Here is a 57,671-nt window from a genome sequence, read left to right as displayed (position 1 = left end):
ATTGCATTTGCCATATAACGTACGTTTGCTTCCAGAGAGGCTTTCGCCAGACCCATGACGTTATAGTTAGGAATGGCACGCTCTGCACCCAGATAGCTCAAGGTGAGCAGAGCAGAACCAGGATTCAGCATCTCACGGCAGGCTTTCGCCATTGCGACGAAGCTGTATGCACTGATGTCATGTGCAATTTTAAAGCCTTCACGGCTGACAGCATTAACATAATCGCCATCAAGCTGGTCAGCTGGTGCATAACCGATGGAGTGAACAAAACCATCGAATTTAGGCCATACTTTACCTAGTTCAACGAACAATGCGTCGATACTTTCATCTTCAGCCACGTCACATGGCAGAATGATATTCGAATTCAGAGATGCGGCGAATTCTTCGACACGAGGTTTCAATTTGTCATTTTGATAGGTAAAAGCTAGCTCCGCTCCTTGGTCGTGCATTGCCTTGGCAATTCCATAAGCGATAGACAGTTTGCTGGCGACACCAGTAATGAGAATGCGCTTGCCGGTCATGAAACCCATAGCAGTATCCTTATTGTTCTTTATGATCAAAATTACTCTTTGTGATCAAAATTGTTCTTTGTGATCAAACACCGAGAGTCATGGGGAAACAAAAATAACAAATATCCAACCATGGCTGCGGTATTTATTGTGAATAAACGGAGGTGATTCTACCATGCCGGAGAGAAATGTGGTGAGTTTCCCATTCTGTTCCGATCAGTGATTAAAAATACACCCAATAAAAACATCAGGTGATATCCTGTCGCCATGCTTCAGCAGACAGGGCCTCACCAAAATGACTGGCTATCAATTTACGTGTAATAACATGCAGTGGAGAAGCCAGAACCTCCGCTGTATTACCACGTTCGACAACTTCTCCTTGATGCATCACCAGTATTTGATCACTGATATGTTTCACCATACCGAGATGTTGGGTGACGTAGATGTATGAAATTCCGTGTTTTTCTTGTAATTCCAACATCAGATTGACTATTTGGGAGCGCATTGACACATCAAGGGAAGCCAATGCTTCGTCTGCAACAATAATTTGTGGTTGTAATATTAGAGCCCGTGCCAAAGCTACACTCTGTTTCTGTCCTGAGGCGAGCATATGTGGATAATAATTGGCATGATCTGGCAATAAACCAACTTGACGCAATGTTTGGTTAATGCGTTTTTCCCGTTCAGAGGGGGGCAACTCCGTATTCAAGATTAACGGTATATCCAGAATCTGGCCAATGCGCTGGCGAGGATTCAGTGATGTGCTGGGATCCTGAAAAATCATGCGAATGCGCTGGCTACGATAACTGTAATCTCCGTAAGACAGCTTATGACCGTTAATCAAAATATTACCTGAAGTCGGCTCGGTAACTCCAGATAGCATTCTTGCTAATGTGGATTTACCGGAACCATTTGCACCAATGATAGCCAGTGTTTTTTTCGGTTGCAGGGTAAAACTTATCGGTTTTACGGCATCAAGCTGATGACGGCGAAATAACCCGGTTTGATAGCGAAATGTTTTAGTCAGGTTTTTAACTTCCAATAATGTCTCAACCAATTACGATTCCTCAATATTCAAAGGGAAATGGCAGGCGAATGCATGGTTTTTGATCACCCGTAATCGTGGGGTTTCAATACAGGTTTTCTGTGCATAAGGACAACGTGGCCCCAAGCGGCAACCTACCGGTAGACGTTCCAGTGATGGAATAACTCCAGACAGCGTATTTAACCGACTTTTGTGTGGTAATTGGCTGCCAAAATCAGGAATTGAACGGATTAGAGCTTGAGTATAGGGATGATAAGGTTTCAGCAGCAATTCATCTGGGGTGGCATTTTCTACAGTCTGGCCACAATACAGAACATTGATGCGTTTAACCAGTTTACTCATCATTTGCAGGTCATGACTGATTAACAGGATAGTCATATTGTTGTTCTGATTTAAGCTTGAAAGTAAACGGTATATTTGGGCCCGCGTCGTAGGTTCCATTGCATTGGTTGGTTCATCGGCAATCAGTAACCTTGGTTGGTTGGCAAGCGCAATGGCAATCATTACTTTTTGACATTCACCTTCGGTTAATTCATAAGGATAACTGTGCATAATATCATAGTGATCTTTAATACCAACACGGTGCAACAACTCAATCGCACGGCGTTTTCGCCAGTTAAATCGCTGCCACCAACGACCTTTATATGTCCATCCAGGAATAGATTGAATAATCTGTTTACCGACACTTTCTGATGGATCGAGACACGATTGTGGCTCCTGAAAAATCATTGAAATATTATGACCAATCACCTTACGGCGCTGTCGTGACGTCAGGCGCAATAAATCAATATCGTTAAAACGAAAACGATCGGCAGTAACCTTAAGGTTATCTTTGGTAACACCACAAATCGCTTTGGCAATTAAACTCTTACCTGATCCTGACTCACCAGCCAAACCCAGTATTTCACCTTCTGTTAGTGAAATACTCATTCGGTCAACGGCTTTGACGGGGCCTTCTGCCGTCATGAATTCAATGGTGAGGTTTCGAATATCGAGTAACGGCATTATTCGACTCCTGCATTAATAGCACGGTGGAGGCCATCACCCAGTAAGTTAACCAGTAGGACGCTGAGCATAATTGCTGCTCCGGGAAACATAACAGTCCATGGTGCATTATAGAGTAGTTCCAATGAATTTTTCATCATGGCCCCCCATTCAGGAGATGGTCTTTGTGCACCAAGATCAAGAAATCCCAACGCGGTAATCTCAAGAATAGCGATGGAGAAAGCACGAGTTAACTCACTGACTATCACTGCGGTGATATTGGGAAAAATGGCATAGCGTAAAATATGGTGGTTTGAAGCACCGTCTAGGCGTGCTGCGATAATGTACTCTTTATCCAGTTCGTTATGCACAGCTGTATAAACAGTGCGTACTATTCTTGGCAGTAATGCCAGCGAAACGGCAATCATGGCATGATGCAGGCTGGCCCCAACAAAAGCAACAACAATGATAGCCAGTAGCAACGAAGGAATAGCGAGTAAAGTATCAAAAATATGGTTCAGAACCGCTGATTTCAATCCACGCGTCATTCCGGCAAGGCTACCGATGATTAATCCTACAATGGCTACCGCTGTAGTGACAACCAAAGCTCCCCCAAATGTGGAAGATGTGCCAATCAATAGACGGCTGAAAATATCACGGCCGAGATCGTCAGTTCCAAGGAAAAAAGAGACGTTGCCTGAATGCGACCATGAAGGTGGTGTAAGCTGGTTATCAAATTGTAGATCAAGTGGATATGGGGCGAGATACACTCCCAACAAACTCAGTGTAATTAAAATTAATACCCCATAAAAACCAGTCATCGCCAATACATCAGCATAGAAAAATCGCCAGATAACTTTCAATGGTGATGGTGTTTTCTTTTCTCGGTAAAAATTATCTAAGGGCATACCATTCCTTATGCTTCAGAGGATTAGCTATCGCTCCAATAATATCTGTCAGCATATTAACTGAAATAATCAGTGTGCCTATCACCATGATACCTGCTGAGATTGCGGAATAATCTTGCTGTTGGATAGCATTGATGAGCCAAGGCCCTAAACCTGGCCAGTCGAAGACTCGCTCCGTCACCATAGCTAATGTGAGCATAGTTGAGAATTGTAATCCTAATTTAGGAATGATGGGAGGCAAGGCATTGTGTAATAAGTGACGCCGAATGATTGTTAGCCGAGATAAACCACGGGTTGCTGCTGATTTGATATAGTTTGCACCTGAGATTTCTTCAACACTATTGCGCATCAAACGGATAACTTCTGTTGTAGGGACAACAGCCAGAGTGATAACGGGCAGTATCATATGCATAACGACATTAATAACCATCTCATTGCGATAAGGCGCCTTTGACAGCCAAGCATCAATCAGTGCGGAACCAGTGACAGGTTCCATTGGATAGAGTAGATAAAATCGCCCTGAAACAGGTAACCAATGTAAGCTAAGTGAAAAAAGAAGGATCAGCAGCAAAGCCAGCCAGAAAACCGGGATGGAAAAACCACATAGGGTAAGTGTGCTGATAATGATATCTGCTTTTTTATTATTCCAGACACCAGCAATAATCCCAAGTGGAATACCAATTAACAACGCCATAAAAAAAGAGAGGATACAAAGCTCCATAGTCGCGGGGAGAACAGCGTACAGTTGTTCAATAACCGGTTGCTCATTAATTTTGGAAACACCAAAATCCCATTGAAACAGGTTATGGGCATAGCATACATAGGCATCTAACAGCGGTGTTCCACTCAAGGAACCACTAGGTGTGAAATACATCAGGCTGAAACTAATCAACGAAAGAAAAAATAATGTCGCAATCAGAAGTAACAAACGACGTAGGATATAAATAATCATTTGCTTCCCTTTTTATTTTCATCAGGAACGGTAGCTTCCTGTGCACGGTAAACCTTGTCAAAGGCGTCAACGCCAAACGGGCTGAATACCAATCCTTTAATATTATTGCGAAAGCTCTGTAAATGCATTGAATAAGCCAATGGCAGCAAGGGTAATTGTTGCGCGAGGATTTTTTGTGCAAAAAAATAATTTTCTTTGCGTGAGATAATTTGTTGATTTAACAAGGCTTGATGAAGAGCATCATCAAAAGCTGAATTACACCAGCGGCTCAGGTTTGTTTTAGAGGCAATTGCGGCACAACTCAGTAATGGACGGAAAAAGCTATCGGGATCATTGCTGTCGGCAGACCAGCCCGCCAGTACCATATCATAGTCCTTATTCCTTTGCAGATTTTCCTGAAAACTACCTTCGACGGGATGAATAGATATCTTAATACCCACTTTTGCTAAATCTGCCTGAATTAACTCTGCCATTTTCAGAGGACGTGGATTATAAGCTTGTGAAGCTGTTGGAACCCATAATGTTAATTCCAATTCACTTAATCCCAGTTCACTTAACATCTTGCTGGACTTTTCAGGATCGTATTCGGTAATTTCAATACTCTGATCATATGCCCATGATATATCAGGCAAAATAGAGGTTGCCGTTTCTGCCATTTTATTATAAATGGATTGCATCAGACGTGGGTTATTGATGGCATAAGCAATAGCTTGACGAACTTCCAACCTATTTAACGGTGGTTTGCTGGTATTAAATGCGAGATAAGCGACATTCATGCCAGACTGTGATGTCTGACTCAGATTCGGGTCATTATGTACAATGTTAAGCTGGTTAGTATCGGGATAAGCCAGTACATCACATTCACCTGTGAGTAGTTTTGAGCTCCTGCCTGTACCGCCAGTACCCGTATCTATAACAACCTGTTCCATACGTGGTTTACCTTTCCAGTATTTATCATGGCGAACAAGGCGGATAAATTGTCCCATCCTATAATCCTTCATCATGAAGGGGCCTGTTCCAACAGGTTTCCAGTCTAATTGCTTCTGTCGATGCATTTGCTGCAACTTTTGAGCATATTCCTGAGAGAGTATAGGTGCATGGTGTGTTGCTAGATACCAGAGAAAAGACGCATTGGGAGAATTAAGGTGGAATTCAACAGTATATTCGTCAATTTTTCGAATATCCTTCACCGAATTACCAAATTGCAAACTATCAAAATAGGGATAATGACCACCATTAACTTTATGATAATCATGTGTTTTATCGAAGAGCCTGCGGAAACTGAAAATGACATCATCCGCATTCATAGTGCGGGTTGGTATAAACCAATTGGTTGATTGGAAAGCAACATTATGGCGCAGATAAAAGCGATAGGTTGTCTCATTGTCCAGAATTTCCCAGTCAGTAGCCAGCTCAGGAACCAAATTATAGGTAAGGGGATCAACTCCCAACAGGCGGTTATAAATCTGCGCAGCAAGAGTATCCACGGTCAAGCCACTGATAGCCATTTGTGGATTAAACGTATTCAAATTGCCATTAACGCAATAAATAAATCCACTCTGTTGTAAAGCTGTCGGAATATGGAACAGACTTTCCAATGTATTGTTTGGCTTTGGTTCTGGAATGGATTCCGCAATAGTTTCTGGAATAACATTCTTGGCCGCCAGAGTTGGGGCGGAAATCAATAATATGATCCAGTAAATCAAATAGCGCATATAAAATGTCAGTCATAAAAAAGAATTTGGCCATTGTAACTTAATTAACGCTTTTTGCTCAAAAACAACGGATAGATCACGATAATGAGAAGAATTCTCAATAAAGTGCTTTACAAATGTAACTGATAAACATTATCATTCTCATCGTGCTTTCAGGGAGACACTTTGTAGTATTAAGTATGTAATCTCAGAAAAGACACGACATTGCTCACATTGCTTCCAGTATTTTTATTAGCCGGCTCGGGTGCCGGCTATTTTTTTATCTATCTATCTATCTATCTATCTGCCTGCCTTTAATTGATTACTCTGCACAGCCGACTTTTTGTTTAATCGTTATCATGAACGTTGATATGGTGTTTTTTGATTAGTCCGCGTAGTTGGTGATAAGTCAAGTTAAGTTTGTCAGCGGCTTTTTTCTGATTGAATTGACTTTCTGTCAAGGCCTGCATGATCAAACTCTTTTCGCTATCGTTTTGCCATTGTCTTAAATCAAGAGGTAACCCAGGAAGGGGCGAATTGGTCATTCTGCTGTCAGTGGATGATGGGACAGATTGTTGTGATGGTAAAAAGGGATTGATAATAATCGTATTTAACTCATTTTCATTGTTACCATGCCGATAAATGGAACGTTCGATAACGTTCTTTAATTCGCGAACATTGCCGGGCCAATGATAAGAAAGTAATTGTTGTTTAGCCTCATCAGTAAACCCCGGGAAAAATGGCAGATTTAATTCACGGCACATCTGAATCGCAAAGTTCTGTGCCAGTAACATAATATCTGGTTGCCGTTGACGCAGTGGTGGAATATGAACGACGTCAAAAGCGAGCCTATCGAGCAAATCGGCTCTGAATTTTCCACGGACTGCCATAGAAGGTAAATCTTCGTTGGTTGCACAGATCAAACGTACATCGACTTGTAATGACTGAGTACCGCCTACGCGCTCTAAGTGACCATATTCAATGACCCGCAGTAATTTTTCCTGTACTTGCATAGGAGCAGTAGCGAGTTCATCAAGAAACAAGGTTCCGCCATCAGCTCGTTCAAAACGGCCTTGATGTTTTGAACGGGCACCGGTGAAAGCCCCGGCCTCATGACCAAAAAGTTCTGAATCAAGCAAATTTTCATTGAGTGCTGCACAATTCAGTGAAATAAAAGGGCCTTGCCAACGCGGAGAAAGATAGTGTAACCGGTGGGCAATTAACTCTTTGCCTGTCCCTCGTTCTCCGAGAATTAAAACAGGCTTGTTTAATTTTGCCAATGCGGAGACTTGTTCCAAAATTTCAATAAAACAGTTTGCTTCACCTAATAGGTTATCAATAAACTGAGACATGGTATTTTTCGCCAAAAATTGGTCAATTTAACTAAGTTAACTTATCGCAATAAAAAAGCAAATAAAAAATTATTCAAGCTATTTCAATTAGATAAGTAAAACAAGAAAGTTGGCATGTATCTTGTATTTAATTAAGTGTCTTACCGTGTATCTTGTATCCGTATTAAACAATACACAGGCATAACATACATACATTCTAATGAAAGAGGTTTATGACTATGGGTATTTTCTCTCGTTTTGCTGATATCGTGAACGCTAATATCTCCTCTCTGCTGGATAAAGCTGAAGATCCACAGAAAATGGTTCGCTTGATGATTCAGGAAATGGAAGACACGCTGGTGGAAATCCGCTCTACTTCAGCCCGCACATTGGCAGAAAAAAAACAGCTTTTGCGCCGTATCAGCATGGGTGAAAGCCAAATTGATGGTTGGCAAGAAAAAGCTGAATTGGCACTGGGCAAGGGCAAAGAAGATTTAGCGCGGGCAGCGTTGATCGAAAAACAAAAAGTCAGTAGCTTAGTTGAAATGCTAATACACGAATTGTCTATTCTGGATGAAACTCTGGAACGTATTAAAGGTGAAGTGACTGAGCTGGAAAATAAATTGACAGAAGCGCGTGCAAGGCAACAGTCATTGACTCTGCGCCATCAAGCTGCGGCATCTTCGCGCGAAGTACGTCGTCAGTTGGATAGTGGTAAAATTGATGAGGCAATGGCGCGTTTTGAACAGTTTGAGCGCCGGATAGACCACATGGAAGCAGAGGCAGAAGCTGTTGGACTAGGTAAACAGAAATCACTTGAACAGCAATTTGCTGAATTGAAGGCAGATGATGAAATTAGTGCACAACTTGCGGCCTTGAAAGCTAAAATGAATATCAAAGATTCACAATGATGACATATGTCATGCATAACTAAGGAAAGATAATGGGCTATATATTTCTTGGGGTCCCGCTGATCATTTTTGTGCTTTTTGTCTTACCCATCTGGTTATGGCTGCATTACAGCAACCAGAATGGCAATCGGGGTCAGTTAGGGAACAGTGAAACTCAGCGTTTAGAACAATTGACAGAGAATGCCAGACGCATGCAAGAAAGGATTAAAACGTTAGAAGATATCCTTGATGCAGAGCATCCAAATTGGAGACAGTCATAATGTCAAATAAATACCGCAGAAAACTTTACCGTTTGCCAGAACAGGGGATGGTTAAAGGGGTTTGTGCTGGGTTGGCAGACTATTTTGATGTGCCCGCTCCGCTTATCCGCACCATCACGGTATTATCGCTATTCTTTGGGCTATTTGGCATAACGGTATTGGCTTATATTATCTTGACCTTTGTAATGGACCCCGCGCCTGCGGGATATTCAGCAGAGGAAAAAAACAGAGGGCCATCAGCACAGAAAATGTTGAATGAAGTAGACTACCAATTGAAGGCAAGCGAAGCACGTTTGCGTCAAATGGAACGCTATGTTACTTCTGAAACGTACAATGTGCGCAGCCGTTTTCGCCAGCTTTGAGCGTGATCAACCACATAAGTTCTGGCCAGTAACCGCGGAAATAATATTAAATATTGCATAATAATTATGCCAATGTTACAGGCCGGATGAAACAGATTCACGGTATTCCCATCTAGGAGAAGCATGAAACGATTGCAAAACGAACTGACAGCGCTTGTTAATCGTGGAATGGACCGCCATTTGCGACTGGCGGTAACAGGATTAAGTCGCAGTGGAAAAACCGCATTTATTACTTCTTTGGTGAACCAACTTCTTCATGTGCATAGTGGAGCCAGATTGCCACTATTTTCTGCTGTACGCGATGGCCGCCTACTTGGTGTGAAACGAGTACCACAGCGGGATTTTGGGGTGCCTCGTTTTGCCTATGATGAAAATATCGCAGCATTATATGATACGCCCCCTTGCTGGCCGATCCCAACACGCGGAGTAAGTGAAATTCGCTTGGCTTTGCGTTATCGCTCTGAAGATTCCCTATTTCGTTACCTGAAAGAAACCTCCACCCTTTATTTAGAAATTGTCGATTATCCGGGCGAATGGCTATTGGATTTACCCATGCTGGAACAAAATTATCTAGCGTGGTCATGGCATATGAATGGGTTACTGAAAGGAGAAAGAGCGAATTGGGCTGAACCGTGGTTAGCATTATGCAAACAATGTGATCCATTGGCGCCTGCTGATGAAAATTTACTTGCCAGAATTGCTCAGGCTTATACTGACTACCTACATCAATGTAAGCAGCGGGGTTTACACTTTATCCAGCCTGGTCGTTTTATCTTGCCGGGGGATTTGGCGGGTGCTCCGGCACTGCAATTTTTCCCGTGGCCGAATATTGATAAAATCGGGGAGCAGCAATTGGCAAAAGCGGACAAACACACCAACATCGGCATGTTACGTGAACGCTTTGCTTATTATTGTGATCATATCGTTAAGGGATTCTATAAAGAGCATTTTCTCCGTTTTGATCGGCAAATAGTTCTGGTGGATTGTTTACAACCATTGAATAGTGGTCCGCAAGCATTCAACGATATGCGGCTTGCATTGACACAACTTATGCAAAGTTTCCATTATGGTAAGCGAACACTATTTCGTCGTTTATTCTCGCCCTGCATTGATAAATTGATGTTTGCTGCCAGCAAAGCTGATCATATTACGGCAGACCAGCATGCCAATTTTGTTTCTCTTTTACAGCAATTGGTACAGGAAGCCTGGCAAAATGCGGCGTTTGAAGGGATCAGTATGGATTGTGTAGGGCTTGCATCTGTTCAGGCAACAGAGAGCGGCATTGTCATTCATGAAGGCGCAAAAATTCCTGCCATCAAGGGCAATCGCTTGTCAGACAATAAATTGCTGACGTTTTTTCCGGGGGAAGTACCACAGCGCTTGCCAAATAGTGAGTTCTGGCAAAAACAAGGGTTTAATTTCGAATCATTCCGGCCAAAACAAGTCAATGCTGACACACCGTTACCCCATATTCGCATGGATAGTGCGATGGAGTTTTTATTGGGAGACAAATTAACATGACCGAACCTTTGAAACCGAGAATTGATTTTGGCGATGTTGTACAAACCTCATCAGAACCATCACTGAAATCAAAAAAAGAATTTACTGGGCAGGAAAAAGAGTTCTATCCGATTATGCCAGAGTTGGAAGCGGAAGAGCAGGAAGGAGAATTTGAAGGCGCATTGAATGCTGCTTTGAAACCGAAACGTAGTTTTTGGCGAAAAGTTTTTTCCAGTGCTGTATTTTTGTTGGGAATAAGTGTCGTCGCCCAATGTGTTCAGTGGATATATCAAGCATGGCAGCAACATGATTGGATTGCACTGGGGATCTCTGCTGCCGGCAGCATGATCGTTTTTGCGGGAATAGGCAGTGTGGTGAGGGAATGGCGGCACCTTTACCATTTACGACAACGTACAGAAGAACGAGATATTGCGAAAACACTATTGCAAAGCCATGGCATTGGCAAAGGGCGCCAATTTTGTGAAAAATTGGCAGAACAAGCAGGTATTGGGCAACAACATCCGGCATTGCAGCGTTGGCAGGCTGCTGTGCATGAAACCCACAATGATCGTGAAATTGTCATGTTATATAGTAAGTTGGTTCAGCCTGTCTTGGACGCTCAGGCCAAGAAGGAGATCAGTCGCTCTGCTGCGGAATCAGCGTTGATGATTGCTGTCAGCCCATTGGCTATTGTGGATATGGCCTTTATTGCCTGGAGAAATATTCGACTTATTAATCGAATCGCAGCACTTTATGGAATCAAATTGGGCTATTTCAGCCGTATTCGCTTGTTTCGGTTAGTATTGCTGAATATTGCCTTTGCAGGAGCATCGGAATTAGTAAGAGAAGTGGGTATGGACTGGTTGTCACAGGATATTGCGGCCCGTCTTTCTGCACGTGCCGCACAAGGGATCGGTGCAGGGTTACTTACAGCCCGTTTAGGCATCAAAGCCATGGAACTGTGCCGCCCTTTACCGTGGATTGATGGAGATAAACCGAAATTAGGGGATTTTCGTCATCAGTTGTTTACTCAGCTTAAAAGTACGTTACCAATGAAAAACAAAAGTACAGCCAAAGACACAAATAACAGCAAAGTCGCTAATTAATTGTTACTATCATACCAAGTTGACATCTCACTTTATTGTAAACTTTTGCTGACAAGGGCTTCATCTATTGGGTAGTAACGGGTAACATTTCAGGTGGTTAAGAACATCGTGTAAATAAGGTCAGAAAAATGCGATTGGAAGTTACTTGTCAGGATCGAATTGGGTTAACCCGCGAATTACTCGATTTACTGGTATTACGAAATATTGACCTGAAAGGAATTGAAATTTCTCCTGCGCGTCGTATTTACCTTAATTTTACTCAAATTGACTTCAATATTTTTCGGGTGTTGATGGCAGAAATTCGCCGAATCAATGGTGTTATTGATGTCAGAACGGTTGCTTTCATGCCGTCAGAGAAAGAGCATAGAGCGATGTGGACTTTATTGGAATCAGTTCCTGAGCCTATCTTTTCTATTGATATGAAAGGTAATATTGAACTGGCTAACTCTGCTGCTTTGTCATTGTTTGATTTCAGTAAAGAGAAAATCAGCCAAAAAAATATTGGTTATTTAATTAGCAATTACAATTTTCTTCGCTGGCTTGAAAGTGAAGATCATCAACAACATTCAGCACAATTATCCATCAAAGGGCAAGATTATGGGATGGATATTATTCCTATGCAGTTAACAGATGAAAATCAGATTGTTAGATGTGTAGGCGCCGTAATTATGTTGCGTTCTGGCGAACATCATTCATCGGTGCATATTGAATCTCCGCTTAAAAAATTGACCGCAAGTGATGATGGCGCTTTTGAACGAATTATTGCTGCTAGCCCTAAAATGGTTCATGTCGTAGAGCAGGCCCGTAAAATGGCGATGCTTGATGCTCCCTTGTTGCTTATTGGTGAGACAGGCACAGGAAAAGATGAGTTTGCTAAAGCCTGTCATTTGCGAAGCGCGAGGGGAAAACAGCCTTTTCTTGGGCTGAATTGTGCTTCTATGCCGGATGATGTTGTAGAAAGTGAACTGTTTGGTTATGCGGCAGGAGCCTATCCAAATGCATTGGAAGGCAAAAAAGGCTTCTTTGAACAAGCTAACGGTGGCACGGTTTTATTGGATGAAATCGGTGAAATGTCGTCACAAATGCAGATCAAATTACTTCGTTTCTTAAATGACGGAACATTTCGCCGTGTAGGTGAAGAGAATGAAGTTAAAGTGAATATCCGTATTATCTGCGCCACTCAGAAAAACTTAATTGAATTGGTACAAAAAGGGGAATTTCGTGAAGATCTCTATTATCGGCTGAATGTTTTAACCATTACATTGCCTCCTTTGCGGGAACGTCAGGCCGATATCATGCCATTGACGGACTATTTTGTAGCGCGTTTTGCGGCAGAACAAGGCTTAGATAAACCTAAATTTTCTTCTGACTTAGAGCAATTTCTTTGTGGTTATCATTGGCCCGGAAATGTCAGACAGCTTCGAAATGCCATCTATCATGCACTGACTCAACTTGAGAGTAACAAACTCAGTCCACAGGATATTCAGTTACCTGAACTGGAAGCAGAGGTGGCATTTAATGAAGATATGCTGGTGGGATCTTTGGATGAAATCAGCAAGCGTTTTGAGCGTTCTGTATTGACACGCCTTTATCGTCATTATCCCAGTACGCGTAAACTAGCAAAACGGCTGAGTGTTTCCCACACAGCAATAGCCAATAAATTACGTGAATATGGTCTGAGTGGTAAAAAACATCTGGCTGAACATGAAAATGATGAATAAGCGGCAAATTCATCATCATTAAGCGTATAAAATTGGCTGTGCATCAAATTTTTGCTCACAGCCAATGCATACGATTCAATCAGGCCAGAACCTCAATAAAAAAGTAGCATATAGCGGAGTCAAAAATCATTTATTTTTTATCAAAAAAATCTTCTCTTGTATTATAGGCATTTAAAACTGAATTGATTATCTTCTGTCTTTTTATTTCTATGGAATTGCTGTATTTTTTTTGTTGACCGTTGACATCTCCGACGATTTTATATCTATTAAAATGTTCTTCTAATTTCTCGTCCTTATTATTGATAGGGGTTGTTTTATTTTTATCCCACCTTGATAAAAAATTATTTAGTCTACTTTCTGATTGTGTATGCTTCATGAATTTCGGGGGTAATATTGCATTTGATAGTGCGGTTGGAGTAAATCCATCTTGAATGAAGTCATCTTTCATGAATTTTTTATTTTTACGTAGGCTGTCTAAGTATTTTGAATGCTTAAACATTTTTTTGCAAAAGAAAATACTGAAAATAATGCACTCCCCCATACTTTTTTGAACATCAGATGAAATAACTATAAGAGGAATATTAAGATTGTTAGTTTTCAATAAAAGCTTTATGTCATTGATTAATAGACTTGGTACATTACCTCTTTCATCAGAGCTTATTATTGTAGCAGATTCAATGCCTATTAAAGACGGATTTCCTTCTAAGCATCTATAATCTAAGGCAATAAAGTGAGCCAGATCGCTATTGCCTGTACCAACAATAAATCTGGCGGAAGCTTCATTCTTATTTCTTAATTCCATTATTTTCTGTATTAATTTATAGGGGCTTTCAGTAAGATAAAGATTTAAGAGAGGTTTTTTTTGGTTTTCTAATTCTATTATCTTTGGTAGTAAATTGAGATCGGCTCCTACAGCATAATTAGCTTCTATTTGTTTCTTGTTTTCTATATTGTAATTTATTATTTTTAGGTATGATTTTAATTTCGCGATAATATCTTCAGAATTTTGGGAGAAAGCATTATCCATTTTTTCATAAAGTTGTTTTTCTGTATACATGATATTTATTCCCTATAGAAAATCTATTTGCTCTTCAATAGTGGATTTATGAAAAATACCACAAGCATTTTGAATACAAATCTAATTTGCGAATTGGAATTGGAACTCACCTTGTTTCAGGAATACGACCAACTGATGGTATTGTTGATCATTGGCGCTGGCGGAAAGCAGATGTTGACTGATTTGTGGTAGCAGGGTATTGGTCAAGATAGCATCCACCATACGGCCACCAGATTCGATTTCTGTGCATCGACTGACAATATGCTCAACCGTGGCGTCATCAAATGTGGCTGTAATACCATGGTTTTCCAATAAACGTTTTTTAATTCTATCCAATTGAAGGTGAACGATATTTTTCATTACCTCATCACTTAATGGGTAATAAGGAATAACCAGTAAACGCCCTAGTAAGGCAGCAGGAAATACCTTTAATAATGGTTTTCTCAGTGCCGTACTGAGTTTTTCCGGATCAGGAATGCGATCTTGTGGGGTGCATAATGAACAGACCAAGTCAGCACCTACGTTGGATGTCAGGATAATAATGGTGTTGCGGAAATCAATGTGTCGGCCTTCACCATCCTCCATCCACCCCTTGTCAAAGACTTGAAAGAAAATTTCATGAACATCAGGATGAGCTTTTTCAATTTCATCCAGTAATACCACACTATAGGGACGTCGCCGTACGGCTTCGGTCAATACTCCACCTTCACCATAGCCTACATATCCCGGAGGTGCGCCTTTTAATGTGGATACTGTATGCGCTTCCTGAAATTCACTCATATTGATAGTGATTAAGTTCTGTTCCCCTCCATACAATGTTTCCGCCAATGCCAGCGCTGTTTCGGTCTTACCGACACCAGAAGGACCGCATAGCATGAACACACCAACAGGTTTATTGGGATCATCCAATTTGGCGCGTGAAGTGCGTACCCGTTTGGCTATTAATTCTAAAGCATGGTACTGCCCGATGACTCGTTGGTTAAGCGTATCAGCCAAATGTAGAACAGCATCAATTTCATCTTTTACCATGCGGCTAAGAGGAATGCCTGTCCAGTCTGATACAACGGAGGAAACAACATTGCTGTCTACTGAAGCAAAGATAAGAGGGGTTTCTTTTTGCAACGTTTTTAATTGTTGCTGTAATGCCAGCAGCTCAGTATAAAGCGCACCGATATCATCATCCTGCTGTTCATGAATTTGGGTTTGCAGATGAATGATTTTATCAATCAGAGTAAGTTCTTGCTGCCAGCGATGTTCCAACTGAATACGCTGTTCTTCCAATATAGACAGCTCATCAAGAATGATTTTTGATCGTTGTTGATTACCGATACCCACTTTTGATTCTCGTTCGACAATTTCTAATTCAATCTTCAACGCATTAATTTGATGTCGGCAATGTTCCAATTGGGGTGGTTCGGCGTGTTGGCTAATAGCTACTCTGGCACAAGCTGTATCTAGCAAAGCCACGGCTTTATCTGGTAATTGACGGGCTGGAATATAGCGATGGGAGAGGCGTACAGCGGCTTCAACCGCTTCATCCAGTAAGAGGATGCGGTGATGTTTTTCCAGCGCTCCCACCAGACTGCGTAGCATCAGAAGTGCTTTATTTTCATCTGGCTCATGAACCTGGACAACTTGAAAACGACGGGTGAGGGCAGGATCTTTTTCAATATATTTCTTGTATTCTGACCAAGTGGTAGCTCCGAGCGTTCGTAACTGACCTCGCGCTAATGCGGGTTTAAGTAAATTGGCCGCATCACCGGTTCCCTGTTGCCCGCCGGCGCCTATTAGCGTATGGATTTCATCAATAAACAGAATAATGGGAATGGGGCTGGATTGTACTTCATCAATCACTTTGCGTAAGCGGGATTCGAACTCCCCCCTGACACCCGCTCCCGCTTGTAACATACCAATGTCCAATAGCCAGAGTTGAACGTTTTGCAGAGGAGGAGGAACTTCATTGGCTGCGATCCGTAAAGCCAGCCCTTCAACGATGGCAGTTTTTCCCACTCCTGCTTCACCTGTCAGTAAGGGATTATTTTGGCGGCGGCGCATCAGGATATCAATAATCTGGCGGATCTCTTCATCACGTCCTGATACGGGGTCAATTTCCCCATTGCGAGCCCGATCTGTTAAATCTTGCCCATATTGTCGCAAGGTACTCTCAGCGGTTTGTGGTTTTGTGGATTGGGAACTGCTGGGTGATGGCTCGCTATCTTGGGCTTCATCACTACTGCCGCAGATAGCGTTGAAATTATCTGCCAACGTATCTACATTTATTTGTTCAAACTGTGGTGAAATAGCTTTCAGGGTATTGCGTAGATTGAAGGTTTTTAACATACCAATCAGCCAATGCGCACTACGGATCTTATTAACACCAAATTTTAATGAACCATATACCCAAGCACGTTCTACAGCACTGTCAATATGTTCGGAGAGATCAGAAATCGCGCTGGCTCCACGCGGCAGGCGATCCAAAGCTGCAATAATATCTTTTGTCAGTTTGGCCTCATCTAATGCAAAGTAACGGATAATCGATTGTAAATCACAGTTTTGTTGCTGCATGAGCTGATGTAACCAATGTACCAACTCGACATAAGGATTACTGCGCAGCTTGCAGAAGGTTGTGGCATTTTCCAGTGAAGTGAATAATACACGATTGAGTTTACTGAAGAGCACTGATCGACTGATTTCTGACATGAATATAATCCGCAATATGTTGTGAGTAATGAGAGAATTATTTTAAATTAGCTTTTCGAGGAGGCAGGGTTGTAGATTAAATCGTCATAATGGATTGGTTTTTTAACTTTTCCCAACCAACTATTGAGGCCTAATTTCATGGTCGCTTTTGACAGATGCATTTCTGTTATATCTGATCTATCAAGTATTAATTTAATATCCCATGCGTACTCAATACCCAAGTATTGATAAACCCAATCACATACTTGTTGAGATTTTGGCTGTCCAGGCAAAAACTTATCATATTCCGTTCGAGATAATGGCCCCAGCTCAATACGGAATTTATGTTGAATATCATATACAGCAATTCCCAAAATTGCAGATTTGCCTAAATTGGGAACATGGCGTCCTGCCGTCAATCGAGCCTGATCCTGTGTTTCGGTTTTCAACCATTGTGGAATATTTTGGACAATTCTTACGGGTATCTTGAAATAAAAGAATAGTATTTTCCTCAACCCTTCCGCACTGTGTCTTTGACGGGAAAGATGACCAGCCAACGCGTAACGGGTATGGTTGCTGATAATACTGTCGGCTTTAGTGGCCTCGTTATTAATCGGGTTGAAACTCTGTTGGGCTGGTAGTCCCGTTCCGATCAGGCAATCCATATAATGACAAAACTGCTGATTGTCTGGTCGATCCAATGATGAAGTAGGTTGTGCATTGGCCCAGGCACGATAGAACAAGGTGATCAGCCGATGGTGAAATAAATTGACAAAGGCTCCCAACGTTGGATCTTTATAATTATATTCCCGTGCATAAGCATATTCAGTCAGATGCAGAGGTAATGGGCCATTGGGGCCAAATAATCCGAAGCTGTAAATAAGCATTTCATACAACTTTGAATTCTCCAGCTTACGGACTTTTGAAATTGTGCAGGGAGCGAATTCCATTGAAGCTTTTTGTCCCAAGCGCAAAGGCTCATATCGTGGCAGTGGGGCAGTTCCTAACCGATAAAACTCTCCCGACTGGGCATCAATGCGTCTTAAGGTCTGAAATAGATCAAATTGCCAAGGTGTTTGAGTGAGTTGTTTCCAGAAATTCTCAGGCAAGCGGCATACACGATGAATGGAAATGATATTTGTCTTTATATTCATATGGCTTTTACCCCAACTTATATCAGTTCTTATATCAGTTTTTTGTTGCCCATGCGGGCAGGCCAGAAACCGATCTGCCCGCGTTGCTGGCTATGCAATGTCATTTCAGTAAAGGAATTTATGGTAACAAGGCGTGAGAATAATTTTTCCAGCACACTGCCCAGAATCCACGGGCTGGCACCGACAAACTCTTGTTCATCAACTTCTAGTCTGATGCTGATGCCACGGGCAAAGACGATAGGGCCTGGTTCAGGCGCTCTACGATAGATTTCTTTTAATGAGCAGTGACGTATTCCATTAATTTGGCGCATTACCGCTGGCTCAGCAAGATCGGCATAGAGGCTTAATAATTGTCGTAGTGCCTGAGTTCCTTCTTTTTTATCTTTATCCATAAAATGTGTGTAATTCATTTGCAGTTGGCTGATTAATTTCCATGATATTGCCCCCTCTGCCAGAGCAGGGCGGGGGATCGTCGGTCTTTTAAGAAATTCAATTTTACTGATGGGGATGGAGTCCAGCATGGCAAAGCTATTAATATCCTGCTGTCGCAACATGGCGGGTAAATCGCGGTTAGTACACATAACGTCAGCATTCATATATCTCAATGAGTTAGACCATGGGGAGTGTTGTTCATCAACAATTGAAATGAATGTCTCTGTGCCGATATAGCTGGTGCGGGTTCCATAATGATGGGCATGTTCAGACAAAATGCGGGGTGTCCGACGCAGTGAGAAATAAGCACCGTAATTACCTGTATCATCGCTGTTAGTTGACCAAAAAGGGCGAAATATGCGTTCTTGATTTTGTTGTGCATCCACACCATGCAAGCGTTGCACGGAAAAAATTTCGTAATCCAGCGGGCGGATATTATCCACGACCAGATGATATTCATTGGTACTTTCATCTACAGTAACCCGCTCGGTTATTTTGGGGAATAAATTAATCACGGGAGTACAGTTCAATGCCAGATAAGAAGTATCGATCAGGCTTTCTAGGCTCCTATCGGTTTTATCCAGCAGTATGATTAGCTCGAATTCATTGGCTTTCCTGGTCGCCTGAATCAAAGGTTGCATCCCACGAATACTGAAGAACCGGAAACGTGCCGGAAAGGCAAAATACTCTTGAACTTGACGATAGCCACTGAAATTACGGGGATCATTAGGCAAAATGGCCTGCTCATCATCAAATCCTTCATGATGTGGAGAAATATCAGGCAATGCCAGATATTGCGGAGTTTCATCCAGAGTTTGGCATACCATGCCAACGGAGTGTTCCATAATCAGCTCCATCAATTTCTGAGACTGAATATCTGGCCCTGACAGAAAAAATGTCAGTTTATTGAGATCCAAATCGTTGAGAAAAAATTTTCCTTTGCAGGCAAGGCGTATCCGCAATGCGCTGACAGCGCCATATTGGTTGAGGTTTAATCCCACTAGAGGGATATTGGCAGGGATTTTGCCAAGCTCAACTTTTTGCAGTTTCAGAGGCTGTAAGACCACGTCTTGAGTAGTAGCGTATTGAAAAGTAATTCCATCTTTCTTTAGCGATTGGCTGAGCATAATCGTACCGCGTGGCACTAGAAAACCGTGGCTGATATCTCCTTTGCTCATATCGGGTTGAAGTTCAGTGATTGCCATTGAGGGAGTGGGAGCCAGATAGTTGGGATATAGCATTTCCAGTAAGTGCTGGGAAAAATGTTGAAATTCGGCATCCATCTTTAACTGAATGCGGGAAGTCAGGAAAGCGAAACCTTCTATCAGGCGTTCAACATAGGGATCAGTAACTTCAATACCGTGCATTCCCAAACGGTTGGCAATTTTGGGGTAGCGCTCAGCAAATTCTTTGCCCATTTCGCGTAAGTACACTAGCTCGCGATTATAGTATTCCAGCAGTTTGCTATCCATTATTTCCCTCGTCGTTTTTTTGCAGCGTGTTTTTTACAGAATGTTTTGTCCCGAATATTTTTCTAAGCTAGGTTTAGCTGGCTTCTTGCATAGTGAAATAACAATGCTCAAGATCAATGTCGCTGCGAAATAGAAATTCTATTGGCCAGGGAACGCACCATAAAAATCCTTTTATTTCTATTGATAATATGTTGTATAGAGACAGTGAATCTATATTAGAAATACAATTCACTTGAAGCTCATTGGGAATAATACGTGGTTCAAAAATATGAATGGCTTTAATGATTTTATTTTTAATATCATTCCATTCGATATCAGACATATTTTTACCAGCCAATGGTGCTATGCCGAAGTTATAAGTAGAATGTTGTATTTCAGCAAAAGAAGAGAGCTCTTGATTAGATTCATTATTGATGCTGTTAAGCAACCATTGTAAATCCCGTAGTACGTTTTGTCGAAAAGTTCGGTGTGATAGCAAGTAGTTGCTGGAGGCTTCTTTTTCCTTGTCAGGTTCGTTATCGGTAAGCCTGTCAAGTAAAGAAGACTGCATTTTATCTCTGGCAGTTATACGTGCAGGAGGTTTTCGAGAATGATAACCGCCATGTAACATGGTTATATTATCTTTCATTAGGCATCTATTAAATAAATATTATTGTTATGGGGAATCTCAATTGAGATGGCGAGAAATAGCAGATGAAGGTTTTTATTTTTTTATTTTATCTTGTGAATCTTTATATCTAATTATTTCTGATTTATAGGCTTGCCGAAAATGTTTACTAAACATGACATAATCGTGTTCAGTTTCCGTAGTGATTTTTTGATAACTTTTGGTGAAATACGTCCATAAAGAGGCTTTATGATTTGATGATAATAATGAGCTTGGAAGGTTACCTTCTTCCCGTACTTTTTGCTCAATCACTGAGGGATCGAATGATTGTAAAATATCTGCCTTAATAGTACGTAACCCTGCAATCATACCCAATTGATGAGCTTGTAACTCGACTAAAATATCTCGTGTTGCCTGTTCTGATGACATAAATCCCGGCATATAATCACCAAACATTTGGACAAGTACCGCTTGACCGGAAGGAAGCAGTTTAAATGGATTATTAGCATCCGCCATAACCTGAGTCCTATCCATATCAGACAGATGTTTCAACAGTGAACGAGAAGCGTTTAGTGCTATAATGCCCTGGGATAATTGACTGAGCAGCTTCCCTAATTTATACATCGCATGTTCATCAAATTGTGGACTTTGAATATGATTGAGCCCCATACCGTCCAACAAGGCTGCCAATAGTTTTCCTTCTAATTTAACGTCATCTGTTTGGCGGTGATTGGAAGAATATGTCATTGGGTCGATATCAAGACGCTTATCGGTACGCTTGCCATTATTATTATGGGCAGAATGTGGATTTGATGGCGTGGAAGAGAAAACATTTTCCTCCACGATATCGGTAATATTTTTCGTTAAGTTTTCTGTTATTTTCTCTGTTGTTTTTTCAGTGGTAAGGGGTTCAGCATTATTTAGTATCAAGTTGAGGGGATCATCATTTTTAATCTCATGTATATGCTGATCGGAAAATAATACCAGAGGGTCAATTTCCGGCTTATCATTCTGACCACTATATTTATTATTGCTATATTGATCACTTTGCTGCAATAAAGTACTGGGAGTCGTGTCAGTGAGAATGTTTTCTTGCTGGGATTCAGCATCTGCATTAAATATTGTCATTGGATCTGTGGCTCGAAGTTGCAGAGAATTCAGCTCGATCGTTGTCTCCATTTGTTTAAGAGGGTCTATTGGATTGCGCTCTTGGTTCTGTTGATGTTTTGTTAGCGGATTATTGTCATTCAATTCCAGAGAGGAATGTTGAGAGTTCGTCGATGAGTTTACGTTGGATGTGGTAGAAGTCGCTGTGGCAAAGGTGCTCTCCAATCCATCCCAAACCGTATTGGGAATATTTTCAGGTTTTCCGGAAGATGCCCGTATCGTATCAAAAACATTGGCATCAAGGGGGCGAGTTGCTGCCAACGGTGGTGCACTTGCACTTTGGTTGGTATTAATAATGTGAATTTGGTAATCACCAATATTGAGCACATCACCATTACATACTTCAATCTGGCGCTCAGGAGCCATAGGTATTGCATTTAACAAAATCTCAGAGGCCGATCCTCGATTGGTAATACGGCATTCGCCATCGGTGGAAACAGATACAACAGCTTGTAAACGGGCTATGGCCTGTGCTTCATCGGGCAAAACCCAGTTATTATCCGGGCTGCGGCCAATGGTGCCACCGGGTGGTATGAAATCGTAGCTCAATTGTTGTGGCTGATTTGTACCGATATTTTTAACAATGGTGAATCGCATAATTATGGATGCCTATTGTTGAAGAGCAATAACCTCCCCGCAGGGGGAGGTTATTGGTTATATGAATAAAATTATTCGACTTTTTGTTTACTTATATCCCAACCCCAGGTGACTTCAGCCTGTGCTGTGCCTTTATAATCTGATGGTTTGTAATGGAACTGAATTTTTTTCATCACCAGACCAACAGTGATGACATTGTCAGAGGGTTGACCACTATTGACTTCAGTAATAAAAGTGTCAGTAAGTGTGTATTTAGTCCATAAGGTCGGCTTATTTTCCCCAACAGTGCGAAGTGTGTGAATTTCTGTTTTCGGAATATGTTTACCACTTGCAGCATATTTTTCTAAGGCGGTGATAGCCTTATCATAATTAATATGAAGCATGAAATGACTGAGAAAGCCTTTACCTGTACCCCAGCTTCCAACATCGGCCATGTTAAGAGAAGGGTTAACTATTGCACGACTAATAAATTGGACACCGATCCAACCTTTATAATCCTCAGCTTCAGCTTCACCTGTAATACCTTCAAATTTAACAAAAGAATGTGTGTTATTCATAGATTTATACCTTAACTGTGTGTGAGATAATGATTTATAAATAGTATTTAATGCAGGATAATATTTAGTTAATGTGGTCGAAGTTATATATTGATGAGAAATTACAGATAAAAAATGACGCTATGAATCGTACGTTATGAAACCGTACTTTATGGAATAATAAAACTTCCTGATATTGAAAAATTAATTGTCTTTTAATGACGGCAATCTTGATACCAGACGTAAAGAAACCGTTAAACCTTCTAATTGGTAATGAGGACGCAGGAAAAATTTAGCGTGATAATATCCTGGATTACTTTCGATTTCTTCGACTTGAACTTCTGCCGCTGCCAATGGTTTTCGTGCTTTGGTTCCCGGAGAAGAGTTTACCGGATCACCATCAACATAATTGATAATCCAATTATTGAGCCAATTCTCCATGTCGCTGCGTTCCTGAAATGAGCCAATTTTATCGCGTACAATACATTTCAAATAGTGGGCAAAACGGCAGCAGGCGAATAAATAAGGTAGACGAGCTGAAAGATTAGCGTTGGCGGTTGCATCTATATCGTAATATTCAGTAGGTTTCTGAAGTGATTGTGCACCAATAAATGCCGCCATATCCGTATTTTTACGGTGTAATAATGGAATAAAACCATTTTTTGCCAATTCAGCCTCACGGCGATCACTAATTGCAATTTCGGTGGGGCATTTCATATCAATCCCCCCATCATCGGATGGGAAAACATAACAAGGCAAATTTTCCACAAGCCCACCGGACTCTACACCACGAATAGAGGTACACCAGCCATACAATTTAAATGAACGGTTGATATTAACAGCCATAGCATAAGCGGCATTGGCCCATGTATAGTTACTGTGGGTAGGGCCTTCGGTATCCTCCTCAAAATTAAAATCATCTACGGGATTTGTTTTGCTGCCATAGGGCAGGCGCGAGAGAAAACGCGGTAAGGTTAATCCCACATAACGAATATCTTCTGATTCACGTAAGCCGTGCCAAGCGGCGTATTCCGTATTTTGGAAAACTTTGGTCAGATCCCGTGGATTAGATAACTCTTGCCAGCAATCCATTTGTATAACACTTGGTGCAGCCCCTGAAATAAAAGGACAATGCGTTGCTGCACTAATTTGCGCGACTTCACGCAAAAGCTCAACATCGGGAGCTGTATGATCGAAATAATAATCTCCAATCAAACAACCGTAAGGTTCACCACCAAACTGACCATATTCCGCCTCATAGATCTTTTTAAAGATAGGGCTTTGATCCCAACTGACACCTTTGAAACGTTTGAGTGTACTGCTTAACTCTTTTTTGGAAATGCACATTACACGGATTTTCAACATTTCATCGGTTTCCGTGTTATTGACTAGATAGTGCAGACCACGCCAAGCCCCTTCCAGATTCTGAAATTCATCATGATGTAGAATTTTATTGATTTGCTGTGATAGTTTGCTGTCGATTTCGGCAATCAGGGCTTGAATAGTGCGATAAGTGTCGCCGGATACCGTAACCGCATTTTCCAATGCCTGTTGTGCCAGTGTTGTTACCGCGCTTTCAACAGCACTGCGTGCCTGATCGCTTTGTGGGCGGAATTCTTTATTCAGCAATACACTCAGTTCATCGGAAGTATACTCTTTTGGTACTTGCTCTAGCTGAAGTTCGGTTTCTTGTTCAGTAGTACTCATTAATTACTCCTTATTCTCAGACCCTTCTTCGGTGGCACTTTCTGTATTTTCGGTACTTTTTGTATCAGCGGTACTTTCGGCAGGTTTTGGTGCTTCGGCCAGTGATTTCAGCAGGGCAGGGTTTTGCAGGATATCGGCGATTAGTTGTTCTGCGCCGCTTTTACCGTCCATATAGGATAATAAGTTTGCAAGTTCGGTTCGTGCTTCCAGCAACTTAGCCAGTGGTTCCACGTTTTTAGCAATAGAGTCAGGCTGGAAATCCTCCATTTTTTTAAAGGCTAATTCGATATGCAGCTCTCCGTCATTTGTCAAAGTATTTTCTACCTGAAAAGCAACACGAGGTTGTATTGATTTCATACGTTCATCAAAGTTATCAATATCAATTTCCATGAAGTTTCGGGCACTAACTTCGGGTAGGGCTTCTAGCGGTTTTCCGGCTAAATCACTCATAACTCCCATAACAAATGGCAATTGAACTTTTTGTTCTGAACCGTAAAGTTCGACATCATATTCAATTTGTACGCGTGGGGGACGATTTCGAGCAATAAACTTTTGTCCACTGGATTTCATAACAAACTCTCCATTACTAGCTAAATAACTAAGTTAGATTGATGGGGTATAAATAATCTGTTAAGGCAGATGGTGTTAAAACAGATGGTGTTAAAACAGATGGTGTTAAAACAAATTGTGTAAGGTTAATTCGAATCAAGATTATCTGAGCGACCGAAAATAATTTCGAGCTGACTTAATCCGTCTGGGGCAAGATCATAAACAATGTCAATAAAGTCACGATCAATTAACCGCTGAATGCGAGCAATCATAATCGGAGCTGGATGACTGGGTTCATGCGTGAGAAAATAGTTTTTGGCCTTTTCTAATAACATACGTGCTTCATCACGATTACTGGCTTCAATTTCATGCAAATGAATAGACATCCTGTTCGTTGAAAGTGTTTCCATTGATGCGAGATCTTTTTGTTCTGTATCCGTAGGGGCTGATGCAAGAATATTTTTTGGGAATGATTCCTGAGAATTATTTTTTGTTTCTTGACGTGTAGGGAAAAACTCAATCACCTTATTTAACTGTTTTAATAACTGAGATAATTTAGGAGCATGGCTTTCTGATAACTTCTGGCGAATAATATCGAATATTGCAACAAGATGATCACGAATACTTATTACAGCCAAAATTTCAGAGCTATTAATTTGTTGTTTCAATTCATCCAGCAACCGAGAACGTCCGCCTATATAGCCGCTAATTTCGCTTATTGTTCCATCCAGCAATGAGCAAGCCTCTAGAAATGACAAATCTTTCGAAATGTTTTTCAACAAAATGGAATGCTGCATTTGCAATGAAAGAGGCGAATTATCCTCAATAGCAGCGAGTATGTTCAGGCGAAATAAAGGATCATATTCCCCTTCAAATTCTAATTTTGGCCAAACCTCTTCCCAATAGCGTTCTAGCGTCTTCTGAATCAAATTTAGTCCATCCGCATAGCCAGATAATCCCCGCGTTTCTAACCATGATTGTGTTAGCGCCATGATGATACGCAGGTCTTTAGTGCGACTTAACAGGCTAATGGCTTGTTTTTCAGCTTGTTTCCAGTCGGGTGGCTCTGCCGGAATTGTGATATCACCGAACTGTTGTTCTACTTTTCCGAGTAAGGAGTACTCTAGTGACATAAATTCATCGTCGTATTCCAAATTTTCTCCACAAGGAGATTCTGTACTAATTGGCTCAAGTAAAGCGTCAATGTTCATAATAACCTTTTGCCCTTATCTGATGATTCAATATGCTGCCTGTTTGTTATAAGTTTTTAGGCTGGGACAGATGAAATTGGGAAGTTGAAACGGGCTATAAGTACTGTCTGAAGTAACGTCCAATGATACGAAATGGCCATGAATGTTTAATCTTATCTTCTGAGTTGCATTATTTCTGGAACTTGAGTTCAGTTTAGGATCTGTATATTCATCTATCAGTCGATTCAGTGCCCATGGGCCGTAAGTGTTTACTTTGGCGGTTGTTCCATCCGCTAAATCCAATTGAATATAAACATTATTGGTATTGTCGGGGCCGGGCCACTTGAATGATTGTGAAATTTGTGGGCCGTGACTATATTTTAATATTTGACCATAAACATTCAGTTCCATGCTCAATATATTATTATCCATCTTAATCGGACGCACGCTTACATGGAATGAGGGGGTGGTTGATCCAGAACTAAATAAGGTATCTTGGATGATCTTGGCTTGTTGGAATGGTTTCAAAAAACTTGTACTTTCTGGCAATATTTCCTCATCTATTTCTCTCGGTATAAAATGCCAATTTTTTTGAGAAATATTGACTTTCCCCGCAAGATTTTTCCTGAAAAAGCTGTCCATGTTACCGACTTGGGGAGCAAACATCCGGGACATATCAGTCAGTTTTATATCGTTATGTGCCTCATGTGTCAGAGGGTAGCGATTGGCGATAGCTTGCTTGCAAAAAACACCAACTTCTGTATCCAGTTGGTTGCTGAGATTCTCAAAATTACTGTGTTGTATATCGCCGGTGGCAGCTTTTAACAATTCAGACAATATATGATTGAATGGTGTGGGCAGTTCTTTCACCTTATTTTGTAGCTGAATGAAAGATTGATCTAATGCGTTTGGTTTCTCCTCCTGTTGCATAGATTTAACCGCATATTCTCTAAATTTATTAAAAAATTGATCTAGTATGCTATCAAAAACAATTTTATTATTTTTCTCATCAGAAACCTTCGTTAATTCAATGTATGGTGAAAAATATTTTTTTAATTTTTGTTCCAGTGCAATTTTAGCATCTTCTGGTGTCAATTGATTAGGTGAGGTTTTTATAAATGAGTTAACTTTAAGATTAAAAAAATCCCTTATTTTACCTGATATCACATCGTTTTTATTTTCCTCTATATTGACATTTTTAGCGATATTAATTGCTAAATTTCGCATAGGGGAATTATTTGAATTCAACAGTTTTATTCTATGGTTTAGCTCGTTAAAATTATGGTTTCCTTCCTTGTTAAAATGAATTCTAAACAGAAAATCATCCCACGATTTAATATAGTCATTGGCATAAAGGTCTAATACTGAAATGGCAATATCTTTTGGCGGGTGTTTTTTTGCATAACGGCCAAGTACCCGGTCTTCTTCATCGTTCAATCTAGATATTTTTTTATCAAGAATTCCTTTGAGTTTTTTATACCCTATGGGAGTAAATATTCCTGATATATATTGATAACCTGATGTAACTCCGGTAAGTGAAAGAGAGTGTTCATTATCGTTGACTATAAGATCTGCTAAATATATAGATGGTAAGTTTGGATCGTCTGATAGCTCTTTTTTAAGAAGAGTATAATAGAGCTGTGCCAATGAAATACTGCTGAATAATTTTTGTTTTTCTTCTACCCGTTGTTGTTGATAAATATAGGGTGATTTAACAACTGAATATTGAAATAGTTGATATAAGTGTTTTTTGATTTGTTCTGACTGTTCTTTCTGAATATTTAATGGTGAATGTTTTTGCAAGTATAGTATCATCCAATTATACAAGAAATTACCGTCGTATTTAGATTTATTATTCTCAGTAGAATGTAACTCTTGATACGCTTTCAGCGTATTATAAGTATTAGACAAATCATTACCATTATCTTGTTGTATCTGAGAAATTATTGCTTGCTCCACTTGTGGTAATAATAATTTTTGTAGCGCTTTATAGTACAGTGAAATACAGGCATCATGAACTTGTTTACTATAAGGTAGAACTATCTGGTCTGGTAGTGGAATAACCAAATTTTCCAGAAGATTCAGAATAGGCAGCCCGGCATAAATATCAGAATAATAAATATCAGAATAATAGTTATTGACGTTATTCTTAAAGGCGCCTCCTGAATCTAGAGGTGAGTCAGAGATAGTTTGGATATTATTTTGTATTTTTATTAGGTAGTTTTTATTGTCGTTATAACTGATAAAAAAATAGATGACCATCAGTCCCAGAAGAGCAGCCAGAGCAGTATAACCTAACCCATTCAGTAGACGACTTCTGTATACCCACCAACGATTTTGACTGGCAAACCCTGCCTCTTGAGATATATTTCCCAGCAAATTTTTCAGAAAATAAGCTTGACTAATGGAAGGATGTTCCGGTGAGTTTTTATTGTTTCCACATACCTGATTATTTCGCCATGATAATGAATGATTGTCATTATCCGTCGGTAATTGAAGATTATGATTGAGTTTCTCCATCACTCTGTCAAATGGTGTACCTTCTTGTGTTCCGCTAGTGAAGTAAAGCCCTCGCAGTAAATAAGGTATGTCAAATCTTGATTGAGCGAACGCGATTTCAAGATATTGTGCAATCAATGATCGCAGAGTGGCGAACTCTTGTGGAAATAAATAACTTTCAGCACAATGCTGAGGATCATTTAATTGCAATAAAACATCGGGTAATTCTGCGTCTAATCGTTTTTGTAATAAATTATATTGTTGCTCAAAAACTTCGTTCAGACTCCAGTCTGTTTTATCCCAAGGGAAGTTGAAGCCCCAGATTTGATCACGTTGTGCTTTATCAAAATGGCTAAAGTAAGCACTAAACCCTTTCAATAAATCAATTTTGGTGATGATGACGTAAATAGGAAACTGGATTTTGAATTGTTCATGTAATTCTGCCAGCCGTCTGCGTAATAGATAAGCTTGTTGATCACGTTCTTTCTGTGATGGGTTTAATAAATCTTCCACGCTAACGGTAAGAATGACGCCATTGAGTGGTTGACGTGTACGATATTTTTTCAACAGGCTAATAAAATATTTCCATTCACCAGCATCTTGTTCATACAGGGTGTCTTGAGTGGTATATCGTCCGGTTGTATCCAGCAAGACTGCATTATTGGTGAACCACCAGTTACAATTATCCGTTTCTTTCATGTTATAAGCAGTGAGATTTCCTAAATGTTCTGCTAGTGGAAAGGGCAGGCCGGAATTTGCCAGCATGGTTGTTTTTCCAGAGTTAGGAGCACCGATAATGACATACCACGGTAATTGATATAGATATCGACGACTGAAAAAAGCTCTCCAAATTGATTTGTATCTACTGGATTTATAACTATTGGATTTATAACTATTGGTGGATTTATAACTACTTGGTTTATATTTATTTGATTTGGATTGAGTGTCCAGACTATAAAAATAGGCATTTTTCAGTAGCCGTAAAGCCTCAGAAAAATGTTCTGACAACGCAGTATATTGCGAATATTTTGACTGTTTACTTTCATCATCGTTTTCGTTCAATTGATTAGGAGCTTTTTGAGTAGACAGTTTTTTATTCCGCCATGTCTGGTATAAAAGAAATATTGACAGAATGAATAACCAGACAAGATATAAAAATAAAATAGTAATTATTCGTACTGCACTTGATTTAAAAGGTACTGTATTACCAATGGAAATAAACGGGCCAATAAACCAGATAATCGAAGAAATGATTGTGATTCCGAAGAAATTCCATGTTAATCGGTTAGTAAAAATAGAAAGAATGGCATTTAACATATTTCAATTTTCTCACTCAACCTGATTTACAGGAGAAACTAGCAGTATGATTTCTACTCGTCTATTTTTGGCTCGATGACTTGGCGTATCGTTTGGTAATAGCGGATTACTATCTCCTTTTCCTTCTGTACTTATACGTTCGGGTTGATCCAGATATTTCTCAAGCTCTTTTTTTATAGATTTAGCCCTAACGAGTGATAATTCATCGTTGGATAAGTAATAGATGTTGTTAATAGGAACATTATCGGTATGACCAATAACTAAAATTTCCCCCTTGGTAAGGTTCATTACCTCAGCAATACGTTTGATCACACTTAAATAACGGTTTCTAATCCGGGAAGATCCCGTATTGAATAACCCATCACCTTGTAACGTGACGATACTCTTATTAGGTGAATCACTTACCGTCAGTAATCCCTCTGCGATTTCGTTGCTCAGCATATCTTTCAGGTGTGTGGTTGGTAATACGGGGGAAGATATTCGATTATCGACTGGCACATTGGGCAAATTGGTTTTTTCTATTATTTCTGCGTTATTGTCTATTTTTGTTAATGACGGTTTGGCTATATATCCTAATGACCAATTCAACCCAATATACAAAATACACGCCAGAACAATAACCCCGATTATATAGACCCACATAGGAAAAGGAGATTGCCAGCGTTTATTCGGTGCTACAGCTTTTTGTAATGTGGGTGATTTTTGTAATGTGGGTGACAATTCGGGGGAATAAGAGCCACGAACTAAATGAATTAACTGGAACAGGCGTTGTTTCAAGGTTTCCAATTGAGAGTGTCCATTGTCCATAATACGGTAACGCCCTTCAAATCCAAGCTGGAGACAAAAATTAATGAGTTCCAGCAACAACAAATTCTCTTTAGGTTTTTGAGATAATGTGGCCAATAACTGGAAAAATTTTTCACCTCCCCACGTTTCATTGTGAAATGTGACCAGTAGTCCACTGGTAGACCAAACACTGCGAGTTCCCCAAGGTGTCAGTGCTGCTGCTTCATCCAAAGTTGTGCATAGACAGTAGCGCGCCCCAATGATCACTTCATAAGGAAGTTTGGCATGTTGGCATTTCAGCTCAAAACTGCGAATTTCATCGATCAATTTTTGCCGCAGGTCTATTGGATCAGGGTGAATGGTGGAATGACGAATCAGTGAAATACTGTTTAATAGAGGGTTTGCGGCAGCAACTAATGGATTATCCTGAGTGTCACCAGAAAGTACAGCATGTATATTTTGGGTATTTTTTTCCTGAGTCATTATGAATTGTTCCCGCTATTTGAGCACCCTTTTTTGAGTGAACTTCTGAGCTGATTACGAAGGGCCCAAAATTCGATGCGCAGACCAGGAAATTCACCTGCCAGATGTAACGCAAACCCGCCGGATTTTTCCATTTGGCCCCATAATTCACCCTCTTTTTCTAATTCGAAGTATAAGTAACCGGAATGCCAGGGAAGTTGTCTGGGGACTGATGGCATTGCGCTTATCGAAATGCCGGGTAGCTGTAGCTGAACCAGTTCACGTATACGGCTAACAGGAGCAATTTTCATTTGTGCGGGAAAGTGATACATCAGAGTTTCTTTGGGCACATCAGCATAAACGGCCAGCACAAAGCTGAATGTATGTAGCATATTGGCATCTGGGAAGGTAGCAACATTCAAGCCATGAGAATATTCGGTCAAAGGCAATTGAATAGCCTGTTCTTCCAGAATGATTGATAACCCTTGACGCAACTGGAGCATTAGGTGATTGAAACATAATTTCAAATTGTCATGATCATAAACGGGCAGTTTTTCCTCCGGGACTCGTGTCGGAGAGAAACTTGCCAATTCAGTGGAAAATTGCAGCCATTCACTGAACAACCGTTCTGGATGCAATAATGGTATATGCTGTATGTGGCTCACTTGACCGCTATAACGATTTAATAGTGACAATAGAAGAAAGTACATCACTTCTGAACTGCTTTGTTGATCCAATTGAAACATGCATTGACTCATCTGCTGGCGGCGTTGTTCCAGCAAGCCTTGCAAGTCATTAATGAAACTCACAACTTGAGGATGTGCATGGCAGTTGAGCAGGGGAGGAATAAAACGTGAATCAAGGTGTAATTTATTATTACGGGCTTTATTTATAACATGCACAATATTCAGTGAAGTCCATTCCGGTGTCAGCTCTGATTCCAACATCAGCCGCAGACGCATTTGACCAAACTGCACTGTGGCACTTCCGACTGACATAGCATTAAAATCATTGACCTCGGTGTCAACACTGACAAAACGCGCCATAGAATCTTTGCTCTCATGAAAAATGATTTCCTCTTTTCCTCCCCGAAATATCGGCAGCGCCAATACGACATTTTCCCCGGTTTGATTTTCTTCAATTTGTAATGGTATAGGGGCGTGTGCTTCGGTAAAACTAAAGGGTGTTCCGTCAGGAAAGATCCCGCTGGCTGATGCAATCCTCACCTTGCCTTGTTCGAGAAATGACTGGTCTAACGATAAAGTTAAAAAACCCCAGTAGTATGGAGCCTGAGCCATGCCCCAATCGCGGACATAAGCCTCCAGGTAGTTTTCAGATTGCTGAAAGTGATGGGGACGTAAGAACATGCCTTCAGTCCAGATAACTTTTTCTGATCTACTCATGTAATCCTTTCTCTTGCGGCATAATCTCTTGCGGCATAATGTTAGTTGCATTTATTTATTGATGAAATTTAAAGCATTGGCTGTGACTTCAATGTATATGTCTAATGTGTCTGGTGATGCCGCCCCAAATTTGTAGAAAGCAGGTTTTTTAGGACTCGGTATTGGCAATGAAATACGCCATTTTTTTCCATCCAGTTGCTTATATTCAGCCAGAATGCCGATATAGCTGGCTTCTGGATTGTTTTTTTCCGACAGAAAATAGTTATGCTGGGAAGGCAGTAAAAAAAATGCATCAGAATTAATCAAACTATTACCCAACTCCTTCTGGGCATTATCTTGAAGTGAAAATAAATCAGCAGATATAAACTTAGAATTTGATTTCAATAAAAAAACGCGTATTTTCAGCGGGGATGAATCATTCACGTTATTTGTGGCGTAGAAAATCAAGTTATAAGGAGGCAATTTTTTCTGTTCTGATGATGAACATCCTGTCAATGCTATTAATGGAAAAAACACTATTAAGGGAAAAAACAGTAATATCATCATTGCCCATTTGAAACTTAATCTATTGATAAAAAACGCGTCTCTTTTTTTATTACTGATTGTTTCTGCACAAAATGTCTCGGAACAGCATGTCTTGTCACTGAAAGTAGATTTTTCATTAGTGGCATTTTTTGTATTAACCATGATTTATCTTATCTTTCATTTTGTTGTCATTTGAAAAAAGAGAGATCAGGCTCCTGCAATATAAACCTTTGTCTGACTGGGACTGATGCGTGAACCAATAGCATTGGTTGAATTTTGCATGGTGAGACTTGATAGCCGGGTTGCCGGTGATCCCTTAATCAAAACACTATTAGCGCCAAGTATATGGCGGGATGGTCCCATGACCGTTCCTGATAGGATGCCTAATTCGATCCCAAGACTATCGCCATTCGTTATGGCAATGGTTGTCGCCATGTTATGGGCTGGGTTACCCACAAAAAGGATATTGGCGGTACTGGGACTAATACCATTAGTACCTTGAGCAATATTGAGATAAACCATCGGTATGATACCGAGAAGAGGATTGGGAGTCAGACAGATATCTGGTATTGCCAGATCCATGCCGCCTCCTTGGGTATTGGCAAACATAATTTTTCCTCTTTTATCCTATGTGGATCTGTTCGGCATCTATTTTTGTGATGGCCTTGGCGGAAACAACAGTATTTTGAGCGTGTAGACGCATATAGCTCTCAGCTTGCATATCTAATTGCCCTGCATGAACGTGTTCTGTTTGCGTGGTATGACGGAAAAGACGATTACTCAACTGCGTTACTGTTTGCCAAACGGATTCAAATTGATTGCCCATCATTTTTGTGATGGATACCCAGACGGACAATGATTCACCACTGTATTGCATTTCATTGATATGGCAATTTCCATTATCAGCCGTGATATTTAATCCATTACTGTTCAGATTCAAGTTACCCTGGGCAGTAATGGCTAGATCGCCTGGTACATTGATTTCAGCCGGATTTTGTTGTTCTGCCCGCTCTAATATTGCCAATATCCAGAACTGATCATCAGCCTTCATAAGTAATACCGAGTCTCCCATTTCGGGTGCTAATAAGCAGCTGGCTGCACGCCGACAATGCCAACCCCGGTTTTGGCTTTCGACCATTAAACTGCCATCCTGAAGGATATTAACAATTTGGCCTACAATTTGGCCTACAACTTGTTGTAGCGGCTCCGGGGCAAGAGTATATGAAGAAAGGGCATAAGAAGATTTCATCATATTGATTCTCCAGATTAAATCTTATGTTGGCGTTGTTTTATATTCCACTCTTCAGCCGCAAATAGTTCAGGATCATTTTCCAATATGCCCTGACGATCAGAGAAGAGTGCTCCGACTTGTTGAGTACGATGAAAAAGGGTTCTCATAAAATATGCTGTACGAAAATCACTTTGATTAAAATTGGAATAGGAAAGGTCAGCGTAGGTCATATCACAGTTAACAAGCTGTGCATTTACAGCCCGGACTTTCTGCATGATGGCTTGTTGAAACTGGCTCTGTCGGAAATCCGCCCCTTCAAGGCAAGCACCGATAAAAATCGCTTCATTAAACAGGCTGTTATGGCAGAATGCATGGGTTAAATCAGCATTGATGAATAAGGCTTGGGTTGCATTGACATTCGATAATTGCGCATTATGCAGTGTGCTTCCTTTGAAGCTGCAATTAGTTAACTTTGCATGATTGAAATTTACTGCATCAAGTTGGTTATCTGTGAATTGGCATTCCTGGAATTGCATTTTTTGGTAATTTTGACCGCGTTGATCACATTCAAAAAAAACGGTTTTGATAAATCGACTCGCATAAAAATCCGTTTCTCTTAAATCCTGACGAAAAAACGTGACCAAAAAGCAATGACACTGACGTAATATTGCGTAATCCAGTGTTGAGTTGATAAATGTCACACGATTAAATTCACTTTCAATAAAGTCCGCATATTGAAGATGACAGGATGAAAACTGGGTACTGTTTTGTTTTGTGGCTTTAAACTGTGTCTTTTTTAAAACGCATTGGGTGAACATACTATTGTTCACTGTAGCCTCATTAAACATCGCACGTATCATATGACATTGCTCAAATAAGGTCTTTTCACATGTGGCAGAATTGAAGATAGTTTCTTCGAGCAGGCACTCAGTAAAGACCGCTTCTTTAAGGATGGCGTGGGAAAAATCAGCATCTGAAAAATCTACTTCTCTGAATTGGCCTCCTGATAAATTTTGTCCAACCAGCGATATTCCCTGCAAAGTGACCTTTTCAATGACATCACCCTGCTTGATTTTCGTCATGACATCATCAGCCGTTAGTATATTCATATCACTTCCTGATCGCGTTTGGGTAAAGTTTTGGTACGTTGCGTATAGGCATGATCAACCAAAGTTGAGTCGTCAATGATTGACTGGGACATATCAGTGCGGAACAGATTGGCTTTTCGTAAGTCAGCGCCATTAAAAGTGCATTTCTGCATAAAAGCACCTATCAGGTTGGCATGGTTCAGCAATGCTTCCCGAAAATCCGTTCTGATAAATATACTTTTGGCTGTATTCAGATACTGCATATCGGCCAATCGGCAATTAGCTTCGCTTAAATCGCTGCTATTCAATGTTGCCGCATGAAAAGAGGCCTGAATCAGAGGCATCTGACGTAAATTACATTCTGTTAATGTGGCATAACTGAAATCAGCCTGATTAAGAATACTTTCCATAGTAAAGACACAATTTAGCAGTTTTGCTGTTCGGAACCGGATTGACTCTGCTTTTGTTTCTATCCATGAACAATTATCGAGCGTAGCCTGGTCAAAAATAGCGTTTTCTAACTGGCACTTGATAAAGGAAACTTTATTCAAGCCAGCGTAATTAAAGTTTAATGCAGGCAGCAGCATCTCGATAAAAGTACAGCCTTGCCATTGCGAATGGTGAAAATGACAGTGCTTGATAAAGGTTTTTTGTAGGAACAGATCTGCGAAGGTCGCATTGCTAAATCGGCAATGGTCAAACAACGTTTCTTGCAATTGCGTTTCTTTAAAGCTTGCCGCTGAAAAATCACTTTTTTCACATTTTGCCTGTGCCAGACTGGCATTATCCAGTTTTACACCATATAAAGAGGCGTGGCATATCTCAGTTCTGGCTAACATTGCTTCACTAAAATCTGCACCATCCAGTTGGCAATCATTGAAACAGGCACTTTCCAGCAAACTACGAGAAAAATTGGCACCACGCAGATCCATCCCAGATAAATCAGCTCCCGTAAAGTCCATTCCACTGAAATCTTTCCCTTCCTTCATGGTGTATTGGACTCGTTTGCGAATAATTTGTGACAGATCACCTGTCAAACGCAGAGCGGGTTCTCGTGCTTGTACAGAGGCCAGATACATTTTATGGAGGGATTGTTCAACCTGTGCCAGTTTCTTATCGCTCAATTCCATTTGTTGATGCAATGTATCCCGCATTTGATGGAAGTTTTGTGGTCCCCTGGGGGGATTTTTCATAGCCGTTTGTTCAACCGAAATACCTTTTTTTTGAGCTGCTGCACGAATTTTTTCCCGTTGTTGCTCGGCTTCAGTATATTTTTGGGCAGCCTCCTGCTCCTCTTTGTGAACAAACCCAGGTAATTCATCTGGTTTGGGGTGGGAAGATTGTTCACTAGGGGAAGGTATGAGCGTGTTGATATCTTTTCCATATTTCGCCATACGTTCTTTTTGTTGTTCCCGCAGGCGTTTTTCACGATTTTGCAAGTTTTCCCTCAAAGGGTTGCCATTTTCTGGTTGTTCTGTATCTACCCACGGGCCAATGATGCTTTCAGGGATCAGATCCTTTTCCCGGAAGGCATATAATGCGCCTTTTTCTTTATCTGTACGCTGGTTGAGTATTTGCAGGTAATGATTTTCAGAGTGTACTTCATGCTTTAGCTCCATTGCGGAGAGCATTTGTAAAACATCAGAAGCGTCATCTTCATTAATGCGTGCGCAACCGTGCCAAATTAAGATCATCTGTTCCAGATGAGGGAAAAACCACACGGTTGTATTGCGCATTGCAACTTCTTCGAAAATCTCTTCATCAGCACGCAGTCGTTTGATAAAGCAACGAGCTTGCCATGATGGAAGTTTCCCTTCTTGTATGGGTTTTTCAGGATGCATATTCCAGATGCGCCATGCCGCGTTTTCTGGCAGCGCCTTATATTGCTCCCACCACTGATCGCAGGGAGCGGAATTAAATAACCGCCAGTCAATATCATCGGAAAAACCAGGAAATTTATTTTCCAGCCATTCTTTGTCATATTTTTTACCGATACGAGTGAAACGGCGTGGCCACATGAATTCCAGAGGGCAAAAACTGGCGGGATTCAGCGTATCTTGTGGTGACAAAAATTGCTGGTTTGAGGCTTCTATATTCGGTAATCGGTGGATCTCCAGACCATTTTCCTGTGTTTCTGGAGTAAAGCCGATACCGTACGGATTTTCTTCATAACTTTTCCCCCCGAAAGCACGGCTCCAATCCAGCCGCATTTGCTCGAACTCCTGAGGCTTGGAGGGTTTATCACCAATCCAATGGCGATCCCCGGAAGCAATCAGAGTCTTATCCAATTGCTCTATCTGAATGCGTACAGGACAAGTCGTTTTATCTGTCTGGTGACGAGTATAGGCATAACCCGTCGCGAGAAATTCAGCGGAAGATTTGGGTATGGCGAGATCGATGATGCCATTGCAGGTTTTCAATTCGGCTTCTGCAAGTTGCCAAAGTTCTGGCTCAGGGCGTAGGCGAGGGGAGGTACTCATATCGGCTAAGGCCATAATGGATATCCCAAGATAATTTTGTTGTCGCCAGCGATAAGAGCGATGCAGCATACTTAAGCGCAGAGGTTTAATCATTTTCATTGAAAATCACCGAATGAATTCCATTAAGATAGCAATAATGTTTTTTATTTTTTCTTTAATAGAATAGAGAAACTTAATGAGCACTTAACCCAATTGAATAAGCCCGGCTGTGATGGCAATTCTTATTGTACTTTTAATGTCCAATATAGAATTGGATTCTAGGGATAACTTGCTTGCTTTAATATCAGCGCTTCCTGTTACGGATTCATTTTTATTTCCTGTAACATCCAGCTTATAACTTCCACGAATATTTTCGGATTTACTGCCAGTGATGGATGCTTTATATCCACCCGAAATAGTATATTGAATTCCACCACTTGTTACTTCGACTTCTTTACCATTGCTTACGGTAGTCTTTTGCTTATTTTTGTAAGTGGCATTTTCTTCTTGCTCTACCGTTGTTTCGTGTTTCGCCTTGTAATGAAATGTAGCATCTTGTTCTACTGTGTCTTGCTGTTTTTTCTTGATCTCTGTGATACGGGAACCATCAATGGAAACGGTTTTATCATTTTCCACGGAGACTTTCATATCCTTCTCAGCATGAATTTCAAAAGATTCTTTTCCTTGAGCATCATCAATAAATAAATAACTGGCATTATCTTTTCCCCCCTCCAGACTGCGCGTCATTATTCCCATTTTGGTGGCTTCTTTTGGTAATTCCCAGGGAGGCATATTATTTTGGTTAAAACTACGTCCTACTACGAGAGGTTCATCTGGATTGTTATTAATGAAATTAACGATAACTTCTTCACCCACTCTGGGTATTTGTATCGCACCAAACTTCGCACCTGCCCAATCGTTAGATACCCGCACCCAACAGGAACTCTTATCGTCTTTTGTATCACTTCTATCCCAATGAAACTTGAGTTTGACCCTACCATGTTTATCAGTCCAAATGGTTTTCCCATTTGCTCCGACAACAGTAGCTCGGTCAGTGCCTGCGATTGGCCATGGTGTGATGCGAGGAGCACGCCAGTTTACTTTTGCGGGAATAGCGGTGAATTCAGTGGTTATTTTGCACGAGCTGCCAGCACTAGGAGAATTTACGCCTACAATGTATGGGCTTTCATGAAGTTCATAGTCTGCACTGACAATAAGATAGTCATCGTTATCTTTGTCCCGCAGGGCTTTTGACAATGTGAAGATATAACCTGGAGCAATATCTGACTCTATGCTTTTCGCTTTTATATACTGACTCTGCGCGGTACAGGATTGCTGTAATATTCGAACGTAGAATTGTCCTTGCGCATTTTCAGTATAATTTCCCGGCCACTCAAACAGTTCTGTTTTTGGTACACTAGGATCTGGATTCTGTTGGGTTTCTTTCAGCAATGCATTCGGCTTAAGAAAATTATAGTCATTCATCGTATAAAGTTTTGGCGTTATTGAATAACTTACAGTCCAGTCGTACAGGTAATGTTTGTCATTGTCCTTGGGTGGGGGATGATTTGGATAATATTCAATGGAAGAATATTCTGGCAGCTTTGAATGGGATTGTGGGGAATCCGCTAATATTAATGTATGATCATTTTTATTGTGTTGAAAATAATAATAAATTCCTTCACGTTCCATTAACCGACTCAAAAAATCAAAATCAGTTTCTTTGTACTGAGTACAGTATTCTAATGGTTGATATTTAGAATTAAGCTCACTCTTAAATTTTACTTTATGTTTATTGAGAACTTCCTTAATAATCTCAGGAACCGTCTTTTTCTGCCAGATTCTGAAATCTTTGTTTAAAGTGAGTATAAACAATGTAGGTTGGATGATGACCTTATATAAGTAGTAATATTCATCATAATAATCACAAATGATAGCTTCACGGACAATCCCGCTTAGAAATCGTGATTTTTCTGCAATGTTTGCTGGATTCTTTATTTCTATTGATATGGGTTTGTTTCTTAATTCTTTGATATCAACATCTTTGTTTTTACTGAAGAGTTCAACTTCAAAACTATAAATAGTTGATAGTTTCTCTTTTCCTTTTAAGGAATTAAAAATTAAAGTGTCATCACTTAATGGAGAGTGAGCAATGATAACTCTTTCCATTTGAAACCTCTTTTTTCTTAAGGCGATAGCTACCGCACGGCCTTTGGGATAAAACCCAGAGAACAAATTAAAATTTCTTATGTTTTTGGTTGCTCTTATTGAGTAACAATATTTCATTTGTTATTATCTTGTATGTAATATTTCACTCTTAAAAATATTTTGCAACAAAATTATAATTTCAGTTATTATTTTGTTTGATTATGGTTTATGTTGTAAATGTCAGTGGTGGTTTGAAAGGTATGTTTAATGGCGTAATATTTTGATATTAAAGATATTTTTTAGAATGGATAAGAAAGGGGTTTGATGTAGAACAGAATAATTATTCTTAATGGTGATCGCGGGATGGTTTTGTATATAAAATAAGCTGGCGACGATAAGATCACAATTAATAATTTCATCGCCGCCAGAAAATAAACTTTTAAAAACAATATGTTGCTGCGTTAAAAAACAAAAGCAATATTATTAATAATAAAACAATTATTTCAATGCGGATAATGCACTGTCATAGTCAGGTTCATTGGTGATTTCATCGACTAGCTGACTATAAATAACTTGGTTGTTTTCATCCAGAACAATGACAGCACGTGCGGTCAGTCCACCCAATGGACCTTCATTTATTGCAACGCCGTAATCGTCCTGGAAGCTCCCGCTGCGAAGTGTTGAAAGGGTTACGACATTAGATAAACCTTCAGAGCCACAGAAACGAGACTGGGCAAAAGGTAAGTCTGCTGAAATACACAGTACGACAGTATTGTCTAATTCACTGGCGAACTGATTAAATGTACGGACAGATGTGGCACAAACACCGGTATCAATGCTTGGGAAGATATTAAGCACTTTGCGTTTACCTGCGTAGTGGCTCAATGCTATATCAGCAAGATCTTTAGCGACCAGCGTGAATTCTTTTGCTGTCTGACCTGCTTGTGGAAAATCGCCGTTGACGGTGATATCACTGCCTTGAAACTTGACTGTTTGTGTCATGGTTTTATCTCTCTATAAAGTAAACTGCGTCGCCAGTGTAAAGGAATAGTGCGATCTTGCCCACAAAAATAGATTCAATATCCATGAAATACTCTCCCACCCTTTAATTAACAATGTCTTATAATTTATTTTTAGGACGATTATTAGACTCACAAGGCACAAAAATCATGCATAATTTTAGGTTACTTCCCTCTGTATTGTTGATGGCAGGGCTTTCCTTTTCTTTATCTGTTTCCGCTGCTCAAGTTCCTGTTGGCACTCAGCTTGATCCCGACCAAGAGTTGGTTCGTCAGTTAAAAGATGAACCAGCATCGCTGGATCCAATAAAATCTTTCGGTTTAACAGAAGCGCAAGTATTGCGCGATCTGTTTGAAGGTTTGGTCAACCAAGATGCCCACGGTCAGGCCATTCCAGGTGTTGCCATTGATTGGAAGACAAAAGATAACAAGATATGGATATTTACATTACGTCAGGATGCCCGTTGGTCTAATGGTGGCAGCGTTACGGCATCTGATTTTGTTTATAGCTGGCAGAGACTGGTCAATCCCGAAAATGCTTCTTCTTTTTCTTGGTTTGCTGCTTTATCAGGCATTGAGAATGCTCAGGAAATCATTGATGGAAAGTTGCCACCAGAGAAATTGGGTGTTGAGGCCATTGATCCTTATACACTGAAAGTTACCCTGAACCGTCCTGTACCTTATTTCCCCAGCATGACAACCAACTTTAGCCTTTATCCGGTTAACAGACAGTGCGTTGAGAAATATAGTAAAGATTGGACTCGGGTAGGGCATTTGATAGGAAATGGGGCATTTATGCTAACCGGACGCGTCGTGAATGAAAAAATTGTCCTGACGCCAAATCCGTATTACTGGGATCACAAAAATACAGTACTGAAAAAAGTTACTTTTATGCCCATTAATCAGGAATCCCATGCAACCAAGCGTTATCTGGCGGGAGATCTGGATATTACGGAATCTTTTCCTAAAAACATGTACCAGAAATTACTGAAGGATCTTCCCGGACAAGTCTTTACGCCGGATCAATTGGGAACATACTACTATGCTTTTAATACCCAACGAGCACCCATGAATGACGTTCGGGTCAGGCAAGCACTTTCAATGACGATAGACCGAAACCTGATTGCGAAAAAAGTCGTCGGAACGGGAGAAAAACCGGCATGGCATTTTACTCCGGATGTCACGGCAGGGTTCAAGCCAGAGAAAAGCCGACTGGAAACATTGACTCAACAAGAATTGGATGCTCAGGCAAAAGAATTACTGAAAGCGGCTGGGTATGGCCCTGAAAATCCATTAAAGATCTCATTGCTTTATAACAACTTAGAAAACAACCAGCGAATAGCGATTGCAATTAGTTCTGAATGGAAGAAAAAACTGGGCGTGGAAGTGAAACTGGTTAATCAAGAATGGAAAACTTACGTGGATAACCGTAATACGGGTAACTTCGATGTGGTGAGAGCCTCTTGGACCGGCGATTATAATGAGGCATCCAGTTTTTTGTCTCTTCTGACATCCACTCACAGTGGCAATATCGCGAAGTTCCATAATGCTGACTATGATGCGCTGCTCGAAGCTGCCAGCTATAAAACTGACGATGTAGCCAGAAATCGTGACTACAATCGGGCAGAAAAAATGATTGCTGAACAAGCACCAATCGCCCCGATTTATCAGTATACCAATGGCCGATTAATCAAACCGTGGTTAAAAGGATACCCGATCACCAATCCTGAAGATGTCGCTTATAGTCATACCATGTATATCATCAAGAAAGACAATTAAGCACGCACGCTAGGTACAAAAATTAAGTACGAAAATTAAATACGAACAAGGAGCAGATGTGGAAACGATCTATGGCTCGGTATTTAAAGGTTCAAATGCCATTTATGCCTGTCAATTAAATGGCAAGGGGGGAATTACGGCATTTGGGGAAGATTCACGCGTAACCGCAGAACAGCCAGTATGGCAACATCTTGATTATAAAAATCCGGATAGTCATCAATGGCTCATGAATACAACCTTGCTATCGTCTCCGGTAAAGGAAGAGTTAGTGAGTGAAAGTATTCGCCCGAAAATGCTGCGTACAGGCGAAGGAACTTTGATTACCTTGAGATCGGTGAACCGCAATGATAATGCGCGCCCTGATCACCTAGTTTCGTTCCGCATCTATATTAATGACAAAATTATTATCTCAAGCCGACATCGGAAAATTCATTCCATCGATCAAGTTCTGGAAGATTTACATAACGGTGTTGGTGCGAAAAGTGCCGGCAATTGGTTGATTGAAATAGCCGGAGCCATTACTGATGAAGTCAATGACTTCATTGAAGAACTACATGACAACCTGATTGAGCTTGAAGATGATATTTTGGAGCAGAAAGTACCTGGTCGCGGAGAATTGGTGTTGCTGCGTAAACAGCTAATTGTTCTGCGCCGGTACATGGCTCCACAGCGGGATGTTTTTATTCGTCTGACCAGTGAACGACTGCCCTGGATGAGCGATGAAGAGCGTCATCTAATGCAGGAAATTGCTGATCGACTGGGGAGGGGAATGGATGATCTTGATGGTTGCATTGCCCGAACCGCAGTCCTTGCAGATGAAATTACTTCCATGATGGCGGATGCCATGAATCGTCGTATTTACATGATGTCTCTGTTGACGATGATATTCTTACCAACAACTTTTTTGACGGGATTATTCGGCGTCAATCTGGGAGGGATACCGGGTAATAACTATCAGTTTGGATTCGGTTTATTCAGTTTTTTGTTGTCACTATTGATGGTGGTTTTCGCTTGGTGGTTAAGGCGAAGTAAATGGCTGTAGGGCTGTAGAAGTAAATAATTATAGAAAGAAAAATCAATTGAGCAAATAATCGCCATCTGCTCACAGAGGAAGCCAATAGTGCTATCGGATTTGAGATATATCAATAATCGTTAGCCATAATTGAGGCACTATAGGCCTTGCAGGTGAATACAACGTTGAGCGATGAACGTTGTACTCCATAATTGTAGTTTTTCTCACATTGAGTTTTAACAAAATAATTGCTCATTAATTATGCCGATGCTTTTTTAGTATCGGCTATTTTTTCTGTTGTTACTGAGTGCGTTTCCCTCAGTTTATGGTGAGAAGAAATTAATAGTGAACAGATAATTGTGAACAGAAACAAATGTCAAGCAGCCTGTAATAAGACTGCTTTCAGTTTGACTTAATATAATTTAAACGTTCGTGATATCGATAAACATAGCTTCATCAATGTTAGTTGATGATACGACTGCTTCGTTAAAAGCATACTGTTCTCTTTCTCCATCACGAGACAATGGCAAGTTGACAAAGTCAAAAAGCGTTTTATCTGCTAATTGACTTGGGCTAACATTTTGAATGGATTTGAAAATGCTCTCAACGCGACCCGGTGTTTTCTTATCCCAATCTACCAACATCGCTTTGATTGCCTGCCGTTGCAGGTTTTCCTGCGAGCCACATAAATTGCAAGGAATGATTGGGAATTGTTTGTGTTCCGCATACTGGATAAGGTCTGTCTCTCGGCAATAGGCCAGTGGCCTTATGACAACATTGCGACCATCGTCTGAGCGTAATTTTGGCGGCATGGCTTTCATGCGTGCACCATGGAACATATTCAGGAACAGAGTTTCAACGATGTCATCAAGATGATGTCCGAGTGCAATTTTTGTTGCCCCGATTTTTTCTGCAAAAGAATAAAGTGTGCCGCGTCGTAATCTTGAACACAATCCACAGGTAGTTTTGCCTTCAGGAACTTTTTCTTTAACAACCGAATAGGTATCTTTATCTACAATGTAGTATGGAATATCCAGGCTCTCAAAATATTCGGGTAAAATGTGCTCAGGAAAACCGGGTTGCTTTTGATCAAGATTCACTGCAATTACACTGAAGTTTATTGGTGCCGCCTTTTGCAGATTCAACAGGATATCTAACATCGCAAATGAATCTTTGCCACCACTGATACATGCCATTACAACATCATTATTTTCAATCATATTGTAATCAATAATGGCATTACCAACGTTCCTCCTCAGGCGTTTTTGGAGTTTGTTGAATTCAAGTGTTTCTTTTCTCGTATCTTTTTGATTCATTGCGACTTCTCACATTGTCGATTGTATCGACGATAGATTTCCTATATGGATTCTTTGCAGGGGGAATGGATTATACGGATTTTTCTTTTTTGAGCAATACGAGGCCAACATTGCTGGCCTCGTTTCTTAATCAAGTTAACTTTTATTTATTGATATATTATCCTCAATTGACAAGGTATTAATTATTTCTGTGCTGAGAGTAGAAACGGAATCAATAATATTTTCGTGATAACAATCATCAATCAATGTAATCACTAATGGATTGATTGCCCACTGTGAAATATTGTTATCCGGTGTTTTGGCTATCAATTGACCCATCGCTAATCCAATTCCTTCTTGATGATATGGGCTTTCTTGACCCGCTTTAAATAAGGTGATGTTTGTATGTCTTAATTTCCCGCTAAAATTACAGTTTGCTATGCCAGATTCAAACGGTATTGCTTCCAATACTTTATTGATATAAGTGTCACTTGCTCCCATTTCCTGCAATTTCCTGATGACCTTACTATATTCACTTGGTATATCGAGTTTATTTCTAAGTTCTGTCATCTCATCATTATTGATTATGGTATCTAATAAGAACAACTGAATCTCTTTTGCGCCGAGTTGTTCTAATTGAAATGCAATCTCCATAGCTATTTGCCCTCCTAATGACCAACCTAAAATACGAATGGGTTTATCAATGGAAGTTTCTGTCAGAATTAACTCCATGTAGATTCTGGCTATCTGTTGTAGTGAGTTTATTTGGTTATCTGAACAGAGATTGTAATTATCGATACCGATACAGTTACACATATCAGATAAGGCATTTGCCAAAGGCTCATATACTTCACTACCGCAATTGGCTGCATGGATCATAAACAGTTTATTTGTTGCGGTTGATTCTGGTGTTAAGAAATTAAGTAAGCTGGATTTAACGCTACCTGCTTCCAGCCATTGGGATAACAAATAAATGCATTTATAGCTAAATAAAATATTTAAAGGAATATCAACATCTATTTCATTACGTATTGCTGTGGTCAGTTTAATCGCCATCAGAGAATTACCACCAATGCGGAAGAAGTTATCTTCAATGCCCACTCGCTCCAGTCCCAACACCTCCTGCCAAATAGCACACAGTCGGGTTTCCAGTGCATTGCGGGGAGCGATATAACTGTCCCGGTTTCCCCATACCGGCTCCGGCAAAGCGCGGCGATCCAGTTTGCCGTTCAGGGTTAAAGGTATGGATTCAATGCGGGTAAAACTGGCGGGCAACATATACTCCGGCAGACGGGCGGAGAGATGCTCAATCAGGGTTTTATCAGACAGTGCGCCATCCATCACCAGATAGGCGACCAATACTTTATTCCCCTGGTGCTCGCGGTCAATCACTGTTGCCTGTTTCACCTGCGGATGGGAAGTGAGGGCACTTTCAATTTCCCCCAACTCAATGCGGTAGCCGCGGATTTTAACCTGAAAGTCGTTGCGCCCTAGATATTCCAGCTCCCCGTTCGTTTGCCAGCGGACTAGGTCGCCGGTTTTGTACAGGCGGGTATAGCCTTTGACCTTGTCTTCTGCCGTCGCAAAGGGATTAGCCACAAAACGTTCGGCGGTCAGTTCAGGCCGGTTCAAATAGCCCCGCGCCAATCCGGCGCCGCCGATATATAGCTCTCCCGGTGTCCCGATAGGCGACAGATTGCCATAACCATCAATAACATAGAGACGGGCATTAATAATTGCCTTGCCAATGCTCGTTGCAATATCCCCACGTTGATACCGTTTCTCGGTCGCACAAACGGTAACTTCAGTCGGGCCGTAAGAATTCAAGACATCGCTGTGCTGGCTGAAATATTCAAGAAAATCTAAAGAAGGTGATTCACCCGCCGTCACCAGTAATTGCAGGGAGGGTAATTCAGCACCAATTAATAGCTTCAGCATGGCTGGAGGTAAAGCAGCTATTTCAATTCCTTCTTGCTGAATCAGTTTTTCAACCGCAGGGGCATTACGTTCTGTTTCGCTGCAAATATAAATGGTCAGGCCATTCAGTAAACTGGAAAATAATTCGAAAACCGAACCATCAAAGACATAAGCAGCAAACATTAATGCTTTTTTTATCTTGGTGGCATCAAAAATCCCTGCCTGTGCAGTAACCATGTGCGTAACATTTTTATGCTCGATCATGACACCTTTAGGCTGACCAGTGGTTCCAGAGGTATAGATGATATACGCCAAATCAGTGGGTTTATTTGCCGGAGCCGGATTATCCACGGGCTGGCCCACGGTTATTGTCCGGTCATCTGTGGCTATCAGGGCCGGCTGTTGAGCGAGTGTTTGGTTGTATTCCGCCAGTGTCGTCAAATGTCGTTGCTGAGTGATAACACAGGGGGGCTGGATGTCTTGCAGAATAAAATGGACCCTTTCCGACGGGTATTCCGGTGAAATGGGTACATAAGCACCGCCGGCTTTCAGTACCGCCAAGATACTGATAACCATGTCCAGACTGCGGTTGAGGTAAAGAGCTATTGGTGTATCTGCTTGCATAGGGGCATTACGCTGTTGCTGACAATGTTCGCGGATAACTCCAGCCAACTGATTCGCTTGTTCGTTGAGTTGGCAGTAGGTCAGCGTTTCCCCTTCAAACACCAGCGCCACATTATCCGGTGTTCTTTCCACCTGTGCTTCAAACAGTTGTTGCAGGGTTTTGTCCTGCGGGTAGGGTGCATCGGTCTGGTTCCAGGTATGCAGCAGAGTATGGCGCTCTTCCTCACTAAGGAACATGATTGACGCGTGCGGTTGATGTGGATCACAGGACACGGCGTACAGAATACGTTCAAGCTGACAAAGCAAGCGCTGTACCTGTTTATCTGTCAGCCAGTCTTCACCATAACTCAGTTTTATTATTAGACGGTTATCCTGCTCATAGGCCAGCAGCGATACCGGATAATCCACTTTTTCGATAGCACGGCGGAATGTCAGTGTCGTTTCAATACCTTTCCCGTTTTCGTTTGTCGTTGGAACTGGGTAGTTTTCAAAAACCAGCAGACTATGAAATAGCCGTTCTCCGTCGGATTGCAAGCTGGCAAGTGAGACGGCACTATGGCTGTTGAGGGTGGCGATATCCTTCTGAATGTCTTGTAAAACCGTCGCCACGCTGTCAGTCTGAGTCCATTGCACTGCCAGCGGCAGGGTATTGATATACAAGCCAACACTGGACTCAATGCCTTCTACGGGTACATCACGCCCCGATACAGTAGTGCCGACAATGGTTTGTTCATCCCCGCTGTAACTGTGCAGTAATTTATGCCAGGCAAATTGCAGGGCTACATTCAGGGTCACGCCTTGTGTTCGGCATGTATTCTTGAGCTGCTCATAAGCGTCTCCCTGTACAGTGAGCACCTGTTCAGCTGGCTTTTCAACGGCTTTTATCTGCGTCAGGTCAACGTGATGGCTTAACAGGGCAGACAGATCATTGGCACCTTGGCATGATGTTTTGTTGAGTCGTGCTTTGCGCTCCGCCCAATAAGCCTCAGATGCTGCTTTATTATCCAGATGATATTGCTGGGTTGCCAGATAGGCTTTATCTACCATTACCTGAGGGATTCGTCCCTGCTTGAGTTCATTGTAATATTCATGCACGGTTTGCAATAAAATCGGATTGCTCCAGCCGTCAGTAATACTGTGATGTTGCGTGATCAGTGCTGTTAACAGTTGTTCATTCTGCTTAATTAAGGTGAAGCGGGTTAAACCCGGCTGACTTAAATCAAAGGGCAGGGTACGGTCATTTTGTTGGATCGCTTCAATTGCCCGCTCTTTCTCTTCTGGCGGTAACTGGCTGATATCCTTTATGGTGAAATTTTCTGAACTAAGGCTGGCGCCCGCAGTCACAATCTGCAAAATTTCCTCTTCCCAATCAAATGCCATTCTGAGGATGGGAAAGTGCAGAGAAGCCAGCGACCAGGCTTGCTGATAAGCGGAAAGATCGACATGGGTGTGATAATCCAACAGCAGTTGTACACGATAGGCATCATCCTGTGGCTGAGCCAGATGATGATAAATAAATCCTTGCTGCAAACTGGTGGCGGGGTAGAGTGCTTCGATCGGATACTTCTGCTGAAGACGGCGCAACAGGTTGATTGAAAGCCCTTCAATGCCATAATCACTAGGCGTTTTTATCCCACCCGATTGAGCCTGTTTTTGACCCGCCATGATAACAGAATCAAGTGCCCGCTCAAATGCTGAGATAAACAATTGTGTCTGAGTCTGTGACAAGCCCGAATTGATACTAAATTGCAGCCTGTTTGCTTGGATCAATCCATTAATATTCAGCAGCAAATGACTATGGTTATCGTCTGCCACTACGTTTCCACAATCGTCGTTGGTCAATGACCAGTCTTGTCCGGCTTCTCCACCCAACTGGCCGAGGTAGTTGAAGCCGATCGTGGGCAAATCTCCGGTCAAATATCCAGCCTGACGTAATGCACCATAACCAATGCCTTTATTCGGCACAGCACGGAGCATCTCTTTGGTGTGGATAATCGTCTCAGCAATATCATCTTGCATTGCCAGCCGAACAGGATACAGGGCCGTAAACCAGCCGACGGTTTCTGATACATCCAGCGTGCTGTCGATGCTTTCCCGACCGTGACCTTCAAGCATGATGTGATTTACAGGTTGTGAAAAAACGGCCTGTAATGCCAGTGTGAGAGCGCTGAGCAGTAAGTCATTGATCTCGGTATGGTAACCGGCATTGGCTTCACGCAGCAGAATATCGGTCAATTCAGCAGAAATGCCCAGCATGTGCTGACTGATTTCACCCGAAGCAGAGTGAACAAGATCCCCTGCCATCACTTGTTGCCAGTAGGGAATTTCATGTTGGTGCTGTTGTGCATAGCGATGGACGGTATTGATCCACTGTCGATAGCTACTGGTTTTCGCTGGCAGTGTTTCGCCCTGCAATAATCTACGCATATCTTCAGCAATAATCTGCCAAGACACTACGTCAATAATCAGGTGGTGAAACGCGAAGAATAATCGAGCGCTGCTGTCAGCATAACCGGTCAGATGAGCGGCTTGCCATAAAGGCCCCGTGCAATAATCAAAGCCGCTCTGCCATTGAGTCAGTTGCTGGTATAGCTCAGCCTGATCTAATTGGCTGATGTCACTATGTTGCAAAGGCGGCAACCAAGATGGCATATCTGCGGGGTAACACTGGCGATAACCCTGTTCTGTGGCGACAAAACAGGCGCGTAACATATCATGCCGCTCAGTCAGCATTATCAGGGCTTGTTCAATCTGTGTGAATTGGATATCTCCGGGGAGCTGGATCATAAATGCCTGATTCCAATGGCATGGACTCGACAAATGCCAGTTGAAGAAATCTTGCTGGATAGGCAATAGACCAAATTCTCCGTTTAGTAAACCCTGTTCTGCGATTACTTTTACTGTGGATGATGTTTGTGTCAGCAACTGCGCCAAGCGTGCTATTGTCGGTGCTTCAAAAATCAATTTAACTTGTAGAGAGAAGCCCGCTTGCCGCAGCTTGGAAACTAACTTGATGCTGATAATGGAATCACCACCGATACGGAAGAAATTATCTTCAATGCCAACCCGCGCCAGACCCAATACTTCCTGCCAAATGGCACACAATTGGGTTTCCAGTGCATTGCGAGGTGCGATGTAACTGTCTCGGTTTCCCCATACTGGCTCCGGCAGGGCATGGCGATCCAGTTTGCCGTTCAGGGTTAGCGGTACAAATTCAATGCGGGTAAAGCTGGCCGGTAACATATATTCCGGCAGACGGGTAGAAAGATGTTCAACCAGAGTTTTATCGGACAATTTTTTGTCTGCGACCAGATACGCAACCAGCACTTGCTTCCCATTGTGCTCGCGGTCAATCACTACTGCCTGTTTTACCTGTGGATGTGAAGAGAGGGCGCTTTCAATTTCTCCCGGTTCAATACGATAGCCGCGGATTTTAACCTGAAAGTCATTGCGTCCCAGATATTCCAGCTTCCCATCCGGCAGCCAACGGACTAAGTCGCCGGTTTTGTACAGGCGGGTATAGCCTTTAGCTTTGTCTTCTACTGTCGCAAAGGGATTAGCCACAAAACGCTCGGCGGTCAGTTCAGGCCGGTTCAAATAGCCTCGCGCCAATCCGGCACCACCGATATACAGTTCTCCCGGCACGCCGATAGGAGACAGATTGCCGTGATCATCAAGAACGTAAAGACGGACATTATTAATGGCCTTGCCAATGTTGGTTGCAATATCCCCATATTGATACCGCTTCCCGGTCGCACAAACGCTAACTTCTGTCGGGCCGTAAGCATTCAGGACATCGCTGTGCTGGCTGAAATATTCAAGAAAATCTAAGGAGGGTGATTCTCCGGCTGTTACTAATAATTGCAGAGAGGGTAATTCAGCACCCATTAATAACTTCAACATGGCAGGCGGTAAGGTAACGAGTTCAATGCCTTCTCGTTGAATCAGTTTTTCAACCGCAGGAGCATTGCGCTCTGTTTCACTGCAAATGTAAATGGTCAGGCCATGCAGTAAACTGAGGAATAATTCGGAAACCGAAGCATCAAAGACATAAGCGGCAAACATCAAGGCTTTTTTCCGCTTTGCCACATCAAAAAGCTCTGCCTGTGCAGCCACCAGATGAGCCGCGTTTTTATGCTCAATCATGACACCTTTGGGTTGACCGGTGGTTCCAGAGGTATAGATGATATACGCCAAATCGGTCGGGGTGTTTATCAATACCGGATTTCCCACGGGCTGGCCTGCGGTTATTATCTGGTTATCCGCCGCTATCAGTGTGGGTTGTATCCGTGCTGGCTGTTCAGCACGTGCTTGAGTGTATTCCGCCAATGTCGTGAAGTGCCGTTGCTGGGTCACGATGCAAGGAGCTGCGGTATCAGCCAGAATAAACTGCACTCGTTCTGCTGGGTATTCCGGTGAAATGGGCACATAAGCGCCGCCGGCTTTCAGTACCGCCAAGATACTGATAACCATGTCCAGACCGCGGTCGAGGTAGAGGGCTATCGGGGTATCGGCTTGCATGGGGGCATTATTATGTTGCTGACAGCGCTCGCGGATCACACCGGCAAGTTGGTTCGCCTGTTCGTTTAACTGTCGATAGGACAGCGTTTCTCCCTCAAACACCAGCGCTACATTATCCGGCGTCTTTTCCACTTGTGCTTCAAACAGTTGTTGCAGGGTTTTATCCTGCGGATAGGGCGCATCGGTCTGGTTCCAAGTATGCAGCAAGGTATGGCGTTCTTCCTCACTGAGGAACATGATTGATGAATGGGATTGGTGTGGGTAACAGGCCACAATGTGCAAAATGCGCTCAAGCTGACAAAGTAAACGCCGTGCCTGTTCATCCTCCAACCAGTCTTCACCATAGCTCAATTTTATTATTAGACTGTTGTTTTGCTCATAGGCCAGCAGCGATATCGGGTAATCCACTTTTTCGACGGCCCGGCGGAATGTCAGGGTGTGTTCTATGCCTTCCCCATTCTCACTCTCCACAGGGTCAGGGTAGTTTTCAAAGACAAATAGGCTATGGAATAAGCGTTCCCCGTCGGATTGTAAATTGGCGAGTGAGATGGCACTGTAACTGTTGAGTGCGGCGATATCCTTCTGTATGTCTTGTAAAACCGCAGCCACACTGTCAGCCTGAGTCCATTGCACAGCCAGCGGCAGGGTATTGATATACAAGCCGACACTGGACTCAATACCGTCCACGGGGACATCACGCCCGGATACAGTGGTGCCGACAATAGTTTGTTCATCTCCGGTGTAACTGTGCAGTAATTTATGCCAAGCAAATTGCAGGGCTACATTCAGGGTCACGCCTTGCGTCCGGCAGGTGTTTTTAAGCTGTTCATAAGCGTCTCCCTGAATAGTGAACATTTGTTCGGCCGGTTTTTCGATGACTTTTATTTGTGTTAAGTCAACGTGGTGACTTAACAGGGCAGACAGATCGTTGGCGCCTTGGCATGATGTTTTGTGAAATTGTGTTTTACGTTCTGTCCAATAGGCTTCTGATTCAGCTTGATGATCCAGATGATATTGCTGGGTTGCCAGATAAGCTTGTTCCACCACGATCTGGGGTATTTGTCCCTTTATGAGTTGATTGTAATACTCATGTACGGCTTGCAATAAAATCGGGCCACTCCAACCGTCTGCAATGCAGTGATGTTGCGTGATCAACACGGTGACCAGTTGTTTATCCTGCTTGATGAAAGTGAAGCGGATTAAGCCGGGCTGACTTAAATTAAAAGGCAGGGCACGGTCATTTTGTTGAATTTCTTCAATCGCTTTATCCCGTTCTTCTGTTGGTAATTGGCTGATATCTTTGGTAGTAAAATTCGCCGGCCCAATACTGGCACCTAGGGTCACAACCTGTAAAATTTCCCCTTCCCAATCAAATGCCGTTCTGAGGATGGGGAAACGCAATGAAGCCAGCGACCAGGCTTGCTGATAGGCGGCAAGGTCGACATGGGTGTGATAATCCAATAGCAGTTGCACACGATAGGCATCATCCTGTGGTTGGGCCAGATGATGATAAATAAAACCTTGTTGCAAACTGGTAGCAGGAAGTATTGCTTCAATTTTGTTTTCGGAGGATGTGCTGGGATCATTAGAACCAGAATAACTACTACCGGAATAACGATCACCAGAATAACGATCACCAGAATAACTATCATCAGAATAACTACTATCAGTATAACTGCCACTGAAGATAAAACTCTCAAAATCTGCTTCGGAGAAGATATTTCTTTCATTCAAAAAATCTAAAATATTTTCTCTTTTTTCTTTAACCCTATCAATAAGTTGAATAGGGGGAGTTTCACCGGTAAACGCCAGTTTTAAGTTGTTTTCACGGACCCATACTGATACATGGTTTTTCTGAAGTTCTTTAAATAGCATCAACATTTTTTACATGTCCAAAATTGTTTTCTTTTCTGAGTGGAGGTGTGAATTTTCATTATTCACATGACCAAAACGATGAGTAAGCTGGTTTAGCTGCTCCATTGAAACGTCTTTTATCCCGTAATCACTGGGGGTTTTTATTCCGCCCGATTGGGCCTGTTTTCGGCTGGCAGTGATGACGCTATAAAGAGCTTGCTCAAAGGCTGTGATAAACGTTTCTGTCTGGGAATGTGGCAAGCGGGAGTCCACACTAAATTGCAGTTTTCCCGCTTGAACTGCGCCATTGATACCCAGTAATAAATGACTGTCATTCTCACTGGCTACTACAGTCCCACAATCATCGCTGGTCAATGACCAGTTTTGATGGCGGGTTCCCCCTAATTGGCCGAGGTAGTTGAAGCTAATGGTCGGCAAATTGTCGGTCAGGTATCCCGCTTGATGTAATGCACTGTAACCAATCCCTTTATTCGGCACAGTGCGAAGCATCTCTTTGGTGTGAATAATGGTTTCTGCAATATCAGCCTGCATTTCCAGACGAACGGGGTACATTGTTGTGAACCAGCCGACGGTTTCGGAAAGATCCAATGTGTTATCAATGGACTCCCGCCCATGTCCTTCCAGAATGATGTGGTTTACTGTTTGGGAGAAAGTTGCTTGCAATGCCAGTGCCAGTGCGCTCAGAAGTAAGTCGTTAATTTCAGTGTGGTAACCGGTGTTGGCTTCATGCAGTAGGGTGCCGGTCATCTCGGCAGAAATGACCAGTAGGTGCTGAGTGACTTCATCCAGTGCTGGATTGGTGTTGCTGCCTGCCATTACCCGTTGCCAGTAGGGCACTTCATCTTGATGCTGTTGTGCATAGTGATGGACAGTGTTAACCCATTGCCGATAGCTACTGGTTTTCGTTGGCAGTGTTTCGCCCTGCAATAATCGGCGTATATCTTCGGTAATGATTCGCCAAGAGACAGCATCAATAATCAGATGGTGGAATGCGAAGAATAACCGGGCACTGCCATCCGTGTATCCCGTCAGGTGACCAACTTGCCATAATGGCCCGTGACAATAGTCAAAACCACTTTGCCATTGGGTCAGTTGCTGGTGTTGCTCAGCTTCATCCAACCCGCTGATATCACAGTGTTGCAACGAGGGATGCGAAGATGGCATTTCCACGGGCATTTCCACGGAATAGCACTGACGGTAGCCGTTTTCGGTATATATAAAACGAGCACGTAACATATCGTGCCGCTCAGTCAGCATTATCAGGGCTTGTTCAATCTGTGTGGATTGGATATCTCCGGGAAGCTGAATCATAAATGCCTGATTCCAATGGTGTGGATTCGACAAATTCCAGTTGAAGAAATTCTGTTGGATAGGCAATAGGCCAAATTCCCCGCTTAATAATCCCTGTTCTGCAACCACGGTTACTGTAGATGATGTTTGTGTCAGTAGCTGCGCTAACCGTGCCACTGTTGGCGCTTCAAAAATTGATTTAACTTGCAGGGAAAAACCTGCCTGCCGCAGTTTGGAGACCAACTGGATACTGACTATGGAATCACCTCCGATACGGAAGAAGTTATCTTCAATACCGATTTGCTCCAGACCCAATTCCTCCTGCCAAATAGCACATAGCTGGGTTTCCAGCGCATTGCGGGGTGCGATGTAACTGTCTCGGTTTCCCCATACTGGCTCCGGCAGGGCATGGAGATCCAGTTTGCCGTTCAGGGTCAGCGGTACAAGTTCAATGCGGGTAAAGCTGGCCGGTAACATATATTCCGGCAGACGGGTAGAAAGATGTTCAACCAGAGTTTTATCGGACAATTTTTTGTCTGTGACCAGATACGCAACCAGCACTTGCTTCCCGTTGTGTTCTCGGTCAATTACCACTGCTTGTTTTACCTGCGGATGGGAAGTAAGGGCGTTTTCGATTTCCCCCGGCTCAATGCGATAGCCCCGGATTTTGACCTGAAAGTCGTTGCGCCCCAGATATTCCAGAGTGCCATCCGGTTGCCAGCGGACTAAGTCACCGGTTTTGTACAGGCGGGTGTAACCTTTGGCCTTGTCTTCGGCGCTGGCAAAAGGATTTGCCACAAAACGTTCGGCGGTCAGTTCAGGCCGGTTCAAATAGCCACGCGCCAGTCCGGCACCGCCGATATACAGCTCTCCCGGTGTCCCGATAGGAGACAGGTTGCCATAATCATCAAGAACATAGAGACGGGCGTTATTAATGGCTCTGCCAATATTTGTTGCAATATCCCCGTGCTGGTATCGCTTTCCGGTTGCACAAACAGTAACTTCCGTCGGGCCGTAAGCATTCAGGACATCACTGTGCTGGCTGAAATATTCAAGAAAATCTAAAGAAGGCGATTCTCCGGCCGTCACCAATAGTTGCAGGGAGGGTAACTCAGTACCCATTAATAGCTTCAGCATGGCTGGGGGTAAAGTGGCTATTTCAATGCCTTCTCGCTGAATGAGTGCTGCAACCGCAGGGGCATTGCGCTCTGTTTCACTGCAAATATAAACCGTCAGGCCATGCAGTAAACTGAGGAATAATTCGGAAACCGAAGCATCGAAGACATAAGCAGCAAACATCAAGGCTTTTTTCCGCTTTGCCACATCAAAAAGCTCTGCCTGTGCTGCCATCAGATGAGCCGCATTTTTATGCTCAATCATAACGCCTTTGGGACGGCCGGTGGTTCCAGAGGTATAGATGATATAAGCCAAATCGGTCGGTTTATTTATCAGTGCCGGATTTTTCACGGGCTGGCTTGCGGTGGTGGTTTGGTTATCCGCCGCTATCAGTGTGGGTTGTATCCGTGCTGGCTGTTCAGCAAGCAGTGCTTGAGTGTATTCCGCCAATGTCGTGAAGTGTCGTTGCTGGGTCACGATGCAAGGAGCTGCGGTATCAGCCAGAATAAACTGCACTCGTTCTGCCGGGTATTCCGGTGAAATGGGCACATAAGCGCCGCCGGCTTTCAGTACCGCCAACATACTGATAACCATGTCCAGACGGCGGTCGAGGTAGAGAGCTATCGGGGTATCGGCCTGCATGGGGGCAGCATGATGTTGCTGGCAACATTCGCGGATCACACCGGCAAGTTGGTTCGCCCGTTGGTTGAGCTGGTGATAGGTGAGTGTTTCTCCTTCAAATACCAGCGCCACGTTATCCGGTGTCCTTTCCACTTGTGCTTCAAACAGTTGTTGCAGGGTCTTGTCCTGCGGGTAGGGGGCATTAGTCTGGTTCCAGCTATAAAGCAGGGTCTGGCGCTCCTGTGCGGATAGAA

Annotated in this window: 38 protein-coding genes (2 of these 38 only partly in view); 8 read left to right on the top strand and 30 right to left on the bottom strand. The window is 42.0% G+C overall.

Translation table 11 applies throughout. The annotated features are described in order from the left end of the window. The 7 genes from fabI to pspF form a co-directional block, all read right to left on the bottom strand. Window positions 1–530, bottom strand: partial view of an enoyl-ACP reductase FabI gene (gene fabI / locus PSI14_RS00815; RefSeq protein WP_273554107.1) — the 5' portion only. It extends 259 nt beyond the left edge of the window; the window shows 530 of its 789 coding nt (coding positions 1–530); it begins with the start codon at window positions 528–530; the stop codon falls past the left edge of the window. 226 nt (window positions 531–756) lie between these two features. Continuing rightward, window positions 757–1,566, bottom strand: coding sequence for a putrescine export ABC transporter ATP-binding protein SapF (gene sapF / locus PSI14_RS00810; protein WP_273573949.1), 810 nt, complete (start codon window positions 1,564–1,566; stop codon window positions 757–759). Further along, entirely contained in the window at window positions 1,567–2,559 is a 993-nt protein-coding gene (gene sapD / locus PSI14_RS00805) for a putrescine export ABC transporter ATP-binding protein SapD (RefSeq protein WP_273573947.1), read from the bottom strand. Next, window positions 2,559–3,446, bottom strand: a complete 888-nt coding sequence (gene sapC / locus PSI14_RS00800; RefSeq protein ID WP_273573946.1) for a putrescine export ABC transporter permease SapC — start codon at window positions 3,444–3,446, stop codon at window positions 2,559–2,561. The genes sapD and sapC overlap by 1 nt, the downstream gene beginning before the upstream one ends. Next, window positions 3,433–4,398 (bottom strand): putrescine export ABC transporter permease SapB, encoded by a 966-nt coding sequence (gene sapB, locus PSI14_RS00795; protein ID WP_273573945.1) that lies wholly within the window; start codon window positions 4,396–4,398, stop codon window positions 3,433–3,435. Before sapB ends, sapC begins: the two co-directional genes overlap by 14 nt. Further along, entirely contained in the window at window positions 4,395–6,113 is a 1,719-nt protein-coding gene (gene sapA / locus PSI14_RS00790) for an ABC transporter substrate-binding protein SapA (protein ID WP_273573944.1), read from the bottom strand. Before sapA ends, sapB begins: the two co-directional genes overlap by 4 nt. A gap of 326 nt (window positions 6,114–6,439) precedes the next feature. After that, window positions 6,440–7,444, bottom strand: a complete 1,005-nt coding sequence (gene pspF, locus PSI14_RS00785; protein ID WP_273573943.1) for a phage shock protein operon transcriptional activator — start codon at window positions 7,442–7,444, stop codon at window positions 6,440–6,442. 218 nt (window positions 7,445–7,662) lie between these two features. On the opposite strand from pspF, the gene pspA reads away from it, so the two are divergent. The 6 genes from pspA to tyrR all read left to right on the top strand — a co-directional run bounded on the left by pspA (window position 7,663) and on the right by tyrR (window position 13,283). Next, window positions 7,663–8,334 carry a phage shock protein PspA gene (pspA, locus tag PSI14_RS00780; RefSeq protein ID WP_273574094.1) on the top strand — a complete coding sequence of 224 codons (672 nt, stop codon included), beginning with the start codon at window positions 7,663–7,665 and terminating at the stop codon, window positions 8,332–8,334. A gap of 32 nt (window positions 8,335–8,366) precedes the next feature. Next, the gene (pspB, locus tag PSI14_RS00775) at window positions 8,367–8,594 is read left to right on the top strand and encodes an envelope stress response membrane protein PspB (RefSeq protein WP_273573942.1); all 228 of its coding nucleotides are present in this window, start codon (window positions 8,367–8,369) and stop codon (window positions 8,592–8,594) included. Continuing rightward, a complete protein-coding gene (gene pspC / locus PSI14_RS00770; RefSeq protein WP_273573941.1) occupies window positions 8,594–8,956 on the top strand; it encodes an envelope stress response membrane protein PspC in 363 nt (120 codons plus the stop codon). Before pspB ends, pspC begins: the two co-directional genes overlap by 1 nt. A 123-nt stretch (window positions 8,957–9,079) precedes the next feature. After that, window positions 9,080–10,477: a YcjX family GTP-binding protein gene (locus tag PSI14_RS00765; protein ID WP_273573940.1), complete on the top strand. Its 1,398-nt coding sequence runs from the start codon at window positions 9,080–9,082 to the stop codon at window positions 10,475–10,477. Further along, window positions 10,474–11,562, top strand: a complete 1,089-nt coding sequence (locus tag PSI14_RS00760) for a YcjF family protein (protein WP_273573939.1) — start codon at window positions 10,474–10,476, stop codon at window positions 11,560–11,562. The genes PSI14_RS00765 and PSI14_RS00760 overlap by 4 nt, the downstream gene beginning before the upstream one ends. Before the next feature lie 128 nt (window positions 11,563–11,690). Then, on the top strand, window positions 11,691–13,283 hold the full coding sequence (tyrR, locus tag PSI14_RS00755; protein ID WP_273573937.1) for a transcriptional regulator TyrR: 1,593 nt from the start codon (window positions 11,691–11,693) through the stop codon (window positions 13,281–13,283). 130 nt (window positions 13,284–13,413) lie between these two features. On the opposite strand, the gene PSI14_RS00750 is transcribed toward tyrR, so the two are convergent. The 20 genes from PSI14_RS00750 to tpx all read right to left on the bottom strand — a co-directional run bounded on the left by PSI14_RS00750 (window position 13,414) and on the right by tpx (window position 41,350). Continuing rightward, the gene (locus tag PSI14_RS00750) at window positions 13,414–14,340 is read right to left on the bottom strand and encodes a YopJ family acetyltransferase (protein WP_273573936.1); all 927 of its coding nucleotides are present in this window, start codon (window positions 14,338–14,340) and stop codon (window positions 13,414–13,416) included. An 81-nt stretch (window positions 14,341–14,421) separates the two neighbouring features. Further along, window positions 14,422–17,040: a type VI secretion system ATPase TssH gene (gene tssH / locus PSI14_RS00745; RefSeq protein ID WP_273573935.1), complete on the bottom strand. Its 2,619-nt coding sequence runs from the start codon at window positions 17,038–17,040 to the stop codon at window positions 14,422–14,424. A gap of 47 nt (window positions 17,041–17,087) precedes the next feature. After that, entirely contained in the window at window positions 17,088–18,173 is a 1,086-nt protein-coding gene (gene tssG, locus PSI14_RS00740; RefSeq protein WP_273573933.1) for a type VI secretion system baseplate subunit TssG, read from the bottom strand. Window positions 18,174–18,202: 29 nt separating this feature from the next. Next, complete coding sequence (tssF, locus tag PSI14_RS00735) at window positions 18,203–20,077, bottom strand: type VI secretion system baseplate subunit TssF (RefSeq protein ID WP_273573932.1); 1,875 nt, start codon at window positions 20,075–20,077, stop codon at window positions 18,203–18,205. Between the two features lie 73 nt (window positions 20,078–20,150). Then, on the bottom strand, window positions 20,151–20,705 hold the full coding sequence (locus tag PSI14_RS00730; protein ID WP_273573931.1) for a type VI secretion system baseplate subunit TssE: 555 nt from the start codon (window positions 20,703–20,705) through the stop codon (window positions 20,151–20,153). Between the two features lie 75 nt (window positions 20,706–20,780). Next, on the bottom strand, window positions 20,781–22,448 hold the full coding sequence (tagH, locus tag PSI14_RS00725; protein ID WP_273573930.1) for a type VI secretion system-associated FHA domain protein TagH: 1,668 nt from the start codon (window positions 22,446–22,448) through the stop codon (window positions 20,781–20,783). A gap of 71 nt (window positions 22,449–22,519) precedes the next feature. Next, a complete protein-coding gene (locus PSI14_RS00720) occupies window positions 22,520–23,005 on the bottom strand; it encodes an Hcp family type VI secretion system effector (RefSeq protein WP_273573929.1) in 486 nt (161 codons plus the stop codon). A gap of 183 nt (window positions 23,006–23,188) precedes the next feature. Further along, window positions 23,189–24,691: a type VI secretion system contractile sheath large subunit gene (gene tssC, locus PSI14_RS00715; protein ID WP_273573928.1), complete on the bottom strand. Its 1,503-nt coding sequence runs from the start codon at window positions 24,689–24,691 to the stop codon at window positions 23,189–23,191. A gap of 3 nt (window positions 24,692–24,694) precedes the next feature. After that, entirely contained in the window at window positions 24,695–25,261 is a 567-nt protein-coding gene (gene tssB / locus PSI14_RS00710; RefSeq protein WP_273573927.1) for a type VI secretion system contractile sheath small subunit, read from the bottom strand. Between the two features lie 125 nt (window positions 25,262–25,386). Continuing rightward, window positions 25,387–26,451 carry a type VI secretion system protein TssA gene (gene tssA / locus PSI14_RS00705; RefSeq protein ID WP_273573925.1) on the bottom strand — a complete coding sequence of 355 codons (1,065 nt, stop codon included), beginning with the start codon at window positions 26,449–26,451 and terminating at the stop codon, window positions 25,387–25,389. A 27-nt stretch (window positions 26,452–26,478) separates the two neighbouring features. Beyond that, window positions 26,479–30,246: a type VI secretion system membrane subunit TssM gene (gene tssM, locus PSI14_RS00700; RefSeq protein WP_273573924.1), complete on the bottom strand. Its 3,768-nt coding sequence runs from the start codon at window positions 30,244–30,246 to the stop codon at window positions 26,479–26,481. 12 nt (window positions 30,247–30,258) lie between these two features. Next, window positions 30,259–31,515: a DotU family type VI secretion system protein gene (locus PSI14_RS00695; RefSeq protein WP_273573923.1), complete on the bottom strand. Its 1,257-nt coding sequence runs from the start codon at window positions 31,513–31,515 to the stop codon at window positions 30,259–30,261. Continuing rightward, entirely contained in the window at window positions 31,515–32,897 is a 1,383-nt protein-coding gene (tssK, locus tag PSI14_RS00690) for a type VI secretion system baseplate subunit TssK (RefSeq protein WP_273573922.1), read from the bottom strand. Before tssK ends, PSI14_RS00695 begins: the two co-directional genes overlap by 1 nt. 51 nt (window positions 32,898–32,948) lie before the next feature. Continuing rightward, window positions 32,949–33,440 carry a type VI secretion system lipoprotein TssJ gene (tssJ, locus tag PSI14_RS00685; RefSeq protein ID WP_273574093.1) on the bottom strand — a complete coding sequence of 164 codons (492 nt, stop codon included), beginning with the start codon at window positions 33,438–33,440 and terminating at the stop codon, window positions 32,949–32,951. A 189-nt stretch (window positions 33,441–33,629) separates the two neighbouring features. Continuing rightward, window positions 33,630–34,031: a DUF4150 domain-containing protein gene (locus PSI14_RS00680; protein WP_273573921.1), complete on the bottom strand. Its 402-nt coding sequence runs from the start codon at window positions 34,029–34,031 to the stop codon at window positions 33,630–33,632. A gap of 13 nt (window positions 34,032–34,044) precedes the next feature. Next, a complete protein-coding gene (locus PSI14_RS00675) occupies window positions 34,045–34,674 on the bottom strand; it encodes a DUF3540 domain-containing protein (RefSeq protein WP_273573920.1) in 630 nt (209 codons plus the stop codon). 14 nt (window positions 34,675–34,688) lie between these two features. Then, on the bottom strand, window positions 34,689–35,762 hold the full coding sequence (locus PSI14_RS00670; protein WP_273573919.1) for a pentapeptide repeat-containing protein: 1,074 nt from the start codon (window positions 35,760–35,762) through the stop codon (window positions 34,689–34,691). Next, window positions 35,759–38,320 carry a DUF2169 family type VI secretion system accessory protein gene (locus tag PSI14_RS00665; protein ID WP_273573918.1) on the bottom strand — a complete coding sequence of 854 codons (2,562 nt, stop codon included), beginning with the start codon at window positions 38,318–38,320 and terminating at the stop codon, window positions 35,759–35,761. Before PSI14_RS00665 ends, PSI14_RS00670 begins: the two co-directional genes overlap by 4 nt. Before the next feature lie 84 nt (window positions 38,321–38,404). Next, a complete protein-coding gene (locus PSI14_RS00660) occupies window positions 38,405–40,369 on the bottom strand; it encodes a type VI secretion system Vgr family protein (protein ID WP_273573917.1) in 1,965 nt (654 codons plus the stop codon). Window positions 40,370–40,846: 477 nt separating this feature from the next. Further along, window positions 40,847–41,350: a thiol peroxidase gene (tpx, locus tag PSI14_RS00655; RefSeq protein ID WP_273573916.1), complete on the bottom strand. Its 504-nt coding sequence runs from the start codon at window positions 41,348–41,350 to the stop codon at window positions 40,847–40,849. Window positions 41,351–41,517: 167 nt separating this feature from the next. Between tpx and PSI14_RS00650 the strand changes: the two genes are divergently transcribed. Together PSI14_RS00650 and zntB are read left to right on the top strand one after the other, a co-directional pair. Beyond that, window positions 41,518–43,146, top strand: coding sequence for a peptide ABC transporter substrate-binding protein (locus PSI14_RS00650; protein ID WP_370688792.1), 1,629 nt, complete (start codon window positions 41,518–41,520; stop codon window positions 43,144–43,146). Between the two features lie 58 nt (window positions 43,147–43,204). Further along, a complete protein-coding gene (gene zntB / locus PSI14_RS00645) occupies window positions 43,205–44,188 on the top strand; it encodes a zinc transporter ZntB (RefSeq protein ID WP_273573915.1) in 984 nt (327 codons plus the stop codon). A 392-nt stretch (window positions 44,189–44,580) separates the two neighbouring features. Here the strand turns inward: zntB and ttcA are convergent, their stop codons facing one another. The 3 genes from ttcA to PSI14_RS00630 all read right to left on the bottom strand — a co-directional run. After that, entirely contained in the window at window positions 44,581–45,474 is an 894-nt protein-coding gene (gene ttcA / locus PSI14_RS00640; protein ID WP_273573914.1) for a tRNA 2-thiocytidine(32) synthetase TtcA, read from the bottom strand. A gap of 135 nt (window positions 45,475–45,609) precedes the next feature. Continuing rightward, window positions 45,610–54,396, bottom strand: a complete 8,787-nt coding sequence (locus PSI14_RS00635) for a non-ribosomal peptide synthetase (protein ID WP_273573913.1) — start codon at window positions 54,394–54,396, stop codon at window positions 45,610–45,612. 3 nt (window positions 54,397–54,399) lie between these two features. Further along, on the bottom strand, window positions 54,400–57,671 hold the 3' end of the coding sequence (locus PSI14_RS00630) for a non-ribosomal peptide synthetase (RefSeq protein ID WP_273573912.1). 9,064 nt of this gene lie beyond the right edge of the window; only the last 3,272 of its 12,336 coding nucleotides appear in the window; the start codon falls outside the window, past its right edge; it ends in the stop codon at window positions 54,400–54,402.

This window comes from Xenorhabdus anantnagensis (assembly GCF_028598555.1).
Classification (GTDB): Bacteria; Pseudomonadota; Gammaproteobacteria; order Enterobacterales; family Enterobacteriaceae; genus Xenorhabdus; species Xenorhabdus anantnagensis.
This window is presented reverse-complemented; position numbering and strand designations above follow the sequence as displayed.

Excerpts from the sequence above, each read along its gene's own strand:
- sapB (WP_273573945.1), bottom strand. The coding sequence starts at position 4,398 with ATGATTATTTATATCCTACGTCGTTTGTTACTTCTGATTGCGACATTA.
- tssC (WP_273573928.1), bottom strand. The coding sequence starts at position 24,691 with ATGAGTACTACTGAACAAGAAACCGAACTTCAGCTAGAGCAAGTACCA.
- sapD (WP_273573947.1), bottom strand. The coding sequence starts at position 2,559 with ATGCCGTTACTCGATATTCGAAACCTCACCATTGAATTCATGACGGCA.
- PSI14_RS00760 (WP_273573939.1), top strand. The coding sequence starts at position 10,474 with ATGACCGAACCTTTGAAACCGAGAATTGATTTTGGCGATGTTGTACAA.
- tagH (WP_273573930.1), bottom strand. The coding sequence starts at position 22,448 with ATGCGATTCACCATTGTTAAAAATATCGGTACAAATCAGCCACAACAA.
- PSI14_RS00650 (WP_370688792.1), top strand. The coding sequence starts at position 41,518 with ATGCATAATTTTAGGTTACTTCCCTCTGTATTGTTGATGGCAGGGCTT.
- tyrR (WP_273573937.1), top strand. The coding sequence starts at position 11,691 with ATGCGATTGGAAGTTACTTGTCAGGATCGAATTGGGTTAACCCGCGAA.
- pspB (WP_273573942.1), top strand. The coding sequence starts at position 8,367 with ATGGGCTATATATTTCTTGGGGTCCCGCTGATCATTTTTGTGCTTTTT.
- tssK (WP_273573922.1), bottom strand. The coding sequence starts at position 32,897 with ATGAGTAGATCAGAAAAAGTTATCTGGACTGAAGGCATGTTCTTACGT.
- tssG (WP_273573933.1), bottom strand. The coding sequence starts at position 18,173 with ATGAATATAAAGACAAATATCATTTCCATTCATCGTGTATGCCGCTTG.
- ttcA (WP_273573914.1), bottom strand. The coding sequence starts at position 45,474 with ATGAATCAAAAAGATACGAGAAAAGAAACACTTGAATTCAACAAACTC.
- PSI14_RS00695 (WP_273573923.1), bottom strand. The coding sequence starts at position 31,515 with ATGACTCAGGAAAAAAATACCCAAAATATACATGCTGTACTTTCTGGT.
- PSI14_RS00750 (WP_273573936.1), bottom strand. The coding sequence starts at position 14,340 with ATGTATACAGAAAAACAACTTTATGAAAAAATGGATAATGCTTTCTCC.
- tssH (WP_273573935.1), bottom strand. The coding sequence starts at position 17,040 with ATGTCAGAAATCAGTCGATCAGTGCTCTTCAGTAAACTCAATCGTGTA.
- PSI14_RS00635 (WP_273573913.1), bottom strand. The coding sequence starts at position 54,396 with ATGTTGATGCTATTTAAAGAACTTCAGAAAAACCATGTATCAGTATGG.
- PSI14_RS00660 (WP_273573917.1), bottom strand. The coding sequence starts at position 40,369 with ATGGAAAGAGTTATCATTGCTCACTCTCCATTAAGTGATGACACTTTA.
- PSI14_RS00670 (WP_273573919.1), bottom strand. The coding sequence starts at position 35,762 with ATGAATATACTAACGGCTGATGATGTCATGACGAAAATCAAGCAGGGT.
- sapC (WP_273573946.1), bottom strand. The coding sequence starts at position 3,446 with ATGCCCTTAGATAATTTTTACCGAGAAAAGAAAACACCATCACCATTG.
- PSI14_RS00675 (WP_273573920.1), bottom strand. The coding sequence starts at position 34,674 with ATGATGAAATCTTCTTATGCCCTTTCTTCATATACTCTTGCCCCGGAG.
- tssJ (WP_273574093.1), bottom strand. The coding sequence starts at position 33,440 with ATGATATTACTGTTTTTTCCCTTAATAGTGTTTTTTCCATTAATAGCA.
- tssA (WP_273573925.1), bottom strand. The coding sequence starts at position 26,451 with ATGAACATTGACGCTTTACTTGAGCCAATTAGTACAGAATCTCCTTGT.
- PSI14_RS00680 (WP_273573921.1), bottom strand. The coding sequence starts at position 34,031 with ATGTTTGCCAATACCCAAGGAGGCGGCATGGATCTGGCAATACCAGAT.
- pspF (WP_273573943.1), bottom strand. The coding sequence starts at position 7,444 with ATGTCTCAGTTTATTGATAACCTATTAGGTGAAGCAAACTGTTTTATT.
- pspA (WP_273574094.1), top strand. The coding sequence starts at position 7,663 with ATGGGTATTTTCTCTCGTTTTGCTGATATCGTGAACGCTAATATCTCC.
- tssM (WP_273573924.1), bottom strand. The coding sequence starts at position 30,246 with ATGTTAAATGCCATTCTTTCTATTTTTACTAACCGATTAACATGGAAT.
- pspC (WP_273573941.1), top strand. The coding sequence starts at position 8,594 with ATGTCAAATAAATACCGCAGAAAACTTTACCGTTTGCCAGAACAGGGG.
- tssB (WP_273573927.1), bottom strand. The coding sequence starts at position 25,261 with ATGAAATCCAGTGGACAAAAGTTTATTGCTCGAAATCGTCCCCCACGC.
- PSI14_RS00720 (WP_273573929.1), bottom strand. The coding sequence starts at position 23,005 with ATGAATAACACACATTCTTTTGTTAAATTTGAAGGTATTACAGGTGAA.
- PSI14_RS00730 (WP_273573931.1), bottom strand. The coding sequence starts at position 20,705 with ATGAAAGATAATATAACCATGTTACATGGCGGTTATCATTCTCGAAAA.
- tpx (WP_273573916.1), bottom strand. The coding sequence starts at position 41,350 with ATGACACAAACAGTCAAGTTTCAAGGCAGTGATATCACCGTCAACGGC.
- PSI14_RS00665 (WP_273573918.1), bottom strand. The coding sequence starts at position 38,320 with ATGAAAATGATTAAACCTCTGCGCTTAAGTATGCTGCATCGCTCTTAT.
- tssF (WP_273573932.1), bottom strand. The coding sequence starts at position 20,077 with ATGGATAGCAAACTGCTGGAATACTATAATCGCGAGCTAGTGTACTTA.
- sapA (WP_273573944.1), bottom strand. The coding sequence starts at position 6,113 with ATGCGCTATTTGATTTACTGGATCATATTATTGATTTCCGCCCCAACT.
- PSI14_RS00765 (WP_273573940.1), top strand. The coding sequence starts at position 9,080 with ATGAAACGATTGCAAAACGAACTGACAGCGCTTGTTAATCGTGGAATG.